We start from the raw sequence: 57,671 nt of genomic DNA on the forward strand, positions 1-57,671 counted from the left end.
CGTTGATTGTCATCGAAACTCCTCATAGCGCCGGCGCCGCCGGCCGTGTTAACGTACGAGCGATTGTTCGTTTAACAGTACGGGCCACCAACCCGCTGGTCAATCATTTGGTCAAAGCCTTGCACCACGAAGTCTGGATGTGACGAAATGCCGCACACCACGAAATATCGCGCCGCGTCCGCGGCGGGTTCGGATACGGCCGAGTGGCCGAGGCGGCGACCGTCAGTCTCCCCCGGGAATTTGCGGGGAGCCTGTGTCGTCGCCGCACCGGCGGTGCCCTATCGAGTGAGGAAGTAATGCGACCCCTACGTTCTCTCCAGTTCGTGCCGGCTCATCGTGAGGGCTGGGCACAGAAAGCTGTGCGCGCCGGTGCCGACGCCGTGATCCTCGATCTCGAGGACTCGGTTCCCGAGCCGAGCAAGGCGGATGCCCGCGCAATGGCAGCCGAGACGATCGACGCCCTGCGCCGTGACCATCCGGATGTGACGGTGCTGGTGCGCCCGAACCCACTCGACACAGACCATTTCGGCCGAGATCTCGCGGCCGTGGTGCGCGCGGGACTCGACGGGTTGCTGTTGCCGAAGGTGTACGGAGCCCGTGAGGTCCTCGACTTCGCCGCGTTGCTCGAGCACTTCGAGATCGAGGCCGCCCTGATCCGTGGCAGCGTCGAGGTGATCCCCACTCTCGAAACCGCGAAGTCGCTGGTGAACTGCGAGTCGATCGCGGCGGCCCATCCTCGGGTCGCATCGCTGATGGTCGCGGCGGCTCGCGATGCCGATGTCTCGCGTGAGGTCGGTTTCGAGTGGACCGCCGAGGGCCTGGAAACCCTGCATTACCGCAGCAAGGCCGTGCTCGCCTGCCGCGCCGCCGGGTTGGCCCATCCGATCGTGGGACTGTGGCAGGAGATCTCCGACCTGGACGGGCTGCGCCGGTTCGCCGAAGGCAACCGGCGACTGGGCTTTACCGGGCAGGTGCTTATCCATCCCTCGCACATCGAGACGGTCAACGACGTCTATGCGCCGGACCCGAAAATCGTCGACCGCTTTCGCCGCATGATCGAGGCCTTCGAACAGGCCCAGGCGAACGGGCAAGCGGCGGCACTGTTCGAGGGCGAACACGTCGACATCGCCCACGTCAAGACCGCTCGCGGCGTGGTTGCCCTTGCCGAAACCATCCAGTCGCGCTGACCCCATCACCCGACCGACCGAACCCTTGAGGACCCTAAAATGAGTGGATTGTATTTCGAAGAACTCGAGCCGGAGCTCACCATCAAGCACGCGGTGACCCGTACAGTGACCGAAACGGACAACCTGCTGTTCACGACGCTCACGATGAACGTGCAGCCGCTGCACCTCGATGCCGAGTTCGCCAAGGACAGCATGTACGGCGAGCGCATCGTCAACAGCGTCTTCACCCTCGGCGTCGTCGTCGGTATTCCGGTGCAGGAAACGACTCTCGGAACGACGCTGGGCAACCTCGGGTTCGAGGAGATCGCCTTCCCCGCGCCGGTACTGATCGGCGACACCCTGCGCGTGGAAACCGAGATTCTGTCGCGCCGCGAGTCGAAGTCCCGCCCGGATACCGGCATCGTGCGCTTCGAGCACCGCGGTTTCAACCAGAACGACAAACTGGTCTGCCGCGTCCAGCGATCCGGTCTGATGCTCAAGAAGCCCGCCGAGGTCGCCGTCTCATGAAACTGGCCACGCTGCGTGTGGAGGGATCGACCGCCGCCGCACGGATCGACGGCGGAAACGCGGTGCTGATCGAGCCCTATCCCAGCCTCTCGGATCTGCTACGCGACCCGCACTGGCACCGCATCGCCACCGAGGCCTCCGGGCAGGTTGTCGACCTCGGTGCCGTGGAGTACGCCCCCGTGGTCACGCACCCGACGAAGATCGTGTGCGTGGGCCTGAACTATGCGAACCACATCGAGGAGATGGGACGCGAACTCCCCCGCTACCCGACCTTGTTTGCCAAGTTCCCCGAAGCGCTCATCGGCGCCTACGACGACATCCACGTCCCGGCCTACGCCGATCAGCAGGTCGACTGGGAAGGGGAGCTCGCCGTCGTCATCGGCAAGAAGGCGAGATCGGTGCAGGCCGCCGACGCCGGCGAGTACATCGCCGGCTTCGCGGTCGCCAACGATGTCACCATGCGCGACTACCAATATCGGACTCAACAGTGGCTGCAGGGCAAGACGTTCGAGGGAACGTGCCCGCTCGGTCCGACGCTGGTGACCCCGGACGAGTTTTCGCTCGGTGCCACCCTGAACACTCTCGTCGACGGTGCCACCGTCCAGTCGGACTTGACCGGCGACCTGGTGTTCACCCCGGCCCGGTTGATCGAGTACATCTCCCACATCGTCACCCTGCAGGCCGGGGACGTGATCTTGACCGGAACTCCCGGCGGGGTCGGCCACCCGACCGGAACGCATCTGTCTGACGGCCAGACACTCACCACGGAGATCACCGGCCTGGGCACGCTGCGCAACACCGTGTGCGTTGCCGCCCCGGTCCCGGTCGGCTGACCCCTCCGCGCTCCACAATCGAATACGGCACGGCCCAGCCCTTCCAGTCCGTCACGGACCGGAAGGGCTAGTGGCCGTTGCTTCGCGAGCGTCCTTCGAGCCCTGCGGCCCCAGATCGCGCACCTCGGTTCCCACCCCCAGTGTTCGCGCGACACCGAACCCCACGGCAGCGAGCACACGTGCGGTTACCCACCGACGCAACAGGGTTGGTGCGTCGACGATGAGGGCGCGTCACGTGCGGCACTGCCCTGTCGGCGTGCGACGGCCGCGAAATACCCAATCGTCCAGGTAGCGGCATGCCGTAGATCACCCGTTGACGGATGCTGTGCTCTACGCCACAATACAAACAAACGAGCAAACGTTCGTCTGTGTCTGGCAGAAGAAGGAAAATCCATGAACGCTCTGTCTTGTCGTCGCGCAGCCCTTGCCGGAGTTGCCCTCAGCGCAGTCCTCAGCGTCGCGGCATGCACGGCCAGTGCTCCGGCAGAATCGGGTGGCAGCTCAGGAGGTTCGACGAGCGACGGCGGCCAGGCCCTGCCGGTCGAGCAGCTCTGTGGTGACCAGCCACTCAAGATCGCGCACGTCGCCGGATTCGGCGCCAACTCGTGGCGCAAGATCACGCAGGCCGAACTCACCGACGAACTCTCCGCCTGCCCCAACGTGACCCTCGAGTACACCCAGGCCGACAACGATCTGCAGAAGTACATCACCGCGATCAATTCTTACACCGCACAGGGTTTCGATGCGATCGTCACGTACGACGACTTCGGCAGCCAGGCCCTCAGCGCCCTGAAGAACGCCCATGACGCCGGCGTGGTCGTCGTCCCCTACATCGCCGATCCCGGCGGTGAGGTCGGTGTCGACTACGACGGCTACGTCCAGTACAACTTCGACGTCGAGGGCGACACGATGGCCAAGTGGCTGGGCGGCCAGGTCCAGCCGGGCAGCAAACTGCTCTTCAGCGGTGGACTACCGGGCGGAAGCCCCTCGACGGTCGCCCTGTGGGACGGAATCAACGAGACCTCCAAGGAGCTCGGTGATCCCTTCACCCCGCTGACCAACGAGCCGCAGCCCTCGAGCTGGGACGCGGCATACGAACAGCGCGCCATGGCCGGCGCATTGACCAAGTACCCCGAGATCGACGCCCTGGCATCGGATTACGGTGTCGCATCGAAAGGTGGACTGCGCGCCTTCATCAACGCCGGTCGGCCGATCCCGCCGCTGGCCACCTCCGCTACCGACAACGAACTCGGGTGCATGTGGCTGCAGCACCACGAGGCCAACCCCGGCTTTCAGTTGTTGACCCTCGACGGCACCACGACCGTCGTACGCATCGCAGCCCGCAAGGCGCTCGCCGCACTCAACGGCCGGCCCGACAACGAGCCGGAGAACTTCGAACTGCCCACGTTCGTCGACACCCTGGGCGGCAAGCTCCCGACCTGCCGCGAGGATCTGCCGCCGGACGCCGACCTGTCCTCGGCGCTCTCGCCCGAGCAGCTCTCGGCCGTCTTCCAGTAGCGGCTGGGCGCCAGGGATATGGAGTGGTCAACTATGACTCAGCAAGACATTGTCGAGGATGTGATGTACGTGAGTGACGTACAGGTTCAGGAAAGTCCCGTTCACGAAGTGCCCGATCAGGACGTCGTTCTCCGGCTCGAAGCGGTGGACAAGAAGTACCCGGGCGTGCACGCAATCAAGAACGTCTCGCTGACGGTCCGGCGCGGCGAGGTTCATGCGCTGGTCGGCCAGAACGGCGCCGGCAAGTCCACGCTCGTCGGCATTGCGGCCGGTTCGATCACCGCCGATTCGGGGACGGTGGAGATCGGTGGCGTCGCCGCCGCCGACCCGTCCCCGGCGTGGTGCCGCGAACAGGGGTTGGCCATCGTCTACCAGGAACCAGCCCTCCTTCCGGACCTGACGGTCGCCGAGAACATGCGCCTGAGCATGCCCGAGGAACTACGCCCATCCGTCGGGGACCAGGTCAGCTGGGCAGAAGGCATCCTCGCGCGGTGGAGCAACGTGGCGTCGATCGATCCACGCACTCCGGTGCGCGAGTTGCAGCCGGACGCGCGGTTCGTCGTCGAAATCGCCAAGGCTCTGGCCGAGGAGCCGAAGGTCATCGTTCTCGACGAGCCCACCGAGCACCTCCTACCGCCTGCAGTCGCGGAGTTGTTCCGGCTGGTGTCGGAGCTGATCGCGGCCGGCGGTGCCGTCGTCTACATCTCGCACCGCCTCAACGAGGTCAAGCAGATCGCCCACACCGTATCGGTGCTGCGCGACGGCGCGCTGGTCGGCACGTTCACCGGCGCCGACGTCACCGAGCAGGACGTGGTCAACCTCGTCGTCGGCCGGGAACTCACGCGCGGTCACACGCGGGCCGACACCCGCTCGAGCCGGCTCGGTGACACCTTGCTACAGATCACCGACTTCTCCGGCGAGGGTTTCGACGACCTTCACCTGCAGGTACGCGCCGGCGAAATCGTCGGGTTCGCCGGTGTCGAGGGACAAGGCCAACGTGAGGTGCTCCGCGCGCTCGGCGGTCTGGTCAGCAACCACGGCACCGTCGAGATCGACGGCCGCCCGGTCAGGACGTCGAGCCCGACCACCGCACTGGCCGGTGGGATCGCCTATCTCCCCCACGACCGGCACAACGAGGGCATCCTGCCGGGACTGAGCCTTCGGGAGAACGCCTCGCTGGCCTCGCTGGGGCGGTTCACCCGCTTTGGTGCCCTCTCACGCCTGCGCGAGCGCAAGGCCACTTCCGAGACGTTCGCGTCGATGCGGGTCAAGGCTCCCTCCCCCGAGGTCGACATCACCACCCTCTCGGGCGGAAACCAGCAGAAGGTCGTGCTCAGCCGGGTGCTGATGACCGAGTCCACGGTGATTCTCGCCGATGAGCCCACCCAGGGTGTCGACATCGGTGCGCGGGAGGAGATCTACACCATCCTCCGAGAGGCGGCGGCGCGCGGGGCGGCGATCATCGTGCTCTCCTCGTCGGCGGCGGAACTCGAGCAGCTCTGTGACCGGGTCATCGTCTTCTCCCGGGGGAAGGCCGCGAAGGAGCTCGTCGGCGACGAACTGACCGAGCACGGCATCGCCCAGGCCGCGCTCAGCGCAACCGGTAGTCGTAGCCGGGTCGGTACGGCACTGCGGAAGGTCACGCTCGGCCGGAAGATCTCCCGCAGCGACCTGACGCCCGCCGCGATTCTCGCGCTCGCCACCGTGCTGCTGGCGATCGTCGCGATCCTCCAGAGCGAGTTCTACCTCACGTCACGCAACTTTGGTCTGATCCTGCCGCTGCTGGCCACCCTCGCGTTCTTCGCGATGGCACAGCAGGTGGTGATGATGATCGGGGGCATCGACCTGTCGGTGGGCCCACTGGCCGGTCTGCTCGTCGTTGTCGGCTCATTCGTGCTGTCGGCGTACAAGACACCCATCGGCATGATCATCGGCCTGGTCGTCCTCGCGATCGTCGCCGCGGTTGTCGGCCTGGTGAACTGGACACTGGCGGTCGTCGTCAAGATCAACCCGTTGATCGCAACACTGGTGACCTACACCGCGATCCAGGGCATCGCCTACCTCCTGCGTCCGCTGCCCGCGGGCAAGATCGATCCAGTCTTCACCTCGTACGCATCGACCAAGCTCGGATTCGTACCGATCATGCTGGTTGTGGCAATCGTCGTGGCGGTGCTTCTCGAAGTCGCCATGTACCGCACCATGTTCGGTGTCCGACTGCGAGCCACCGGATCCCAGCACGCCACGGCTGACCGCATCGGAGTCCGCACCAAGTGGATCACTCTGGCCGCCTACGTGAGCTGCTCGGTGCTGATCGTCCCGGCAGCCGTGCTGCTCATGGCGCAGGCCGGTACCGGCAACGCCAGTATCGGTGACAGCTACACCCTCGCCAGCATCGGTGCCGCGGTCCTCGGCGGCGCCTCCATCTTCGGCGGGCGCGGCTCGTTCATCGGAGCCTGCCTCGGCGCAGTGCTGGTGATCCAGATCAACACGGTCGTCCAGTTCATCGGGCTGCCGCTGTATTGGCAGCAGTGGCTTCTCGGCGGTCTGACCATCGCCGCGGCCGCCTTCTACTCGAAGTCCCGAACCCTCGCAGAGCGGAGCTGACCCGTGAGCGCAACACAAGAACAACAACTCCCCCAGAAGTCCGGGAACGAGTCCACCGGCGGTCGCCGTTGGACCCCGACCTGGAACGGCACCAGCTCGGTCATCGCGATCACTGTGGCACTGTTCCTGTTCAGCTGGCTGATCGCCCCCGGCAGCATCTCGGGCAGCGCTATCGACTCGCTACTGCCCTTCGCCGGAATCCTGGCGATCGCGGCGATCGGGCAGACCATCGTGGTCATGCTCAAGGGCATCGACCTGTCGCTGCCCGGCATGATGACCCTCGCCGCGCTGGTCAGCAGCCAGTACGCCCAGGATCACGGCAGTATCCTCGCCGCTCTGCTGGTCGTCGCCGCCATCGCCGTCGTCGTCGGACTGGTCAACGGCATCGTCGTCTCGGCATTCTCGGTGACCCCGCTGGTGGCCACTTTGGCAGTCAACGCCGTCCTGATGGGAGCCGCCCTCGCATACTCCGGAGGAACCCCGACCCGCGCACCGCAAAGTGTGTCCGACTTCGCTCTGGAAAAAACGGTCGGTGTTTCCAACACGGTGTGGCTTGCAGTGTTGCTGATGATCGTGACGGTATTCGCGACAGGGCGCACCGCCTGGGGGCGCCGGGTAGTCGCCGTCGGGTCCAACGAGCGGACCGCCCGCGCCGCGGGTGTGCGCACCTCCCGAGTCAAGATCAGCGGATACGTCGCCGCGGCACTGTGTTACAGCGGCGCCGGTGTCCTGCTGGCCGGGTACGTGAGCACACCGAACACCAATGCCGGCACCAGCTACCTCCTGCCGGCCATCGCAGCTGTGGTCGTCGGCGGCACCGCGCTGACCGGTGGTCGCGGCAACATCATCGGCACGGCGGTTGGGGCCCTGTTTCTGAGCCAGCTGACCCAGCTCGTGCTCTCCCTCGGAGCGCCCTCTTCCACACAGTTCCTCGTCCAGGCAGTGGTCATCGCCGTCGCGGTGGGAGCACAGCAACTGGACCTGCGTCACGTCATCCAACGTCTGACTCCCCGAAAGGAATCTGCATGACGAACATCGGTCAGCGACTGCACGAGAAGGTGGCCTTCGTGACCGGCGCCGCCCGCGGCCAAGGTCGATCGCACGCTCTCACCCTCGCGGACGAAGGCGCGGATCTCATCCTGCTCGACTCGGTACGCCCGATCGACCAGGTGAGCTACGCAATGCCTGACCACGCGGACCTGAAGGAAACCGCACGCCTGGTGGAGGAGCGGGGCCGCAGGGTGGTGATGATCGAAGCCGACGTCCGTGACGAGTCGATCATCGCCGCGGTCGCCGAGGCCGCCGCCGAACTCGGTCGACTCGACATCGTCGTCGCCAACGCGGGCGTACTCGGAGCAGCCAAGCCCTCCTGGGAGCTGACCCGTGCCGAATGGGACACCCTGATCGACATCAACCTCACAGGCGTCTGGCAGACGATGAAGGCGGCGCTGCCGCACATCATCGCCGGCGGCCGAGGCGGGTCGATCATCGCGATCAGTTCCATCGCGGGCATTCGCGGAGTGCCGCACGTGGCGCACTACAGCGCCGCCAAGCACGCGCTGGTCGGACTGGTCGGCTCGGTCGCGAACGAGGTTGCTCCGCACAGCATCCGGGTGAATACCGTGCATCCGACCAATGTCCGCACGGACATGATCGACAATCCGACGGCGGCGAAGATCTTCCGGCCCGACCTCGAGAACCCGACCCTCGACGACGGGATCGACGTTCTCGGGCGGATCAACCTGCTGCCGGTGCCATGGGTGGACTCTGCCGACATCTCCGAGGCCGTCCTGTGGCTGGCCAGCGACGAGTCGCGTTATGTGACCGGCACCGCGCTGCCCGTCGATGCCGGAATGCTCGCGAAGTACCCCGGCTGACAACCCCTACTCCCCTTCAACCGACCCCAACAGAGAAGGAAAATCAATGACAGTCAATGGTGGACCGGTCCGCACGATCGCACTGATCGGACGCAAGCCGGGTATGTCGTTCGCCCAGTTCGACGAGTACTGGCGTGAGAAGCACGCCCCGCTCGCCGCGCAGGTGCCCGGTGTGATCCGCTACGTGCAGCGGCACGTCGTTCCGCAAGAAGGTGCCACCGAACCCGACAACGGATTCGGCATCGACGGTCTCGCCGTCCTCGATTACGAGAGCGCCGAGGCGATGGAGGCCGGTTGGGCGTCCGAGGCCGGCCAGGCAGCCCTCGCGGACGTCGAGAACTTCATCGGCAAGCACTACGTAGTGGTCCTCGAGGACCACGTCGTGGTCGACGACGCCTGAACCCTCGGCGTCACCTCAAAGAATGACAATGAGTTAAGGATCCCGTCATGGATGTGGGCGTAGTTTATTTCTTCACCGATCAGGGTCCGGACCCCGTGGAGTTCGGGCAGGCCGCGGAAGGGTACGGATTCGAGTCCCTGTTCGTGCCCGAGCACACGCATTTTCCGGTATCCCGGAAAACCGACTACCCGATCCCCTACGGGGGACCCGGACTACCCGAGTTCTACCTACGCACCTACGACCAGATCGTCACGATGTCGATGATCGCTGCACATACGCAGACGATCATGCTCGGCACCGGTATCTGCCTTCTGGCCCAACATGATCCGATCGCGAAGGCCAAGCAGATCGCCACCCTCGACCACCTATCCGGCGGACGCGTCATCTGCGGTGTCGGAATGGGGTGGAACGTCGAGGAAGCGGAAGCGCACGGCGTCGTGTGGAAGCAGCGCTACTCCACCGTGCGGGACAAACTCAAAGTCATGCAGGCACTGTGGACCGAGGAGGTGGCGAGCTTCGACGGCCCCCGTGCGTCGCTCGCCCCCTCGTGGGCCTGGCCGAAGCCCGCGCAGCCGAACGGCCCGCGCACCTACCTCGGCGGCGCCGGTCCCACCACGATGCGGCATGCCGCCGAGTGGGCCGACGCTTGGTACGTCGTGCCCTCCGCGGAAGATCCGAGTCTGTCGAAGACGGTGCCCGAGTTTCGCAGAGTCGTGGAGGAGTCCGGCCGCGACCCCGAGTCGGTCGGCATCGCGGTGGCCTCGGCGCCACCGGATCCCGCACTGCTCGAGAGCTATCGAGAATTGGGGATCGAACGGGCGGTGCTGTGGGTCGACCCGGCAGACAACCCGGGCGAGGGCATGCGCAACCTCGAGACTATCTCCAAGGTTCTCGCACAGATCTCCTGACCAAAATTTCCCAGAAATCAACCCTCACAGGAGGACCCGTTATCATGAACGCTACTACCGCGGATGTGAGCGTCACCGAGCTCGCCGAGCGACTGACACGACTCGAGGACGTCCGCGCAATCGAACAGCTCAAGTATCGCTACGCCGGCTTCTGCGACAACGGCTACGACCCGCAAGGCATCGCCAGTCTCTTCGTCGAAGACGGCCGGTGGGTCGTGGACGGCGAGGGTGGGTCCATGACCGGCCACGAGGAGATCAAGGCGCACTTCCGGGCGTTGTCGGACAAGATCACCTGGGCTCTGCACTACATGATCGCCCCACGTGTGGAACTCGCCGACGACGGCCAGAGCGCAGTTGGATACTTCTACCTGCTGTGCCTGTGCACCATCGAGAACAGTCGGGACGCCACCGAGAAGGACCCGGTCATCCTGACCATCAACTACACCGATCAGTTCGTAAAGCGCGACGGCACCTGGTACTTCCAGGAACTGCGCGGACGCACACACCAGGTGTCCAACTGGGATCAGGGTTGGGTCAAGCAGCCGTTCCGCGACTGAGCCACATACCCCATCGCGGGTGGGCAGGGTAGCAAGGAGCTCAATTCTGTTCCGCCATTTCATATTCAGGGGAGGAAGTAATGATCGAAACGGCTAGCGCTACGGGAACTCGACTTGCCGATCGGACGGCGGTGATCACCGGCGGCGCGTCGGGTATCGGCCGCGCGAGCGCTCTACGGTTCGCCTCCGAGGGCGCCGAGGTCGTCGTGTGGGACCTCGATCCGGTCGGGATCGATGCCGTGGTCACCGAGATCCGCCAGGCGGGCGGACGGGCTCACGGGGTGGTGTTCCTGATCAGCGACGAGGCGAGCTTCGTGCACGGCGCGGTCTACGTCGCGGACGGCGGCTGGACCATCCGCTGAGATGTGCCCTCGTAGCAGTACTGCGCGGGGTGTGCACAGCTGAAGCTCTCCGGATCCGGGCTCGCGCGCCGATAGTGTGTGAACCGCCCGGAACCGGAGAGCGTGTGGAGGCCGACCCGCGAGGGCGCAGAGGCTGGGATAGCGGGCCAAGTGGGTCGGCGATCAGGGGGTGGAAGGAGTGCGGCTCACAATCGTGAGCGGCGGGCGCACTCCACGCTCAGCAGGCCGAGGACTCCGATGGTGACCATGGCGTAGGTGGCGCTGCCGGTGGCGTCGATGATCAATCCGAGCATCGGCGCGGCGAGGACTGCTCCGACGTTGCTGACGGTGACGATGAGTCCGCTCGTCTGGTAGTTCGCCTGCGGCTGAGACAGTTCCGCCGCCCACGCCCAGTATGTGCCACCGTACAACGAGGCTGCCAGGAACATCATGCACAGGTAGATCCCGAGAGTGCTCGCGGGAATCCCGGGCAGGGCGACCACCATGATGCCGGCCAGACCGGCACCGATCATGTTCGTCTGGAATCGCTCGCCGCGGAAGAGCCGGTCCGACATCAGCCCGCCGATGGGAGCCGCGACGAGTTTGAACATGAAGGTGACGCCGATGATCGCCGAGGCTTCGAGCAGCGTCATGCTGCGGTCTTGTTCGAGGAACAAGGGCAGGGCGTAGGAAAGCCCGTAAAGGGTGATCGCAGTGCCTGCACCGTACAGCGAGGACCACCACACTCGGGAGCTGCGCAGCGCCTCGGCGAGTGATCCCGGTTTGGGGAGCGCGTCGAAACGGGTCGAGTGCGGGCGCCGGAGTCCGACGGGTTCGGCAACGAGGGCGTCCATCGAGGGCACACCGGGGTGGGACTTGTGGAAGTCCTTGACGGTGAGCACGAACAACGCACCGCAGGCGATGCTCGGGACCACGGTCAGCCACATCGAGGCGACCTCCCACGACATGCCGCTGTCGGTCAGCAGCGGTCCGGCGAACGAGGTGATCGAGAAGCCGACGCCGAGGAAGCCCATCAGGAGGCCGGTCGCGAAACCGCGCCGGTTCTTGGGGAACCACAAGGATGCATGGGTGGCCAGCGAGGCATTCATCACGCCGCCGCAGCAGCCCAGGAGCAGACGCAGCACGAGCATGCCGGTGTAGGACTCACCGACGACCGGGATCAACAGCCCCGAAACGACATTGCAGAGCAGGCCGATGACGATGATCTTCTTCACCCCGATACGGGCGGCCCACTTGCCGGCGAAGACCGGAACCACGCAGAACGTGAGCATCGATGCGGTGGTGAGCGAGGACAGCTGGGTGGCGTTGATCCCCCAGTCGTCCTGGATGACCGTGCCGAACACGGCCACGGTGTTCAGACCGATGAAGCAACACATGAAGCACAGCAGGCTGACCAGCAGGACCCACCAGCTGTAGAGGGGCGCGCGCGTGGATGTCACACGCGCGCCGGTGAGCGTCGAGGTTGTCATGACGTGCTCCTGTGTCTGGGGCGCCGCCCGCAAGGCAGGAGGCGCAGTCGGGACGAGCGCGACGGACCGGAGTGCACACGGCGCGTAGTGAATTCGACCGTGAATCGCACCCGGAACGGAAGGTGCGGTAGCTCGGAACGGAACCGCACCAGAAAAACGAACGTACGTATGTTAGTGCTGCATCACCTGTCGTGTCAACGGTCACAACGAGGATTCAGGACCGGACGCGCCCAACGCGATCGAGTGGTGAGATGACCCACCGGAATTCGCCCACGGAACGCGCAAAACGCCCGGCTGGTGCACCAGCCGGGCGTTTAGGGGAGGGTCGACGAACAGTGGTCAGGCGAGCGAGACGGTAACCGCCTTGCTCTGCAGGTAACCGTCGAGGGCTTCGCCGCCCATCTCCTTACCCCAGCCGGACTGCTTGAAGCCGCCGAACGGCAGCGCGGCGTCGAAGACGTTGTAGCAGTTGACCCATACCGCGCCGGCGTTGACCGCCTCGGCGAAGCGGTGGGCGCGACCGACGTTGCTCGTCCACACACCGGCCGCCAGACCGTAGGTGGTGTCGTTCGCGCGGCGCAACACCTCGGCTTCGTCGTCGAACGGCATCAGCGAAACAACCGGACCGAAGATCTCCTCCCGGGCGATGGTCATGTCGTCGTCGACCCCGCCGAGCACGGTCGGCTCGAGGTAGTAACCGGGCTCGCGGGTCTGGGCACCACCGGCGATGATCTCCGCTCCGTCACTGAGCGCGCCCTCGACGAAGGTCTTGACCTTGGAGCGGTGCTGGTCGGAGATCATCGGGCCGACCAGGACGCCGCGCTCGGCGCTGGGGCCGATCTTGATCTCCGGCACCTTGGCGGCGATACGGGCCTGGACCTCGTCGTAGACGTTGCGCTGCACATACAGCCGCGACCCGGCCGTGCAGGCCTCACCCTGGGCATAGAGGACGGCACCGAGCACTCCGTCGACGGCGATGTCGAGATCGGCGTCGTCGTAGATGACATTGGGGGATTTGCCGCCGAGTTCGAGGGTCAGCTTGCTCAGGTTCGATGCCGCCGCGACGACGATCCTCTTGCCGGTCTCGACCGAGCCGGTGAACGCGACCTTGTCGACCTGCGGGTGACCGGCCAGCGGAGCTCCGGCGTCTGCGCCCGTTCCGGTGATCACGTTGACCACTCCGTCGGGCACACCGGCTTCGACGGCCAACTCCGCCAGGCGCAGCGGGGCCAGGGAGGCGAGTTCGGCGGGTTTGAGCACCACGGTGCATCCGGCGGCCAGCGCCGGGGCCAGCTTCCAGACCGCGGCGAGCGCGGCGCCGTTCCAGGGGATGATCTGGGCGACCACGCCGACCGGCTGCCGCCGGGTGTAGGAGAAGAAGTCTCCGGGGTTCTGCCGCGACAGCGGGATGGTGCGTCCCTCGAGCTTGGTGGTCCACCCGGCCATGTAGCGCAGCAGGTCGGCCATGTTCGGCAGGTCGATGTCGCGGATGAACGCGTAGGGCTTTCCGCAGTCCTGGGTGTCGATGAGGGCGATCTCGTCCGCGTTGGCCTCGATGAGGTCCGCGAAGCGGTGCAGGATCCGGGCGCGGGACTCGGCCGGCATCCGCCGCCACGGGCCGTCGTCGAATGCGCGGCGGGCAGCCTGCACCGCCAGTTCGACATCGCGCGGGCCGCCTGCGGCGATCTCGGCGAGCTTTTCTCCGGTCGACGGGTTGAAGACGTCGACAGTGCCGCCTTCGACCGGATCCACCCACTTACCGTCGATCAGCAGTTGATGACGGCTCGGGCTGGTCTCGGACATCTTTTCTCCTTCAGGTAGAGCTGCTCGGCGAACACACGAACGCTGGCGGCGATGATGCGGCCGTGGGTGCCGCCCGGCGCGCGCGGAAGTCCTCGGGACCCGGCGCGCTTACCACATACGAACGATTGTTTTCTTACGGTACCGGGTGGGCACCCATCCATGTCAACGATCGGCGCCCACCGGGAGATCAGGGGATGTTGCCGCGGTAGCGGGCCGACCGGTACGGGGTCGGCCAGTCGAGCGTGTCCTCGACGCCGAGTTCCTTTGCCGCCTTGAGCGGCCACATCGGCTCGCGCAGCAGGTTCCGTCCGACGAAAACAGCGTCGGCGGCTCCGTCGACGAGGACTTGCTCGGCCTGGGAGGAGTCGGTGATCAGCCCGACGGCCGCGACCGGCAGGGATGTGTCGTTGCGAATCCGGCGAGCGAACGGCACCTGGTATCCCGGTCCCACGGTGATCTTCTGCTCCGGGGTCAGGCCACCGCTGGAGACGTCGACGAGGTCGATCCCGGAACCCTCGAGCGAGCGGATCAGTGCGACGCTGCCGTCGACGTCCCAGCCGTCCTCAGCCCAGTCGGTGGCGGAGATCCGCAGCAACAGCGGCAACTCCTCCGGCCAGACCGCGCGAACCGCGGCGATGATCTCCCGCAGCAGCCGGGCGCGGCGGTGGGGGTCTCCGCCGTAGTCGTCGGTGCGCTGGTTGGTGATCGGCGACAGGAACTGGTGGAGCAGGTATCCGTGTGCGGCGTGGATCTCGACGACCCGGAATCCTGCGGCCAGCGCACGGGTGGCGGCTTCGGCGAAGTCGGCGACCACCTTCGCGATGTCGGCGACGGTCATCTCGCGTGGCACCGCCTGGTCTCCCCAGGCGGTCGCCGAGGGACCGACCGTCTCCCAGCCGCCCTCGCTGATCGGGACGGTGCCGTCGCCCTCCCAGGGAACCTGCGCGGAGGCCTTGCGGCCGGCGTGCGCGAGTTGGATACCGGGGATCGATCCGTGCTCCGTGACGAACCGGTTGATGCGGGCGAACGCCTCGAGCTGCGTGTCGTTCCACAGCCCGGTGCACTTGGGGCTGATCCGCCCTTCCGGCTGACCCCGGTCGCCTCGGTCAGCACCAGGCCGGCCTTCCCCTTGGCGAACGAGCCGAGGTGCACCAGATGCCAGTCGTCGGGTACGCCGTCGTCGGCGGAGAATTGACACATCGGCGCCACCCAGAGGCGATTTCGGAAGGTCACACCGCGCAGGGTCAGCGGTGAGAACAGCCGCGTGCGATGAATAGTGGGTTGAGACAACACGAACTCCTAGGTCGGGGTGGTGCGGCTATTCCAGCGTCGAGCCGGCGTTCGGTCCCTCGAGGAACTTGTTGGGGGTCAGGAAGAAACACAGCACCAGTGCCCCGTTCGGCGCAGAGGCGCGGTGCTGGTTGCCCTGCGGTCGCCACGAGAAGTTCCCGACGGTGGTCTCGCCTTCCTCGTCGACGATGCTGCCTTCGAGCACCCAGGTCTGCTCGATCCGGACATGCTCGTGCAGCGGCAGAACCGATCCGGGCTGCCAGCGGAACAGGGCGGTGAGCAGACCGCTCTCCTCATCCTTGAGCAGCACCTTGATATCGATGCCTTCGTACCCGGAAGGGCGCCAGGGCAGGGCGTCGACGTCGACGTAGCGCGAGGCCAGCGGCGGAAGTGCGTTGAGTTCGTCGGCGAAGGGGGTAATGGCGGGCATGATGGTGTTTCTTTCTGTGTTGTGTTGTGCGGGTACGCGAGTCAGAACGACCGCGGCAATCCCAGGTACTTCTCACCGATGTGGTTGCGGAGCATCTCGTTGGTCAGTGGGGCGAAGGTGTAGAGGCGGGCGTCGCGGACCAACCGCTCCATCGGGTACTCCTTGCTGAACCCGGATCCGCCCATCAGACGCATGCCGGCGTCGGTGACGGCGACCGCCGCATCGGAGGCAGCGACCTTGGCCATGGCGCTGAGGATGTCGGCGCGCTTGCCGGTGGCGGTGGCCGCGGCGGCCTGGAGCATCAGGGCCCGGGCGGACTCGATCGCGATGGCGCCGTCGACGAGCCGGTGCTGGCCGGCCTGGAAGCTGCCGACCGGGCGCCCGAACACCTGACGCTGGCGGCCGTAGTCGACGGCGGCTTCCAGCGCGCCCCGCGCGATCCCGAGTGCGGCGGCGGCGGCGTTGAGTCGTTCCCCGTTGAGAGTGCCCAGCACCTGCCGGAACCCCTGGTCGACGTGCCCGAGGACGGCGGAGGCATCGATTTCGACGTTGCCGAAAGTGACCTCGCAGGTGTCGAGGCTGTGGATGGCGAAGGTGTCGAGTTCGCGCACGGTGATGCCGGGAGTGTCGGTCGGGACCACGAACATGGTGATGCCGTCGATCGGCGAAGACTCATGCGTCGAGGTCCGGGCCAGGACGATGAGATTCCTCGCGTGCTGCGGACCCGAGATCCAGGTTTTGGCGCCGTTGAGAATCCACCGGCCGTCGCCGGCCTGCTTCGCCCGGGTGCGCATGACTCGGGCGACGTCGGTGCCGCCGTCGGGTTCGGTCAGTGCGAAGGCGACCCGATCGCTGCCGTCGAGGAGCGGGGCCAGGACGGCACTGCGCTGCTGGTCGCTGCCGTACTCGGTGAGCAGTCCGACGCCCATGTACTGCACGACCAGGCACACCGCCATCGAGGTCGGGCCGGCGGCGAGCTCTTCGAGGACGATGATCTGATGTCGGGGGTCGGCGCCGGTCGTGCCGTCGGCCTGGGCGTCGAGTCCGATCAGCCCGGCTTCGCCGAGCGCCCGGTACAGCTCGAGGTCGAACGCGTTGGCGTCGTCGAGTTCCCGGACCCGCTGCGGGGGTGCATACCGTTCGATGATCTCACGCACCATCTCGCGCAGATCCGCTTGCTCCGTAGTGTCCGGCAGGGTGCCGCTTCCGATCATGAGACTCCTCCAACTCGGGGTGACCGCGCCCTTCGGGGTACAAAGGTGCGGCCGTCGCGCTGTGACCTGGTCACCCACCCCACGATACAAACGAACGCACGTTTTTCCAAGGGTCAGGCGACCACTCCTTCCACCTAGACAAACAAACACCCGTTCGTATAGCGTGTGTGATGCCCATTACAGAGGGCGCGCAGGCCGCGCGGTCCCACAACGCAACCGGCCCCGCCCTCACTCGTCGTGAACTCGCGTTTCACCCGCGAAAGACGGCACCGACCAGCACGAGAAAGGGTGACCATGCCTCCCACCGAGACCGCTGTCGACTGGAGCCGGCTCTGGTCGGATCCGTCGATGCTCCGCCTGCGACGTGACCGCCGAAGTTTCTTCACCGTTGCCTGGGGCGTTTTCGCGGTGGCGTTCTGCGCGCTCGTCGGCTTCGCCGCATTCGCCCCGGAGATCATCGCGAAACGTCCCGTCCCGGGTCTGAGCGTCGGGCTGATCCTGTCCCTGGCCTACGTCGCGACGGTGATGAGCCTCGGTGCCTGGTACGTGCGCCGCGCACGCCACTGGGACATCCTGGCCGCGGCCGTGCTGAGCGTGCCCGCCACCCGAGAGCGAGAGGTCGCGGGCAATGTCTGACGGATTCAACACCACGGCCGTCGTCGTCACGATCCTGCTGCTGGCGACCACCTTCGTGGCGACCTACTTCGCCTCGCGCCGCACGAAGACGTCGGCGGAGTTCTGGACGGCCGGGGGCGGTATGACCGGACGCAAGAACGGCACCGCCATCGCCGGCGACTTCCTGTCCTCGGCCTCCCTGCTGGGTTACGCCGGGTTGGCCTACCTCTACGGCATGGACGGCATCGTCTACGCGATCTTCGCCTGCGGGATCTTCCTGATGGTGATGTTCCTGATCGCCGAAAAGCTGCGTAATCTAGGGCGTTTCACGTTCGCCGACGCGCTCGCCACCCGGCTCCGGTCCGGTCCGGTCCGCATCGTCTCGGCGATCTCGACGCTCTTCATCTGTGTCTTCTACCTCCTCGCCCAGATGGTTGCCGGCGGTGTGCTGATGGAGGCACTCGCCGGGATCGACTTCTCCTGGGGCGTGGTGATTGCCGCGGTCCTCATGCTGACCTATGTGCTCTTCGGCGGCATGCTCGCCACGACGTGGCTGCAGATCATCAAGGCCGTGGCCCTGATGAGCGTCGTCGCGCTGCTGGTGATCCTGGTTCTCATCCGGATCGATCCCAACCCGCTCAACATCATCGAGCAGGCGGTCTCGCAGAGTAAATTCGGCGATCACTACCTGGCCACCGGCAACTCCTTCCAGGGGCCCTGGAACATCATGTCCATGGCAGTGGCCGTGACGTTGTCCGCGGTGGGCCTGCCCCATGTGCTGATGCGGTTCTTCACCGTCCCCGACGCCATCGAGGCCCGCAAGTCCGCGATCTGGGCGATCAGCCTGATCGGCGGATTCAACGTCCTGATCGCGTTCCTCGGCATCTCGGCACGCGCCGCCCTCGGTGCCGGCGGGGAGGAAATCGCCGGCAAGGGCGGCAATCTCGCCCTGCCCGCCTTGACCGTCTGGCTCGGCGGCGGGGACGGCTTCGCGTCCGACCTGCTGCTGGCGCTGGTGGTCGCGGTCTCGATCGCCACGCTGCTGGCGGTATCGGCCGGCCTGGTGCTCAGCGCGTCGAGCACGATCGCCCACGACCTGTGGGCCAAGACCTTCCACCGGCCCGAGCGGGAGGAGATGACGGTCGGCCGGATCGCCGCGGTGGCGTTGGTGATCGTCACCGTCGGTGCCACCCTGGCCATCGGCGGCACCCAGAACGTGACCTTCCTGGCCACGCTGGCGACCTCCACCGCGGCCAGCGCGAACTTCCCCGTCCTGATCATGACGCTGCTGTGGCGGCGGATGCGCACCCTCGGGGCCGTAGTCGGGGCGCTGTCGGGTCTGCTGACGGCGCTGGCGCTGATTCTGACCGGTCCGCTGGTGTGGCCGAGTCTGGCTCCGCTGCTGTCGGATTCACTGTCGACCACAGCGCCCTTCCCGCTGGCATTCCCGATCCTGCTGTCGGTGCCCGCCGGATTCCTCGGGTGCATCGTGGGCAGCTACCTCAGTCGTGAGCCCGCAAATGACGCCGCCTTCGACGAACTTCAAGTGCGTGCCCTGACCGGGGCAGGTCTGGACAAGACGAAGACCCTCGCGCACTGATCCCCTCACGGCGGCGTTCGACCGGAAGCTGTCATCTCCGGCCGAACGCCGCCGTGCATTCCCGAATGGTCGCCGAACTTCTACCGTCGCCGACCCCGACTGAAGGAGAATTGTATGTCCGTCAAGATCGTTGCGCTGATCACGTCGAAGTCCGAGCTTTCTCGCGACGAGTTCCTCCGGTACTGGAACGTCGAGCACCCCCAGTACGTATGGAAGCTCCCGGAACTCGAGCGCTACGTGCAGAATCCGGCGATCGAGCATCGCACGGAATGGGCGTACGACGGGATGGCGGAGCTGTGGTTCCCCTCCGTCGCCGCGGTGGCCCAGGCGTTCTCCTCGCCGGAGGCGGACGCCGTCCGCGAGCACGAGGAAGAGTTCATCGGGAACATCACCTGGTTCCTCGCCTCCGAGTCGGAGATCGTGCCGGTCTGAACGGCGCCGTCGAGGTCAGGGTTCGCGCAGAACGCCCTCCTGGGAGGCCGACGCGATGCGCGCACCCGCCTCGGTGGTGAAGTCGCAGGTGCACAGGCACCGGCCACCGGTGGCGATCGGGCTGACCTGCCGACACAGCATCCAGTCGTTCATCGAGAACCGGCGGTGAAACCACATCGCGTGGTCGATGCTGGCACCGGCGATCACCCGGTTGCCGTACCAGGAGCGCCCGTGCGGCATCAGCGCCGGGTCGAGCAGGGTCAGGTCGCTGACATATGCCAACAGGGCAGTGTGCAGCAGCGGCTCGTCCGGGACCGTGGTGGCCGCGCGCACCCAGAATTGCTGCTCGGGATTCCGGGTGCCGGCCGCGGCCAGCGCCTCGGGATGTTCGAGAAAGCGGAAATCGAAGGGGTGGGGTTGCGACCACCACTCCGGCAGCATCGCACTCTCGCCCTCGAGTTGCTCGTGCAGCGGCAACAGTTCGTCCGGTGCAGTCTCGGTCAGGGGCGGGGACCATTCGTGCTCAGGGCCGTCCTGCTCGGTGGCGAACGAGAGCTGCAGTGTCGCCAGCACATCATCGCCCTGGGTCGCGGTGACGGCGCGAGCGCTGTAGGAGCGGCCGTCTCGCAGGATCGTCACCTGATAGGCGACGGGCGCACCAGGGTCTCCACCCCGCAGGAACAGCGTATGCAGCGAGTGCGGATACCGGTCGGCGGGCACGGTCGCACCGGCCGCCATCACGGCCTGCGCGAGAACCTGTCCGCCGAAGAGCCGGGGAAGTTTGCGCACCGAGGTCGGACCATCGAACCGGTTCACCCCCGCGGGGGTCACTCGCAGAGCGTCGACCAGGGACTCGAGTTCTTCGGCAGAGGCAATCACCGTCCGCGCCCTCTCTGTCGTCGACCCCACCTCACGGATGCGGCGGGGACCATCGTTGACCGTTACCACATCTGACGGTACCGTAAGCGAACGTACGATTGTTTGTCTAAGCGACATGGTCTTACGAAGGCGACCCCACACCGGGGCGTCCATCGCACAGGTATTTCGAAACCCCAAGGAGTCCGGGCATGTTGTCCAAGGTCCTCGTCGCCAACCGCGGCGAAATCGCGGTCCGCATCATTCGCACGTGTGCAGAGGCCGGTGTAGCCAGCGTCGCCGTGTACTCGGAGGCGGATGAGAAGGCACTGCATGTGCGGCTGGCCGACGAGGCGGTCCTGCTCGGCGCGGCCTCCGCGTCGGAGTCGTACCTGGCGATCGACAAGATCATCGAGGCCGCCAAGAGCACCGGTGCGCAGGCCGTGCACCCCGGCTACGGCTTCCTGGCCGAGAACGCGGCGTTCGCCAAGGCCGTGGAAGACGCGGGATTGATCTTCATCGGGCCGCCCTCCTCGGCGATCGAGGTGATGGGTTCGAAGATCGCCGCCCGTGATCTCGCCGCGAAGGCCGACGTCCCGCAGGTCCCCGGCTCGCAGGGCACCATCGCCTCCGTGGCGGACGTGATCGCGTTCGGTGACGAGCACGGCTACCCGGTGGCGATCAAGGCCACCTACGGCGGTGGCGGCCGCGGCATGCGGACGGTCGCCTCGGCCTCGGACGCCGAATCCGCGTTCGCCTCGGCCAAGCAGGAATCCGCTGCCGCGTTCGGTCGTGACGACGTCTACCTCGAGCGGTACCTGTCCAGCGCTCGCCACGTCGAGGTCCAGGTATTCGCCGACACCCACGGCAATGCCGTGTGGATCGGCGACCGCGACTGCTCGGTGCAGCGCCGCCATCAGAAGCTGATCGAGGAAGCACCCGCCCCCGGCCTGTCGGACGAGCTGCGCCGCGCCATGGGCGAGGCGTCGGTCCGCCTGGCCAAGCAGGTCCGCTACGTCGGCGCCGGCACCGTCGAGTTCCTCGTCGAGGCCGACCGGGAGGCCTTCTACTTCCTGGAGATGAACACCCGCATCCAGGTCGAGCACCCGGTCACCGAAATGACCCTGGGCCTGGATCTGGTCGCCGAGCAACTCGCCGTCGCCGCCGGCGAACCGCTGTCGATCACCGAGTCCGGCGCCGCCCCGCGAGGGCACGCGATCGAGGTCCGCGTCAACGCCGAGGACACCCGCGGCGCCCTGTTCATGCCCAGCCCCGGCCCGATCGCCACCGTGCAGGCACCCACACGGGCCGGCGTCCGCTGGGATGGGGGCTACGAATCCGGCGACGAGGTCCAGCCGTACTACGACAGCCTGGTCGGCAAGCTCATCGTGTGGGCGCCGACCCGGGACCGCGCCCTGGACCGGCTGACCCTCGCCCTCGACGAGCTGATCATCGACGGCGTACCCACCACCGTCCCTGCCGCACGACAGGTCATTGCGCACAAGGACTTCCGCAACGTCGCCATGCACACCAACTGGCTCGAGCGCGACATCGACTTCGCCTCGCTGCTGCCGCCGGTCGAGGACCTGTCCGACACCGATGCCGAGGACACCGAGGAGATGCTGCCCCGCAACGAGGGGTGGGTCGGTGACCGCCGCTACGTCATCCCGTTCTTCACCCCCGCCGGCCCGGCCGCTGCCGCGCCCGTCGCCGAGCCGCAGGCGCGCCGCGCCGCGACCGGCGGACCACGGAAGAAGCGGGGCGGCGGCGCCGCCGCGAGCGGTGAGGCCAAGAGCCCCATGCAGGGCACGGTCGCGCAGATCGACGTCGAGGTCGGCGCCCAGGTCGAGGCGGGGCAGGTGCTGATGGTGCTGGAGGCGATGAAGATGCAAAACCCGATCCGCGCCGCCGTTAACGGTGTCGTCGAGTCCTTGCACGTCGAGGTCGGGCAGGTCGTGGCGGCCGGAGCATCCCTGGCCACCGTCGCGGCGGCAGGTGAGTGAGATGACCACACCCGCAGGGCCGCCGGTCGCGGTCGTCACCGGCGCCGGAGGCGGACTCGGAGCCGTCACCGCCACGGTGCTCGGCGAACTCGGCCTGGCGGTGGCCTGCGTCGACATCGACGAAGTCGCTGCCAAGCGCACCGCCACCGAACTGGGCAACAACGGGGTCACCAGCGCCGCGTACGGCGTGGACATCACCTCCGAATCGGCGGCCGGCTCGTTGGTCGACGCGGTGCACGTCGACCTCGGCCAGGTATCCCATCTGGTCAACATCGCCGGCATCCTGCGCCGCACCCATCTCGCCGACACCACCGCCGACTCCTGGCGGCAGGTCATGGACGTCAACGTCACCGCCCCGTTCCTGCTCACCCAGGCCTTCGCGGACGATCTGAAGGCCGCCGAGTACGGGCGAGTGATCAACTGCGCGTCCTTCGCCGGCACCCGCGGCTACGAGTACCCCGCCTACGCCGCCTCCAAGGCCGCACTGATCAACCTGACCAGCTCCCTGATGTTCGACTTCTGGGGCACGGCGGTCACCGTGAACGCCGTCGCCCCCGGCGCAATGGTCACCCCCATGCTCGACCGCCCCGCAGCAGAGCGGATGGCGGCCAAGACACCGACCGGGCGCATCCTCGACCCCGACGACGTCGCCGCAGTCATCGGTTTCCTCGCGGGCCGCACCTCACGCGGGGTCAACGGCACCACCACCGTGATCGACGGTGGCGCCTCACTGCTGTTCAGCTACAAGTAGCGCCCCCACCGACGATTCGTAATCCACTACCTCCGAAACAGTTTGGAAAGATCATGACTGACACTCTCGACGAGAAGACCACAGCGGCCCCGGTAGGCCCGCATGAAGAGCTCGAGACGCGGCTGGCCAAGGCTCGGCTCGGTGGCTCGGAGAAGCAACGCCAGAAGCAGATCGATGCCGGCAAGATGCTCGTGCGCGACCGGTTGGAACTCCTGTTCGACAACAGCTGGTCCTTCGAGGACGGCCTGCTCGCCCGCTACGACGAAGGGCTGCCCGGCGACGCCGTCGTCACCGCGGTCGGCAAGGTCGACGGCCGCGATGTCGTCGTCATCGCCAACGACTACACCGTCAAGGCCGGCACCTGGGGCAAGCGCACCTTCGAGAAGATCGTCCGCGCCCAGGAACTCGCCGACTCCACCGGCACCCCGATCGTGTACCTGTTCGACTCCGCGGGCGCCCGCATCGACGAACAGTTCGAAAGCTTCGTCGGCCGCCGTGCCTGGGGCAACATCTTCTACAACCAGGTCCAGATCTCCGGCCGCGTCCCCCAGGTCTGCGCCCTCTTCGGGCCCTCCCCCGCCGGCTCGGCCTACGTGCCCGCGCTGTGCGATCTGACGATCATGGTCCGCGGTCACGCCACCGCCTACCTCGGCTCCCCCCGCCTGGCTCAGATGGTGACCGGCGAGGACGTCACCCTCGAAGAGATGGGTGGGGCGGAGATGCACTCGACCGTCTCGGGCCTGTCCGACGTCCTCGTCGAGGACGACGCGGAAGCCATTGCCGCCGTGCGTGTGTGGCTGTCGTTCCTGCCGTCGAACTGGCAGCAGGAGCCCCCGATCACCGCTCCGGCCGACCCGTCCGGTGCCCGGACCATCAAGGAGATCGTCCCCGAGGTCGAATCCGAGATCTTCGACATCCACGAGCTGATCGACTCCCTCGTCGACGACGCCAGCTTCTTCCCGTACAAGGATTTGTTCGCCCCGGAACTGGTCACCGGATTCGCGCGCCTGAACGGCCAAAGCGTCGGCATCGTCGCCAACCAGCCCACCGTGAAGGGCGGGGTGATCTTCCCCGACTCTTCCGACAAGGCCGCCCGGTTCATCTGGATCTGCAACGCCTACAACATTCCGATCCTGTTCCTGGTCGACATCGCCGGCTACATGATCGGCTCCGAGGTCGAACGCCAGGGCATCATCCGGCACGGCGCGAAGATGATCTTCGCCGTCTCCGAGGCCCGCGTGCCCCGCATTACGGTGCTGCTGCGCAAGGCATACGGCGGCGGGTACCTCGCGATGTCCGGTGCCCCGATGCAGCCGGACGCCCTGATCGCGCTGCCGACGGCCAAGCCCGCCCTGATGGGCCCGGACGCCGCCGTGAACGGCATCCACTACAACCGCATCCAGGCCATCGAGGATCCGGAGGAGCGGGCCGCGTTCATCGCCGAGAAGCAGGCCGAGTACGCCGCCGGGATCGACGTGTTCAAGATCGCCAACGAGAACGCCGTCGAAGCGGTCGTGCCCGCGAACGAGCTGCGCAACGAGCTCACCCAGCGTCTGGCGCTCTACCGGAAGCGGGACCGCACCGCGCCCGCCCGCCGAAATGGCGTCACCCCGGTATGAGCGCGCCGGTGCTCGCTCCGCGGCGGGAACGTCTCACCGGTGTCGTCACCGGTGCGGGCACCGGGATCGGCCGGGCCTGCCTCGAAGTGCTGGTCGACCACGGCGCCCGCGTCGACGCGTGGGATCGCAGCGACGAGGCGCTGGCAGATCTTGCCGGGCGTGAGGAGGTCGCTGCCCGTACCGTCGATGTCACCGATGCGGCGGTGGTCGCATCCGCAGCGTCGGCGGCGTTGAAGCACTGGGGCCGCATTGACTTCGTGATCAACTGCGCAGGCGCGTTTTTGGTCGGTCCGCTGGCCGACGTCAGTGCCGCGTCGGTGCGTGCACTGTTCGAGGTGAACGTACTCGGGACGACGGTGGTCACGCAGGCGTTGCTCCCGGCGCTCAAGAGCAGCCGGGGGTCCATCGTGAACGTGGCCAGCTCGGTTGCCCTCAAACCGACCGCCAGTAACGCTCACTACGCGGCTTCCAAAGCGGCGGTCGCGCACCTGACCCGGTGCTGGGCCCTCGAGTTGGGGCCTGAGGGGGTTCGGGTCAATTCCGTCGCTCCCGGACCGACGCCGACCGAGATCTACCGGACCGCCGGGATGAGTGCGGAGCAAGAGTCGACGCTACTCCGCGAGCGGGCTGAGGCTATTCCACTGCGCCGGGTCGGCGATCCCGTCGACACCGCCCGGTGGATCGCACGGTTCGCGCTCGAGGACGACTGGACGACCGGCGTCGTTCTTCCGGTGGATGGTGGAATGGCGCTCTGACGCCGCGTCCTCGCCATTCACTTTCAGCACCCGGATCCCGGGCCCTCACGACGAGGGCCCGGGATCCGGGTGCCTTCCGTCGGTCAAGTCAACCTTCGACTCCGAAAGCGACCTACCCCGCAGTGCCTGATCATTCGAACCACCACATCGACCGGGACTGGCAGCACCGCGCCTCCTGTCTCGGCACCGACACCGAGAGGTTCTTCTCCCCCGACGGTGAACGCGGCAACGTCCGCGCCCAGCGTGAGCACGCCGCCAAACCGATCTGCCAGGACTGCCCCGTGCTCGCCGAATGCCGCACCCACGCCCTCACCGCCACCGAGGCTTACGGCATCTGGGGTGGCATGTCCGAAAACGAGCGCGCCCGCCAGACCAGACGTACCCGCCTCGCGTCCCGGCCCGGGGAGTGCGTCGCGCCACCGGACCCTCGAACCGCGCCGGACCCGAGCACGTCACGAGGTAGAACGGTCACGGCCACCCACTACGACGCACCGAGAGTCATCGAATCCGGCGAGTCCGCAGGAACGTCTCTCGAACAGAGGTCGGCCAGCAGGGAGGACGCGCGGTCGCCCGCCGTGTACGTCGAGGACGTGCGTGATCCCGACACAGTCCGACGAATCACCTGCACCGGCCATCGGGCACGTATGAGGCACCCTCACTGAGCAGAGGCGAGAAGACACGCAGCGCAAAACCACTGCCCCTTCACCCGCGACGGAAACGTCTCGGGTGAAGGGGCAGTGGGGATGGTCCCGCGGCCAGACTTGGATCGGCCACGGAATCCGACGGCTTCTAGCCGCCGACCTTCTGACTTGCGCCGGCGTCGATGGGCAGGTTGATTCCGGTGATGTACCGCGACTCGTCCGAGGCCAGGAAGAGCACAGCGTTGGTGATGTCGATGGGTTCGACCCACGGGATGTTCGGGAGCGAGTGCATCGTGGCGAACGCGTCGCGGGAGTCCTCGAGCGTCGGGTGCGCGAGGTCCGGACGGAAGAGTCCGTAGAAGGTTTCGTTCTGCAAGAGCTTGGTGTTGACGTTCGTCGGATGGACCGCATTGACACGGATCCCCTTGGGGCCCAGCTCGTTCGCGAGGGTGTGCATCAGTCCGACGATGCCGTGCTTGGCGGTGACGTAGTGGCCGACGTTCGGGTAACCATTCAAGCTCGACGTCGATCCGGTAAAGATGACCGAGCCACCTTCGCCCCGCTCGACCATGTTCGGCACCGCGGCCTTGACGGTGTGGAAGACACCGGTCAGGTTGGTGTCGATCATGTCGTTCCACTGCTCTTCGGTCAGGTCCAGGACCTTGTTGGCCGAGATGATGCCTGCGTTGGCGCAGACGATGTCGATACGGCCGAACTCGGCGAGGCCGTCGGCGACCGCAGCCTCCATCTGCTTCAGGTTGCGCACGTCGGCCTGCGCGATGACGACGCGGCGGCCCAGCTCCTCGACCAGTCGCGCCGTTTCCTTCAGGTCGTCGAGCGACGCCATCGGGTACGGCACACTGCCGATCTGGTCGGCGATGTCGATGGCGATGATGTCAGCGCCCTCTTTGGCCAGCCCCAGTGCGTGTGAACGGCCCTGGCCGCGTGCGGCCCCGGTAATCAGGGCGACCTTGCCCTCCAAGCGGCTCATTGAGTTTCCAATCTCTCGATGTACGACCCTGCCGATGTCGGCGGAGCAACCAACAAACGTACGTGCGTTTGTTTAATTAGAGTGTGATGTGAGCGACAGCAAATGTCAACCATGCGTGCCGGGTGAGACGAGGGCCCGCTGCATGCACCATTGCGGCAGACGGGCACCACAAAAAGATCAACAGAGTCCGGGAAGCATTCTCCGCGAAAACATTACCGAGACAACGGGACGAACAGCGCAGCGATCCCACGTGCGTGCGCGGCCGTAGCCATCGATCGGGGACGCCCGCAACCACGCACCGCGCTGCCGTGCATCCAGCGATATCCTCGCCACCCACCGCTCCGGGGCATTCGTTGGGTGTGTCACCAAAGTTGTCAGCCCGCACCCCGGGCTGGCGCCCCGGGCGCGGGCTGAACGGATATACGGTCGGGTCAGGCGGCGTTCTCGACGCCGAGCTGGCGCAGCGCCATCTTGATGTAGGTGTTGACGACCTTGTCGAGCGACTTCGGGCCGCCAGGCTTGTACCAGGACGAGACGTGCGCACCCTGAGCCAGTATCGAGTACGTCTGCAATTTGGCATCGAGGATGTCCGCGCCGGTTTCCTTGGCCACATCCTTGATGAGTTTCTGCAGCAGGCGCTCGTACTCGGCACGCTTGGCGAGGACCAACTCCAAGTCTCCGTCGCTCAGTGCCCGGAGCTCGGTATTGCCGATGAACGTCTCCCGCGCATGCTCCGCGTGATAGCGGATGTGGCAGTCGACCGCCGCCTTGAACCGGTCCAGCGCACTCCCATCGACGCTGACGAGCGCTTTGTTCACGGCTTCGAGGAGTTCGTCCATGACCGACACCATGATGTCGGTCAGCAATTCTTCTTTGCCGCTGATGTGGTTGTAGAGGCTGCCGACCTGGATGCCGACCTCGCTCGCAACGGTGCGCAGCGACGTGGCCTCGTAGCCGTGCTCGTAGAACAGGCTGGCCGCGGCCTCCCGTATAGCGACGTTGGTGCGCGCGCCGCCGCGCGTCACCCGGGTTGCTCGCGTCACTGTGCCCCCTCCGAGGTAAATTGGACGGTCCCCGAAGGGGCCGGCAAGCGGTCTCAGGAACAATCGTACGTTAGTCGATCGTATTCTCGCTGATTGTCGGCACGGTTGTCACCAGCCCATCGTCGCCCGGATGTTGGTTTTGACAATCTTGCCGCTGGGATTCATCGGCAGGGCGTTCGGGCCCACGAGCGCGATCATCTTCGGGACCTTGTATCCAGCCAAGTGCTTGCGCAGGAACGTGGCGATCTCCGTCTCCGTGACGGTCTGACCCGGCCGAACGGCGATCACCGCTCGCACTTCCTCGTCCCACTCCTCACTCGGCACGCCGAGGACGGCGGCTTCCATGACAGCCGGGTGCGTGTGGAGCAACTGCTCGATCTCCGAGCTGTACACGTTCTCGCCACCTGTCTTGATCATGTCCTTGGCCCGGTCGCGGAAGTACAGGTAGCCATTTTCGTCGCGAACCGCCAGGTCACCGGTACGCAGCCACCCGTTGTCGAGCACCTCCTTGGTGGCCTCCGGTCGACCGAAGTATCCGGTCATCAGATTGGGGCCGCGGACGCAGATCTCTCCGATCTCTCCCACCGCGGTCGGGGCACCGTCGTAGAGATCACGCAACTCGACCTCGGTGAGGAGGTATTCGGTGCCGATCGAGCCGTCGATCTCCGGCCGGAGCATGTCCTGCGGGAGCAAACGGGTGACCATCGGCCCGGCTTCGGTGAGGCCGTAGCGGAAGAACAGGTCGACGTCCGGGATCAGTGCCGACACTGCCAGCTTGTCCGGCATGCGCAGCAACCCGGCACCGGTGTGGAGAGCCTTGAAATTGTTGCGGAACCCATCGGTGTCGAACGTGCCCGACTTGAGCATGCGCCGGATCATGTTGGGCACGAGGAACATGTTGGTGATCGACTCGCGGGCGACGAGGTCCGCGATCTCCTCTTCCACGAATTTGTGGACGAGGACCGAGCTGTTCCCCGTGACGTAATGGGGCAGGAACCAGCACAGCAGTGCGGCGGAGTGGAAGAGCGGGGTGACGACCAGGCCGCGATCGTTCGGGCGGCCACCGATCCGGCAGTCGGCGATTTCGTTGACTGCGTTGGTCAGGATCGCCGAGTGCGAGAGCACGACCCCCTTGGAGAAGCCGGTGGTGCCGCCGGTGAACAGGATGCAGGCAGCATCCGATGCTTGAACCGGCACATCCTTGATCGGTTCCGATCGCAGCAGGTGATCGAATTCGTCCCCCTCGTGCACCACGGCGACCGGCGCTTCGAGGTCATCACCGGCCAGGACCTCCGCGATGGCGGCGTCGAAGCCATCGCCGACGAGTACGACACGGGCGCCGGTCTCGTTGATGCCGTGGGCCAGCTCCTCGGTTGCCCATCGCCAGTTGTATGGGACAAAGGCGGCGCCGGCGGCGACGATTCCCAGGAAGGTTTCGATGCCGAAGGCGGTGTTGCCCGCCAGCACGCCGACGGTGTCACCGGGTTTGACACCCTGCGCCCGAAGGCCGGCGGCAATCCGCCACGCCCGGTCTGCGAGTTCTCCATGGGTGAGCCGGCGCGTACCGTCGAAGATCGCTTCGCGTTGGGGCACCAGCCGCTCGTTGCGACGAATAGCGTCGACGAGAGTAAACATCGTTCTCCTTAGCCGTACAAGAGCCGTACAAGTGTTGCTGTGGTCTTCAACACTACGTTAGGCGTACGTACGTTCGCTAGTCCTACGGTTCTGGAATTCCCGCCGACTTGCAGCGAATGCCGAATGACCGCCCTCTGGGGCAAGACAGCTAATGGCTCGCGTACCGCGACGTCGATACCTGAGGTCAGGACTGAACGACATCATCGAGCGGGACACCCGCACCGTGTACGACGTGGTCCAGCGCGGAGATGCCGACATCGGCATCTCGACGTTCCCTCCACCCGGGTCGATGGAGACCCGAGTCATCGGCCGCGCCCCGGTGTGCGCGCTGGCATCACCGGAACATCCCCTGGCCGGACAGACCCAAGTCGCCTTAGCCGACCTCGTTCGAGAATCGCTCATCCTGATGCACCGCAACAACGCTGCCCGACTCGCATTCGACACCGCCACCGCCGGCCAAGGCCTCGCCTACGTCGACCCCCGGGTTGTGTCAGTGACATCTGTGGCCAGAGCACTCGCCGCATCGGGCCAGGGGGTTGCTGTACTGACCGATCAACCCCTCTTCAACCTCATCCGCGTGCCGATTCAGATCCCCGAAGGCATCCTCGCCGTCACCCTCTATGCGGGCTGGGATCCCGAACACTTCGCCGCGCCCGCAGTGTCGGCACTCGTCGATTCGATCTCCGACTACCACCGAAACGTCCTGACGCCGACGGCGGAGATCACGATCGCCGACCCACTGCACACGCCCGACCGACCGTGACACCGGCGTTCACTGCGCGAGGAAGTCGGCGAGAGCCTGCGCCACGAGGGCGGGCTCGTCCTCGGTGAGGAAGTGCCCGGCACCGGGCACGAGCGTCGCTCGCGCCCCGGGGATGCGGCGCGCGAGATCGTCGGCGAACGACCGGTCCAGCCATTCGTCGTCCGCACCCCACACGATCTGCACCGGCACCTTCACGGTGCCGAGTTTCTCGACGACGTCGGCGGTGTCGCGTTCGTCGAAATATTGGACCTGGTCGAGGTAACGCTGCTGCCCGCTCGCGCCCGCGAAAGGACCGAGGTAGGCCTCCGCGACGGACGCCGGCAGCCGACGACGGGTCGCGGTGTCGAGGTGGGCCTCGGTGATCCGCTGGAAGATGTGCGTCGGCATCGTGCGGTACACGTCGAGGTGGCGTTGCATGTGCTGCGCCACCGGCGTCACCCACGGTGAGAGCACCGCCGCGTCGAGCAGGGCGATGCGCCGAACCGGGACTCCCTCGACGAGGTGTGCCCGGAGTACTGTCGCCGCACCGATGTCGTGACCGACCAGCACAGGCCGCTCGAGTCCCCAATCCTCGACCAGCCGGGCCAGCACGCGCGCGTGCGTGCGGATCGCCACCGGCTCGCCGGGAACCGGTGGCGAGTCACCGTAGCCCGGAAGGTCCCAGACGTACACCGTGTTCTGCTCGGCGAGGCGGGGAATCACCGCGCGCCACAGATACGACGACGAGGGCGTGCCGTGCACGAGAACGACGGGCGGGCCGTCGCCGAAGACTCCGGCCGCGACGGTGGCGCCGTCCACCGTCAGCCGGTCGGGCAGGCGCCACCGGTCGGTGTCGGCCGTGTTGGAGATCTGCTGTCGAGTCATGATCATCCTCCCGAGACGTAATGGTTAAACTGACTTGGTAACCATTACGCTAGACGGAGGATGTAAGTGATGCAACTGACTTTCACCGATTACACCTTCGGGGCATCGGTGGCGACGGCGCTCGTCCTCACCGCCCCGGAGGTGCTCGTCGCGACCGGTGACGCCCTCACCGACGGCGAGTCGCTGCATGCTTTCCTCACCGAGCACGGCATCGTCCCCGGCGACCGGCCGGCGACCGTTGCCGATCTGGACGAGGTTCGTGCGTTGCGGACACGCGTGCGCGACATCGTGGCCGCGCCGAACGAAGAGGCGATCGTCGACGGGGCCAACCAACTCCTGTGCGTGGCCCGCACCGTCCCCTTCCTCGGGCGCCACGACGGCACGTGGACGTGGCACCTCGAGACCGCACCCGAGTCGACCCTCGCCGACGACCTGGCCGTCGTCATCGGAACGGGCCTGCTCGGAACCGTGGCTTCGCTGGGACCGAACCGGTTCCGGTCGTGCGAATCCCCTTCGTGCAACGGAATTTTCGTCGACACCAGCCGGGCGGGCCGGCGCCGGTTCTGCATGCCCCAGGTGTGCGGAAACCGTGTCAACGTGGCGAACTTTCGCGCCCGACGCCGTCGCGAACAGCAGGATCGCGCCGGAACGGGCCCCACAGACGCCGGGTGAGGAGTCGATGTCGATACGACCACCACCACCGGTGCCGGGTGGTCATCGTGTGGGAACAGCGAGGGGTTGCCTAGGCTCGGGCCGCCGCGGGAGACGCGGTGAACCCAGCGCTCGGCGCGAACCGTGCCAGCACGTCCTCGGCAGGTTCCCCGGCCGCGGCGGCGATGAACGCGAGAACGTCCTCCCGGGTGTCGATACCGATCAGCGTGTCGGGTTCGGAGAGGAACCCGAACAGGGCCGCGGCAACGGGTTCGCTCACGGTCGCCGCCGGGAACAGCAATTCGGCGTGGACCGCGTACTTCGGGTCGCCGAGGAACAGCCGGGTGACCTCGGCGGCCGCGTGGCCCCGTGTGTTCCAGTGCTTCTCGAACTGCTCGGACAACCAGTCGGCGGTGAACTCGCCGTCGTGCCCGCGTGCCGCCTCGACGAGCGCGGCCACCTGTACGGCGGTGTTCTGGGCTCCCTGTCCGGCGAGGGGATCGAACGCGATCGCGGTGTCGCCGATCGCCGCGACCACGTGGCCGCTCCTGGTCGTCCCGACCGCGCGCCGCACCGTCGGGGTGACCGCCCCACTCAGCCACGAGTGCGGGTCGGACTCGATCACCTGCAACTGCTCGATCTCGGGGGCGTCGTGCGGGAAGTAGTCGCGGTAGAAGTCGACGACGGTCTGCCGCGCGGAGTGCACGTCGGTGACCGCGGCGAACCGCTCCTCCCACGGGCTGCCCGGTTTCGCGAAGCCCAGGAAACTCCATGTAGCGCCGGCGTCCTTGTGCAGGTACGGGCCGAGCCAGGCCTCACCGAAATCGGTGTGCAGGTTGAAGAGATTGTGCGCGCCGCCCGCCGCGGACCGGTAGCCGAAGGTGTCCGCGCCGTGTCCCAGGCCCTGCAACGTCACCAGCAGCAGTCGGCGCTGCGGTTCGCTGTACACAGTCCGTTCGGTGTCCACCGGGAACAGCGTGGACAGCCCGCCCTTTCCGGTCGCCACGAGCGTCAGTTCGTGGTCGGCGGCGATCGCGTCGAGGTCGTCGAGGTTGACGGCCCGGACCTCGAAGCGGCCGCCGCGGTCGAGGAATCGGCCGAGTCGGTCATCGGCCCGCAGTCGCACGTCGACACCCTGCGCGACGTACCGGAAGTCGGGGTCGAATTCGAGGACGTCGGCGCGGGTGTCACCATCCCCCGTGTGCAGGCGGGTGCTCATCCCGGTCGAGTGCGGACCGTCGGCGTAGAGGTCCTCGATGATGCGGGCGTCGGCCTCACGGGACTTGCCGAAGTAGACGGCGGTGCCGGTGGCCGGGACGTCGTTGCGCAAGGCGTCCCGGTCGCGGTCACTGTAGAGGGTGACGGTGAAACCGGCGTCGACGAGACCGAGCGCGGCAGTGGTGCCGGCCAATCCGGCTCCGACGACGGCGGCGGTGCGGGGTGTACTCATGGGTCCTCCCGGTGGTTGTGGTGGTCGTTCAGGTGTTCGTGTACGCGCGGTAGCGGTCGGTCCGCGTCGAGAGGTCGCCGCCGAGGCGGTACCGCGCGCCCCGGTGGTCGGCGGGAAGCCGGTCGCCCTTGTCGAACAGCTTGTGGCGCAGGGTCCCGTCGGTGTAGCCCGTCGGGTAGGCACCCCGGGCCTGCAGCGCCGGCACGACGTGGGTGACGACGTCCTCGAACGATCCCGGCGTGATCGCGTACGCCAGGTTGAACCCGTCGACGTCGGTGTCGGCCACCCACTCCTGCAACTGCGTTGCGACGGTCTCGCCGGAGCCGACGAACCGCGGCCCGAGACCGCCGATGCTCGCCCACTCCGCGATATCGCGCACCGTCCACTCGCGACCGTCGTCCGCGGCCTCCTGGAATGCGGCGACGGCCGACTGGATGGCGTTGCTCTCGACGTTTCCGATCGGGTCGTCGAGGTCGTACCGCGACAGGTCGATCCCCATCCAGCCGGACGTGAAGACCAGTGCGCCCTCGAGGTCCGCGTATCGCCGGTACTCCTCCTGCTTCGCGGCCGCGGCCTCGTCGGTGCTGCCCGTGATGACGGTGGACAGCGCGTAGATCCGCGCCGAATAGGGGTCGCGGCCGGCGTCGACGAGGGCCTGGCGGATCCGTGCGACGGTGTCCTTCAGCACCCGCTTCGACGGCGGCCCCACGAAGATCGCCTCGGCGTTCTCGGCGGCGAACCGGACACCGCGCGGCGACGCCCCCGCCTGGTAGATCACCGGCGACCGCTGCGGCGACGGTTCCGACAGGTGGATGCCCGGGACCGTGAAATGCGTTCCGCGGTGGCCGATGTGGTGCACCTTCTCCGGATCGACGTACACGCCGCGCTCGGTGTCGCGGACGACGGCGTCGTCCTCCCACGAACCTTCCCACAGCTTGTAGAGCACCTCGAGGTACTCGTCGGCGTGGTCGTACCGGGTGTCGTGGTCGAGTTGGTCGGCGTCACCGAAGTTCCGGGCCGCGGACGGCAGGTACCCCGTCACGACGTTCCACCCGATCCGTCCCCCGGTGAGGTGGTCGAGGGTGGAGAGTCGGCGCGCGAACGGATACGGGTGCTCGAATCCCGTCCCCGTGGTGATGCCGAACCCGAGGTGTTCGGTGACCGCTGCCATGGCCGAGACGAGCAGCAACGGGTCCGCGACCGGGATCTGGGCGCCCTGCCGCAGCGCGGCCTCGTCGGTTCCGCCGTAGACGTCGTAGGTGCCGAGCACGTCGGCGATGAACAGTCCGTCGAACAGCCCGCGTTCGAGGAGCCGGGCGAGGTCGGTCCAGTAGCCGAGGTCGGTGTAGCGGTGCGACTGGTCGTCCGGGTGCCGCCACAGCCCCGGCGACTGGTGGGCGACGCAATTCATGTCGAAGGCGTTGAAGCGGATCTGCCGGGTCATGCCGGCGCGTCCGCGTCGCGCACGCTCTGCCGCTGCCCGGCGCTCCAGGCGTACGGCAGCGGATCACCGTTCAGAACGTACGCCCCCACCGACTGCTGCTTGTAGATCAGAGGGTTGTGGGCCGAAATCGTGCGTGCGTTGCGCCAGTGCCGGTCGAGGCCGAGCTCCGACGAGGTGATCGACGCGCCCCCCACCTCGAACACCTGCGCGGTCGCGTCGAGGACGAGGCCGATCACCACGGACTGTGCGCGGGCCGCGGCGGCCTCGGCACGGTCCAGAAGTTCAGGGTCCTCACCACCGGCGTCGAGCAGGCGGTCGAGTTCGTCGGCGACGGCGAGCACGGTCGCGCGGGCGCCGTATGCGGCGGCGGACAGCTTGCCGATCACCTGCTGCACGAGCGGGTCGTGCCGGGGCAGGTCGGCGGCGGCGTGGGTGAACGTGCGGGTACGGGCACGAACCCATTCCGCCGTGTCCGTTTCCGCACGGCGGGCGATCCCGGCGAGGACGGCCAATTGCACGAGTTGCAGGTAGGACGTCGCATAGGTGCGGCCGGGCGCGCCGTATCCGGGCCCGAGGATCCGGTCCTCGGGCACCACGACACCCGAGAACGTGGTCGTGCCGCTTGCAGTGAGCCGCTGTCCGAAACCGTCCCAGTCGTCGGTCTGGGCTACGCCCGGAGCGTCGGCGTCCACCAGCACCGACACCCGCTCGCCGTCGCGGTCGGCCGCGACGAGGATGTGATCGGCGTAGAGACTGCCCGTGCTGTAGTACTTCACGCCGTCCAGAACCCAGGTGCCGTCGTCGCCGCGGCGCAGCGTCGTCTGGTACCGGTCGGCGGCTCCCACCCCGGGTTCGGTGATGGCGTTGCCGATCAGTGTCCCCTCCGCCGCCGCGCGCAGCCACCGCTCGCGGTTGACCGTCGGGGCGGCGAGACGCTGGTCCTCGACGAAGCTCCAGTGCACCCGAAGCGCCTGGGGCAGATTGGATTCCGCGGCGGCCAGATCGATCAGCAGACCGAACAGCTGTCGGACCGACGCGCCGAACCCACCGAACTCGACCGGGACGCGCAGGGCACCGAACCGGGCGTCGCGAAGCAGACCCACCTCGTCGAAAGGCAGCCGGCGATCCCGTTCCCGGCCCAGCGCGCCCTCGGCGATCCGGTCGAAGATCGGATGGAACCGATCTTCCAGTTCGCGGTCGGTCACGGCCTCGATCGTTGAACTGCTCACGTGCCCTGCTCCTCGGTGCGTCGACGATGTCGACACCACCATGGGCGAAGCAAGCGCGTGGGGGCACTACTTACGATCGCACAGAGTCGAACGCGCCTGGGGCCGCTACACGTAGACGAGGATGGGGTCATAGGCCGTCCCGCCGCGGCACGGCTCGCCCGCAGCTACGCTAGCTTCCCGACCCGACGTCGATCGGCACACGAGGCGCCGAACGGTGATCACGTGTCGATGTTCTTTCGTCGACTCCACCCACGCGATCGCAGATCATTCCCGGAGGCGAACAACACGGCGCTGAACGAAGAAGTTTCCCAGCTGACAATCCTCGTTCCCCTAGCGTCGTCCGGATGACGGCAGACGGAAAGGAAGCCGTTGCGCGCCCTCAGGTGATCGAACGAAGATGGAACGGTGATCATCGAACGCAGCTCCGTCGTCGGCGCACCGATCGGGCAGGTGTGGGCGAGGGTCGTCGACCCGGAGGGGATCAACGACGAAATGCGTCCGTGGATGACGATGAGCATCCCGCGGGGCCGGGAGTCGATCACCATCGACTCGGTCCCGATCGGCGAACCGCTCGGGCGAGCGTGGCTGCGGCTGTTCGGGCTCGTCCCGTTCGACTACGACGATCTGACCATCGCCGAACTCGAACCGTGTCGGCGGTTCCACGAGAAGTCGACAATGCTCAGCATGCGCCGGTGGGAGCACGAACGGACGCTGCGGCCCTTCGACGACGGGAGCACCGGCGTCCACGACCGGATCACGTTCGAGCCGAGGCTGCCGCTGGTGCCGCTGACGCCGCTGCTCGCCCGCGTCCTGGGCGCGTTCTTCGCGCACCGGCATCACCGTCTGGTGCGGCACTTCGGCTGACGGCCTCGCCCAATGTCACACCGGTGCAGTCGGACTGAACCAATGCGACATTGGGCGACACGAAAGATCAGTGCGCCGTGTACCCACCGTCGACGACGAGTTCAGTGCCGGTGGTGAAGCCGGACTCGTCCGAGGCGAGGTAGAGCACCCCGTACGCGATCTCGTCGGGTTCCCCCTGCCGCGGGAGGGGGTTGCCCGAGACGAGCTGGCGGTAGTACTCCTCTGGGCCGATCGCGCTGCCCACGGCCGACCGCTGACTCATCGCCGTCCGCATGGACCCGGGGTGGATCGAGTTGACGCGAATTCCGTGCGGCCCGTAGGTGACGGCGTCCGCCTTGCTGAGCAGTCGCACAGCACCTTTCGACGCGTGGTACAGCGGGACGTTGGAGCCTCCCGTCAACCCGTGGATCGACGAGAAGTTCACGATGCTGCCCTTCTTCCGACCGATCATGTGGGGCACGACGTACTTGGTGGTCAACCAGACACCCTTGACGTTGACGTCGAAGATCTGGTCGAACTCGGCGACCGACGCCTCGTGCGACGGCGCGGGCCTGCCGATGATGCCGGCGCAGTTGACCAGGACGTCGGGAACACCCACGGTATCCACCACTGCAGCAACGGCCTCGGCGACTCTGGCCTCGTCGGTGACGTCGACCGCGAACGACGTGATCGTCGCCGAATCCCACGGCGCATCCGGCACTTTGAGGTCGAGGGCCGCAACAAACGCCCCCTCTCGTGCGAGCATCCGCGCGGTCGCGCCACCCAGATCACCGTTCGCCCCCGTGACGACGGCGACCTTCCCTGCCACTCGACCCGTCATGACCGACCTCCCACTGCTGCGACGGCCCACGGGCCGATCATCGGAATCCACTCGGTGATGTCGTATGACGCGACGAATCCGTGCGTGCGGAACGGGTCGCCCTCGACGACGTCGACGACGACCTGCTTGCCCGCGGCCTCGTAGATCATCGCCGCGCCGGAGTCTTCTCCTGCCGCGAACGGTCCGGACCCGAGGATCAGCCCGCGATCGGCGGCAGCCTGCAGGTGGCTCTTGTGTTCGGGACGGTGCTCGTCCCGGCCGGCCGTGTCGCCGGTGTATACGTAGCGGACGAGGAAGAACGGCACGTCAGACCTCTTCCAGGACGGTCGGCTCGACGGATTCGGTGCGCAGCGACGCGAGGATCTCGGCGTCCCTGCCGATCGTGTATCCGAAGACGAGGGCGGGCCCGATGTTGGCGCCGTAACCGGGGTAGCCGCCACCGAAGATGCTGACGGCCGCGGAGCCGGCGGCGAACAGGCCGGGGATCGGCTGGTTGTCGTCGTCGAGGACCTGGCTGTGCCGGTCGACGGCCAGGCCGGAATAGGCTCCGAGGTCACCCATCTCGATCTTCGCGGCGTAGTACGGTCCCTTGTCGAGCGGCTCGAGGTTCGGGTTGGGCTGGTGTTCCATGTCGCCCTTGAAGTGGTGGAACCAGTTGGATCCGCGATCGAACTTCGGGTCCTCTCCCTTCGCGGCTCCCGTGTTGAACTCGGTCAGGGTTTTCTTCAGCCCGGCGATGTCGACACCGATCTCGCGGGCGAGTTCCTCGACCGTGTCGGCCTTGTGGAGGAAACCGGTCTTCTTGAAATAGCCCTGCGGGATCGGCCAGGGCTTCGCGTAGCCGATGCCGTACTTCTTCATGGCTTTCGCGTCGGCGATGATGTAGCCGAACGTCTCGTCCTGGCCGGCGTTCTCCTGAATCATCGCCATGCCGAAGTCGTGGTAGGAGCTCGACTCGTTGGCAAAACGTTCGCCCTTGCGGTTCACGGCGATCAGCCCGGGGAGCCCGAATGCCCGCAGGTGCGGGAAGATCCGCTGTTGCCCGCGCAAGCCTGTGAACACCGTCACGGGAGCCCACGCGGCGGGCTCGTGGACGTCGGTGTCGACGTGCCCGCCGAGCGGCGCGGCCAGGCGCACGTTGTCGCCGTCGTGTCCGACCGTGGGAGTGAAGTGGTTGTCGCCGTGCGGGTCATGACCCCAGTACTCGGCTCGCAGCGCCGGATCCGAGGAGTAACCGCCGGCCGCGATGACGACGCCGAGTCGCGCCTCCACGGTTCCCGCGTGCACTCCCCCGAGTACCGCACCGGTGACGACGCCGTTCTCCGACTGCAGAATCTTCGTCACGGGCGTCTCGGTCCACATCCGGATGCCGAGCTTCGCGGCGGACGATACCATCCGCACCATCAGCGAATTGCCGTTGGTCCGGTCGAACGATCGGCGGCAGAGCACCGTCTCGACCCACGTCTCGAGGAGCTTCTTCGACACGTAGGCAAACGATTTCCACGACTGATTGGCGTGGAGGAACTGGGCGATGTCGGGTCCGACCTCGGGCATGTAACCGAAGACGGTGTAGGTGTCGAGGTAGGGGCGCAACCGCAACCGATTCTCACCGAGGGTGCGCGCGTCGACCACCTTGCCCGAGATCGCGCGTCCCGACGGCTTCGCGCCCGGCGCGTCCATCTGGTAGTCGGGAGCCATTTCCGGATAGACGAATTCGACGTCGGTGTCACGCTCGAGCCAGTCGATGGCCTCGGGCACCTCGTCGAGGAACGTGTCGACCATCTCGGCCTTGTAGCAGTCCTTGGCGAGTGCGCGGATGTAGGTTTCGATCTCCCGACGGGTGTCACCCTGCGCGACGCCCTGCTTGTTGCCCGGCACCCATGCCCAGCCGCCCGAGATCGCGGTGGTGCCGCCGAGCCACTGCGACTTCTCTGCGACGATGACGCTGTGCCCTTCGCTCGCCGCCTTGAGTGCTGCGGCCATGCCTGCGGCCCCGGATCCGATGACCAACAGGTCGCATTTAACAGTTTTCGAGCTCATGCTTGGACCTTCCCTGGAGAGTCGGCACTCGATCAGGCATCGGCGAAAGCGCTGGTGTGCAGTGACTTTCGGATCGCGATGCGTGATCGGTGGCGGTGTGTTCGTGACAACCACTCTGACCGACCCGAGACCCGAGTCACAGTGCGACTCCAATGGATGGAAAGGGTTTCTGTCAGTGCCGCGATCCGCGCGTCATCGCCCGGGTGATGCCGCGCGACGCCGTCGTCAGCGCCGCGACCACCGACTGCGGGTTGGCCTGATCGTGCGGTATGACGACGGACAGGGCGGCGATCACCCTCCCGCCGTCGGTGTCCCGCACGGGCACAGCGACTCCCGTCGCTCCGGGTGTGATGAGACCTGCAGCCACCGCGAAGTGCTGGTGCCGGACCTCGGCGAGGAGACGTCGCATCTGCTCGGGATCGGTGACCGTGGCGTCGGTGTAGCGTTCGAGCGGCTGCGACAGCAGTTCGTCCTGCACGTCGCGGGAGGCGTTCGCCATCAGAACCAGACCGGACGAGCAGGCATGCACCGGCAGACGCCCGGCGATCTTGGTGACGTTGACGACGGACCCGCGCGTGGAGAGCCGTTCGACGAACAGCACCTCGTTGCCGTCGAGGATGCCCAGCTGGGTGTGTTGCTTGATCGCCGCGTTCACGTCTTCCATGAACGGCATCGCGGCTTCGCGCAGGCTCAGGGTATGCGAGCCGCGGGACCCCAGTTCCCACATCCGCACGCCGATGCTGATGCGGGTGTCATTGCGTTCGAGGAGTCGGTACTTCACGAGTTCCCCCACGATGCGGTGCGCCGTCGCTACGGGGAGGTCGGACCGACGCGCGATGTCGGACACCGACAGGGACGGTGTGTCCGCGTCGAAGGAGGACAAGACCCTCACGACGCGGGCAGTGACCGATTCGCCTGTCGGTGTCCGTGACATCGCCCTATTGTCCTCCGGCTACTCCTGCGGGGTCGACGGACGCCCGAGTTCGGCCAGCGGCACCCGGTACGTCTCGCGGGCGGTGAAGGCGGCGACGGACGAGACCAGCATGCAGAGGGCAGTGAACACCGCGACGGGGACCCACGCGTTCACCCCGGTGCCCAGTAGTGCCCAGCCGATCGCCGGGGCGAAGCCGGCGATGAGGAAGCCGATCTGCGTACCGACCGCGAAACCGGAGTAGCGCACGGGCGCCGCGAACATCTCGGTGAAGAAGCTGGGCCACAGGCCGTTCACCATCGAGTAGAACAGCGTCATCGTGAGCAGTGCGGCGACGAAGATCAGCGGAATGGAGCCGACCGAGATGGCCCAGAAGTACCCGAAGATCGTCACGGCGCACCCGAGGGCACCGGTGATCCAGACGGGGCGGCGTCCGACGCGGTCCGACAGCTTGGCGAGCAGCGGGATCGCGACGATGGAGCCCGCGATCGACACCGACGACGCCCACAGCATCGTGGTGCGGTCGATGCCGACGTCGGGTCCGGTGGCGTAGGCGAGCCCGAAGACCGTGAACACCGTCTGCCCGACCGCGAACAGCGAGCACAGCGCGATCCGCAGCACGTCCCGCCACTGGGTGGTCACGACGGTGACGACGGGCAGCTTCTGTACTTCCGCGTGCTCACGCGACTCCTCGAACACCGGAGTCTCGTCGAGCTTGGTGCGCACGAAGTAGGCGACCACGAGCATCACGGCGCTGCACCAGAACGGGATTCGCCAACCCCAGCTGTCGAGTTGGTCTTTCGGCAGCGCGGCGACGGGGATGAACACGAGGGTCGCGAGGACCATCCCCGCGGCATATCCCGTCATGGTGAAGCTGGTGAAGAACGCCCGCCGCCCCTCCGGTGAGTGCTCGAGCGTGAGAGTGCTGGCTCCGGCGGCCTCACCGCCCGCGGAGAATCCCTGCGCGAGGCGGCACAGCACGAGGAGAATCGGGGCGGCGATGCCGATCTGCTCGTACGTGGGCAGGAACCCGATCGCCAAACTGGACAGACCCATGATGAGCAGCGTCAGCAGCAGAATCTTCTTGCGGCCCAGCTTGTCTCCGAAGTGACCCAGCACGATTCCGCCGACAGGCCGGGCCACGTAGCCGACTCCAAACGTCGCGAGCGCGGCGACCGTGCCGATCGCGTCGTTGCCGGCCGGGAAGAACGTGTGCCCGAAGACGAGGGCGGCGGCGGATCCGTAGATGAAGAAGTCGTAGTACTCGAGCGCACTTCCGAGGAACGACGCGAGCGCCGCCTTCTTCGGCGTCTTCGCGACCTCGGTGGGTGTCGCGGTCGTCGGGCTGTCGTGCGTGACGGCGGATACGTTCATCGACTCTCCTGCGATCGGGCCTGGCGTGGTGTGACACAACGTGCCAATCAGGCCTACGCGTGCGCAACGTCACATCCATCCATTGGAAAGCCGGCCTCGCGCCCCGGACACGGCTACCGCTACGGATGCGCCGGGGACAACTCCCAGCCGGTGCTCAAGTCGCGGGCGAGGTCGGGCATCCGCCGCAGCACCCGCTGGCTCTCGACGAAGTCGCGGAACGGGATGGCGAGCAGAGCCCGCAACTCTCCCGGACGGCCCTCGGCGAGCCGCTGGTAGGACGAGGCGATGTCACTGACGATGTACTGCCAGCGCGGTTCGCGATCGGCCCAGTTGAAGCCGGGCAGGGGCGTGTGGAGACGGTAGGCCGAGCCGTTGACATCGCCGTTGACCGACATCGGCGCGACCTTTCCCGGTGCGCGTGAGCCGGGAACGGAGGGTTGCGCCGCGAGGGTGGTGGCGTACGTGAGCGCGCGGCCGACGCCGTCGCGGGCTGCCGCGGTGACGTCCCACTGATCGGCGATGATCTGATTCTGCTCGCGCGACGCCATCCGGAACAGCGCGTCCGCGTACCCGGCCTGAGTGCCGGAGAAGATGCCGTTCCAGGCGATCTCGGCGTTCTCGTCGAGCAGTCCGGCGGCGGCCATCTCCTCGACAGCAGCCCTGCCTTCGGTCACATACGCCTCGTGCATGGGCACCATGTCGAAGTAGATGTGCTTCTGCATCATCAGCAGGCGCTTCTGGTACCAGTCCAGGTCGTCGGCGGTCATCGCCGGCCCGATGGTCGCGAGTGTTCTCGGGTCCGCGGGCAGGAGCGTCATCGCCTCGCCGGGCAACCCGCGGACCGTGGACGCGACAGCGTTGCCGAGGGTGTGGACGGCATCGACTCCGAGCACGGTCCGGCCGAGGTCGAGGTCCCAGAAGCCGGCGGCGAACGAACCTCCCGCCAGCCCGGCCATCCCGGACCAGTAGAGCTCGGTGCGTTGGCGTTGGTACCGGCCGTAGTTCTCGTAGACCCGGTCGACCACCGCAGCGTTGGCGATCAGCCCCGCGTTCGGATCCCACGCGGCCAGGTCGATGCCGGACGCCTCCGATCCACGAGCGAGCCAATACTGTTGCAGAAGAGCGGAATACCGCGTCGGAGCGACACCGTCGGAGCGGGCGGCCGTCAGCGCGGCGCCGAGGACAGCGGACTCGGTGGGCAGCCGGGGGTCGAGTCCGCCGATCGACTCCGCTGCCGCGTTCGCCGGCGTGATATCGATCAGGCCCTCGTAGCCGGCGGCGTGCGCGACGATCGGCGTCGGTACCGCGAGCGCGACCATCCCGAGCAGCGCGACGAGCACCGCGCGGATCGTCGTGTTGTGGACCGATGGCGATTGGCAGTGCACAGCACCGGGCATGTCAGGTATTTAACAACATATATGTGATGGCGTCAGAGGTTTGCCCGGATTGCCTCCGGCGCATGCAATCCCAGGTCAGCGCATGTGAGTGGCAAAGCGTGCGCCCGGACGCCGCGCCACTCACGTGGTCTGGGGACCGAGCTGCCCCAGGACGGCCGAGAGAATGGTGTGCGCGCTGCCGATGACGGACTCGATCGGCTGCGGGTTCTCCGACAGCACCCATTGCTGGGCGATCATCAGCACGGCTCCCACCAGGCCGGTTGCGAGGGTGCGCAGGTGGAAGTCGGGAAATGCCGTTCGGTCGACGGCAGGGCCGATGACGACGAGAACGGCGTCCACGAACGACACGGTGACGCGGCGGTAGGCGTGATCGACCTCGGGCCCGACGCCGAGGACCTCCTGGAATGCGATCCGCGGGATCCGCGGGTCGTCGGCAACGGATCGGAAGAATGCGGTCAGCGCGCCGCGAACCCGCGCGTCGAGATCGGTGCCGCCCTCCCCCGCACCGCGCAGGACGCTGCCCCGCAGGCGGTCGGTCACGCTCGCGTACGCGGCCAGGAGCAGGTCCTCGCTGTCGTCGAAGGACTCGTAGAAGTAGCGCTTGGTGAGCCCGGCGGTCTCGCAGATCTTGCCGACCGTCGCGGACCGGTATCCGCTGGTCCCGAACACTTCGACGGCCGCGTCCACGAGGCGCACGCGGCGCTCTTCCTGACGCTGACGCGGACCCGCACCGCGGTAGGTGCGGCCCGTTTCGTCGAGCTTGGGCGAACTCACGCCCCCATATTGACACCGCACAGTTCCAGATACAAACTGACACCGAACGGTGCCAGATCACACGCCAGGAGATCCCATGCCCACGCTCAGGAACAAAGTCGCACTCGTCACCGGAGCCGCGCGTGGCATCGGCGCGGAAACGTCCCGCGCCCTCGCCCGCAAGGGCGTCAAACTGGTTCTGATCGATCTGGACGCCGAGCCGCTGAAGGCCCTCGCCGCCGAACTCGGCGACGACGTCGCGTTCGCCGCGGCCGCCGACGTCTGCGATCTGGCCGCCGTGCAGAAGGCGGTCGACGCCGGTGTCGCGAAGTTCGGCGGCATCGACCTCGTGCTCGCGAATGCCGGTATCGCCAGCTACGGGTCGGTCATGCACGTCGACCCGGCCACGTTCAAGCGGGTCATCGACATCAACATCCTCGGCGTCTTCCACACCGTCCGAGCTGCGCTTCCGTCCGTGATCGACCGCAAGGGCTACATCCTGGTGGTGTCGTCGCTCGCCGCGTTCGCGCCCGCACCCGGGCTGGCCGCGTACAACACGAGCAAGGCCGGCATCGAGCATTTCGCCAACACCCTTCGTCTCGAAGTCGCGCACCACGGCGTCACCGTGGGCTCGGCCCACATGTCGTGGATCGACACACCGCTCGTTCAGGATGCGAAAGCCGACCTCACCGCGTTCAACCAACTTCTCGCCGTACTGCCGGGACCACTGGGCAAGACGACGTCGGTGGACTCGTGCGTCGACGCGTTCGTGGACGGCCTGGCCGGGCGGAAGCGCCGGGTCTACGTGCCGCGGTGGGTCGAGCTCGTCGGCTGGCTGAAGGCGGTGGTGACGTCGCCGATCGGGGATCGCAGCCTGCTGCCCCACGTCCCCCGCATCCTTCCGCTGATGGACGAGGAGGTCGCGAAGCTCGGCCGGTCCACCAGCGCACGTAATGTCGCTCTCGACGACGTCGCCGTAGACCCGAAGTAACCGCCAGTCCCCGCCAGCGAGAGAGTGTTCATGTCACCCACCGATACCGCCGCCGAGACCACCGGCGCGAAGGCGCCCGTCGAACACGTCGACGTGCTGATCATCGGGGCCGGACTGTCCGGGATCGGTGCCGCATACCACCTGCAGGACAACTTTCCCCGACGGACCTACGCGATCCTGGAGAGCCGCGAATCGATCGGCGGCACCTGGGACCTGTTCCGCTACCCCGGTATTCGCTCCGACTCCGACATGTACACCCTCGGCTACCGGTTCAAGCCGTGGTCGGGTGAGAAGTCCATCGCCGACGGGTCGTCGATCCTCGAGTACGTCCGCACGACCGCCGCCGAGCACGGGATCGACCGGAACATCCGGTTCCAGCACAAGGTCGTTCGTGCCGAGTGGTCGACCCCGGACGCCCAGTGGACGGTCGACGCCGAGCGCACCGATACCGGCGAGACGGTCCGGTTCACCGCCAACTTCCTGATGTCCTGCAGCGGCTACTACCGCTACGACGAGGGCTACACCCCCGAGTTCCCGGGCCTCGACCGGTTCGCCGGGCAGGTCGTGCACCCGCAGAAGTGGCCCGAGGACCTCGACTACGCGGGTAAGCGGGTGGTCATCATCGGCAGTGGGGCCACCGCCGTGACGCTGGCGCCGTCGATGGCCGCCGAGGCCGCGCACGTGACCATGTTGCAGCGCTCGCCCACCTACATCATCTCGATGCCGGCCAAGGACAAGCTGGCGAACCGGCTCCGCCGGCACCTGCCCGCCAAACTCGCCTACGGCCTCACCCGCCTGAAGAACGCGTCGGTCGCAACGGCGATCTACCAACTGTGCCAGCGCTATCCGGACTTCATGAAGGGGCGCATCCGGCAGATGCAGGAGAAGTGGCTGCCGAAGGGCTACGACATCGACACCCACTTCACGCCCCGGTACAACCCGTGGGATCAGCGACTGTGCCTCGTGCCCAACGGGGATCTGTTCCGGTCCATCCGGAACGACGAGGTGTCGATCGTGACCGACCACATCGACACCTTCACCGAAACCGGTATCACGCTGAAGTCGGGTGAGGAATTGCACGCCGATGTCGTCGTCACCGCGACCGGTTTGAACCTGCTTGCGTTCGGCGGAACGACGCTCGCCGTCGACGGCCGCGACATCGACCTCGCCGACACCATGGCGTACAAGGGAATGATGCTCAGCGGGGTGCCCAACTTCGCGTTCGTCATCGGGTACACCAACGCGTCCTGGACGCTCAAGGCCGACCTGGTGTGCGAGTACGTCTGCCGTCTGCTCGCGCACATGGACGCGAACGGGTTCGCCCAGTGTGCCCCGGCGCGTGACAGTTCGGTCGAGGAGGAGCCGTTCCTCGACTTCGCCGCCGGCTACGTCCTGCGGTCGGTGGAGTCGTTCCCGAAGCAGGGGTCCGAAGCGCCGTGGCGGCTGCGGATGAACTACTTCCGCGACCTTCTGACATTGAGGCACGGCAAGGTCGTGGACGACGCGATGGCGTTCCGCCCGTGAGTACTTATTAACCGCGGGAGGTTAACAAGTACTCACGGGCCCGGAGGGCACTCGGTCTCACGTAGGGCCCTGCCCTCCTGCACGTACTGCTCGTACTTCTCGGCGTTCTTGTCGGAGACCCGCGTGTCGCGAGGCGGCAATTGCAGTTCGTCCTCGGCCGGAATGCCGGCCTGCAATTCGCGTCCGCGTTCGAGTTCGGCATCCAGTTCGGCGCCGAAGAGCAATGCCAGATTGGTGATCCAGAGCCACAGCAGGAACACGATCACGCCGGCCAGGGAGCCGTACGTCTTGTTGTAGCTGCCGAAGTTGGCGACGTACAGACCGAACAGGACCGACGCCAGGATCCACGTCACGATGGCGAGGAACGCGCCGGCGCTGACCCAGCGGAACTTCGGTTGCTTCACGTTGGGCGTGACGTAATAGAGGATGGCCACGGCGACCACGACGACGCCGAGGACGAACGGCCAGCGGGCGATGTTCCAGACGGTCAGGGCGGTGTCACCGAATCCGATCGCGTCACCCACCGAGCGTGCGACGGGGCCGCTCAGCGCGAGCATTGCCGCAGCGGCGGCCACCAGGACCAGACCGACGATGGTGACGGCCAGCATCAGCGGCCGGAGCTTCCACACGGGACGCCCCTCCTCGACTTCGTACATGCGGTTCATGGCGCGTCCGAACGCCCCGATGTAGCCGGACGCCGACCACACCGCACCCAGCAGGCCGAGGACCAGTGCCATGCCCGCGGTCGGAGTCTCGACCAACTGCGCGATGGGGTCACGCAACGTGTCCACGGCGGAGGACGGCCCGAGGTCGTCGACCATCTGCAGGACCGCATCGGTGGTGCGCTGCCCCTGACCGAACACTCCCAGCAACGAGACCAGCGCCAGCAGCGCAGGGAAGAGCGAGAGGACCGCGTAATACGTCAGTGCGGCGGCCAGGTCGGTGCACTGATCGCGCGTGAATTCGTGCGCCGTCTTCCTGATGACGTACCACCAGGAAGGTTTCGTCAGGTCCGCAGGCGAATCCGGCTTCCGCGGATCGTCGGGGTCCGGTTCGGCGTGCTGATCGTCGTTCATCGGTGACGCCTACCCGGAACCCGGCTCGCGGAAACTGTGGCCTTTCCTTCGGCTCTACTCGCGATCGGTGCCTGCGGTGAAGTTCGCGACGACCTCCGCCGCGATGTCCCGAAGTTTGACGTTGCGATTCTGCGAATAGGACGCGAGCCTGTCGAAGGCGGTGTCGGCGTCGCACTGGAACGCGGCCATGGTCAGCCCGACAGCTTGGCTGAGGGTGGTGCGGGTATCCAGTGCCGTGCGCAGATGTGTCGACTCGAGCTCACTGTCCGTGATCAGAGTTTCACGAAGCCAGGACATTTCGAGATGAACACGTACCCGCGCGACGAGCTCGCTCGGCTGGAAGGGCTTGACGATGTAGTCGTCGGCTCCCTGGTTCAGCCCGTCGACGGTCGACTCCGTTCCCGCGCGGGCGGTGAGCAGAATGACCGGCAGCCGCGCCGTCGATTGCTCCGACCGCAGCTCGCGAAGGAAGTCAATGCCGTCGCGACCGGGAAGCATGACGTCGCTGAGCACGAGATTCGGTGTGCGGGCGGCGACATGCTTCAGCGCGGACTCCACGTCGGCGACGGCGTCGACGTCCCATCCCTGCTCCTGCAGCAATCGGGTGAGGTACGCCCGCAGGTCCGGGTGATCTTCGACGAGCAGGATGCGGTGGCCGTCCGCTTCGCGTTCGTTCGAACCGTCGACCTCGACGGACGGTTCCCGCTGTTCGACATCGCCGAAGGACGTTACCGCGCCGATGGGCCGGTCGTCTGCCCGCGGGGTCGCGCCGTCCGGTGCCGGGATCCGCGGTACGCGGACGGTGAAGGTGCTGCCCCGGCCCGGGGCGCTGTCGAGGTCGACGGAACCGCCGAGCGCCGCGGCGAGATCGGACACCAGGGAAAGCCCGATGCCGACGCCCCCACCGCTGCCCGACCCGCCGGCCTCGACGCGATGGAACCTGTCGAATACGCGTTCCCGTTCTTCGGCGGGAATCCCCACACCCGTGTCGGTCACGCTCAGCACCAACTGGCCGGCGTCCTGGCGGAGCGCTACGGACACGGAGCCGGACCGGGTGTACTTGACCGCGTTCGACACGAGATTCAGCACGATCTTCACCCACATCTCGCGGTCCAATTCGACCAGGCCGGAGGCTTCGTCGAGATCGGTTCGGAGCGCGAGTCCCGCCTGCGCGGCGGCGGAATCGAACATGCTCACGCAGTCGGCCGTCAATTGGCCGATATCGGTCGGCTCCGTGTGTGGCAGAAGCTGGCCGGCTTCCGCCTTGGACAGATCGAGAAGGCCGTCGACGAGCTGCTGCAGCCGGACCGCCGCACGATAAGCGGCCGCGATCGCTTCGCGCCGATCTGCGGGAGACTCGTCCTCGGACTGCTCGCGCACAGTCTCGAGGGGTCCGAGCAACAGGGTCAGCGGGGTACGGAACTCGTGACTGACGTTCTGGAAGAACCGCGTCTTCGCAGCGTCGAGTTCCGCCAGTGCAGCGGCGCGGTCCCGCTCGAACTCGTAGGCCAGGGCGTCCGTGACCAGGGTCGACACCTTCGCCGTGACCAGCTCGACGAAGCCCCGATACGCGTCGTCGAAGGCGCGATACGGACTGATCCCGAGCACCAGCACACCTACCGGCTCCGCGTGACCCGTCACGATCAACGGGCACAGCCTCACCTCCGTCACCGCCTTCGACCCGGCAGGCTCGAACGCCACGCCCGACGCCCGGACACGGTGGCGGGTGACGTCGGTCGCCGGGATCCGGGCGGGCCTGAACTCGCCGTCGTCGTCCACCCCGGCGGCACCGACGAGCACGAGGTCCTCGGGCTCGTCGTCACCCGTGCCGCCGACGACCTCGCGGCGAAGATGGATCGCGGCCAGCGGAACGTCCTGTCCGTTGTCGCCGAGTACCCGCACGACCGCACGACAGGCATCGACGAGCGGATCGTCGCCGCCTGCGGTGGAGACCGTGCCCAGTTGCCGCAGAGTCTCGAGTCGGCGCTCGCCGAGCACGGTCGCGGTCACATCGGTCGTCGCCACGAAGATCCCGGCGACGTTCCCGTCCTCGTCCTGCACCGGACTGTAGGAGAACGTCCAGTACGTCTCCTCGAGGTACCCGTGCCGCAGCAGGTACAGCGGCTGATTCTCCGTGTAGGTCGCTGCGCCGCCCGACATCACCTGCTCGGCGAGCGGTCCGACCTCGTCCCAGATCTCCGCCCAGCACTGCGCCCCGGGTTCACCGATCGCCGCGGGGTACTTGGCACCGAGGACCCGGGTGTACGCGTCGTTGAAGATCTGCACGAGCTCAGGCCCCCACCAGAGCAGCATCGGGACCTCGGAGGGCAGCACGGTCCGTACTGCCGCCCGCAGTTCGACAGACCAGGTCTCGACCGGGCCCAGCGGCGTGGCCGCCCAATCGGTGCGGCGTAGCCGCTCCCGTGTCTCGCCCGGCCCGGCGAACAATCGATCCGCCGACCAGGAGTTACCGAAACCCGAGCCAGTCACATCCATGGACCTTTCGCCCACTGCCGGTCGCCCGGTCCCCATCCAGTTGTCATCACTGAAATGATCACCCAGCACCGCATCCCACCGCCACTTCTGTATTCCGACATTCGGAAGTGAAGTTGGAAACGAGTGACCTCTCCGCCACGGTAGGTGAGTCGTGAGCCATATCACAGCCCACCTCCGAGGAAGAGCAGGTTCCGAGCATGCAATTCGACCTACGCGAACGCATCGACAGCAGCCCGATGACGCGCTACCAATGGGGCGCCATCGCCATCTGCGGTCTACTCAACGTGCTCGACGGCTTCGACGTCCTCGTCATGGCGTTCACCGCACAGTCGGTGTCGCAGGAGTGGGATCTGTCCGGCTCCGTCGTCGGCCTGTTGCTCAGCGCCGGACTGTTCGGCATGGCCGCGGGATCGCTGTTCCTTGCACCGTGGGCTGACACCATCGGCCGCCGCGCCATGATCCTGCTGTGCCTGGCACTCGCGTCGACGGGCATGCTGCTGTCGGCGGTCAGCCAGAACGCGATGCAACTCGGCCTGCTCCGCGCCCTCACCGGCGTCGGCATCGGCGGAATCCTCGCCAGCAGCAACGTCATCGCCAGTGAGTACGCGTCGAACCGCTGGCGCGGGCTCGCGGTGAGTCTCAATTCCACCGGTTACGCCGTCGGCGCCACCCTCGGCGGAATCATCGCCGTCGTCCTGCAGAACTCACTCGGCTGGCGTTCGGTGTTCCTGTTCGGTGGACTGTGCACGGCGGCGATCATCCCCGTCGTCTACGCCCGGCTCCCCGAATCGATCGACTTCCTGCTCGTCCGGCGACCGGCCAACGCCCTCGACCGGATCAACGCCTTCGCCCAGCGGGTCGGTCAGCCGCGACTCGACGAGCTGCCCGCACCGCGTGCCGCCGCCACCGCCGACGCCGGATTCGCGATGCGCGTCCTGCTGTCCCCGCAGCGCCGCCGCAGCACACTCCTGGTGTGGTTCGCGTTCTTCATGGCGATGTTCGGCTTCTACTTCGTCACCAGCTGGACCCCGAAACTGCTGGTCGAGGCGGGCATGTCCGCGAACCAGGGCGTCACCGGCGGAGTGCTCCTCAACCTCGGCGGCATCTTCGGCGCCACCCTGCTCGGGGCGCTGTCCGCACGTTTCGCCTTGAAGCGTGTGCTCATCGCCTACATGGCGACCGCAGGCGTACTGCTCGTCGTTTTCGTGCCCGCCACCGCGTCCATCGTCATCGCGTTCGGGCTCGGCGCCCTGATCGGCGTCTTCGCCAACGGCTGCATCGCCGGGCTGTACGCGATCACGCCGTCGGTCTACTCGCCGGCCGTTCGGGCCACCGGCGTCGGCTGGGGCATCGGCATCGGCCGCGTCGGCGCCATCGCGTCCCCGATCGTCGCGGGCGCCCTCCTCGACCGCGACTGGTCGCCCACCCAGCTGTACATCCTCGTCGCCGCGTCCTTCGTCCTCGCCGGACTCGCCGTGTCGAGACTGCGATTCGAGAAGACCGGCGTGGACACCGGCGACGCCACCGCGGACGCACCGCTGCCTACCCACTGAGGCGGCTCCGCCACCCGTGTGCCTTTCTGGTTGCCGGAACAACCAGAAAGGCGCACGGGCCCGGAGGGCCTCGAGCCCGACCTTCGACAGGATCGCCGTCATCGCCGTCTGGACGCCGGTGGACAAGGTGGGCTCCGCGACGGGGGCGAAGAACGGTGAGTGGTTCACCGGCACAGGCTTTCCGCTCTCGAGCGGTCTCCGCGGTGTGGCCACCGAACATCCAGAACACCGACGACACGCCGATCACCTCGGCGAGCAGACCGAAGTCCTCCGAACCCATCATCGGGGACGACGGCGTGACGTTGTTCTCGCCCAGCACCTTCTGGAGTTCGGCGACGAGTTCTGCGGTGGCATCGGGATCGTTGTAGTTGCGCGGGAACGTGTACAGCTCCTCGATCAGCGGCTTCGGCGCCCCGGATGCGGCGGCCTCGGCGTAGATGATGCGGCGCAGCGCGGCGTTGACCTGCTCGCGCACCTCGGGGTCGAGGGTGCGCACGTTGATCGTGAACTCGGCCCGGTCCGCGATGATGTTTTCCTTCAACCCCGCGTGGAACGTGGCGACCGTGACCACCGCCGGCTTCAGGGGGTGCACTTCGCGGGACACGATGGCCTGGATGCGGTTGATCATGTTGACGCCCTGGATGATCGGGTCGATCGAATCCTGGGGCTGGGAGCCGTGCGACCCCTGGCCGTAGACGGTGACCTTCAGCGAATCGGCCATGGCCATCGCGTCGCCACTCGTGACGTGCACGGTGCCGGCCAGCATCGGCCCGACGTGCTGCCCGAAGATGATCTCCGGCTTGGGTGCCCGGTCCCACAGACCGTCCTCGACCATCGCCTTCGCCCCGGCCGCCGTTTCCTCGCCCGGCTGGAAGAGGAACACGATCGTTCCGGCCCACGCCTCCCGCGCACCGGCGAGCAGTTCGGCGACGGTGAGGAGGGTGGCGACGTGCGTGTCGTGGCCGCAGCGGCAGCGCGACCACCGTGGCCCGGGGCTGCTTCATCGACACGAGGCGGAAATCGCCAGTGCGCGTTCGCATACCGAAAACCCCATGTGAGTGGCAAAGCGTGCGCCAGCACACTTTGCCACTCACATGGGGGTCAGCCGTGGACGTGGAGTGGTTTGCCGGCCACTGCCATCAGCGCCTCACCGAGCGCCTCGCCCTGGGTGGGGTGGGCGTGCACGAACTTCGCCGCCTGCGCGGCGTCGACCTCGAAGTTGTAGAGCAGCTGCGCCTCACCGATCAGCTCACCGACTCGGTCGCCGACCATGTGCACGCCGACCACGACCCCGGTCGGCGCCACCACGAGTTTGACCGCCCCCGACGTCTTCAGGATCTGGCTCTTGCCGTTGCCGGCGAGGTCGTAGGTGACGGTCTCGACGTTCTCGCCGAACTTCTCCCGGGCCGCGGTCTCGGTCAACCCGACGGACGCGACCTCGGGGTGGGAGTAGGTGACACGAGGGATGCCGGTCTCGTCGATGACGTCCGGACGGAGCCCGGCGATTTCCTCGGTCACGAAGATGCCCTGTTGGAACCCGCGGTGGGCCAGCTGGAGCCCGGGGACGATGTCGCCGACCGCGAAGACGTTCGGCACCGTGGTGCGCAGTCGATCACTGGTCACCACGAAGCCCTTGTCGAGCATCACTCCGGTCTCCTCGTACCCCATGGACGCGGTGTTGGGTCCGCGCCCCACCGCGACCAGCAGGACGTCGGCGTCGAGTATGTCGCCGGAGCCGAGGGTGACGGACACTGCATCCTCGTTCTGCGTCACCTCCGTCACCCGCACACCTGTCTTCGCGGTGATCTTGCGGCGACGGAATGCCCGCTCGAGGTACTTGGAGATCGTCTCGTCCTCGTTCGGCACCAGCCGAGGCATCGCCTCGACGATCGTCACCGACGCACCGAACGACGCCCAGACACTGGCGAATTCGACGCCGATGACGCCACCGCCGAGAATGATCGCCTTCTTCGGAACCGACGGCAACACGAGAGCCTGGTCGCTGGTGACGACCCGGCCACCGATGCCGATGCCGGGCAGCGTTTTCGGCGACGACCCCGTTGCCAGGACGACGGCGCCGCCCGTGATCAACTCGTCGTCGACCTCCACTCCGTTGGGTCCGACCAACCGTCCGCGGCCGTTGACGACGGTGATGCCGTACGAGTCGACGAGGCCCTGCAGTCCCTTGTGCAGTCGGGTGACGATCGTGTTCTGGTAGCTCAGCACCTTCTCTAGGTCGACACCGTCGAACGTGACGTCGATACCGAACTGCGAGGCGGTGCGGGCACTGTCCGCGACCTCGGCGGAGTGCAGCAGCGCCTTCGTCGGGATGCACCCCTGATGCAGACACGTGCCGCCGAGTTCGTTCTCCTCGACGAGGATCACCGAACGGCCCAGTTCGGCCGAGCGGATGGCGGCCGCGTAGCCGCCGGAACCGCCGCCGAGGATGACGACATCTGCAGATCGGTGGGACATGGGAACTCCTTGCTGGAACGGAAGAGGATGGGGTTCAGTGAACTGCGGTCGCGGCGACGGCCTCCGCGTGGAGGCGGCCGGCCCGATAGGAGGAGCGCACGAGCGGACCCGACAGGACGCCGAGGAAGCCGATCTCGCGGGCGATCCCGTCGAGCATGACGAACTCGTCCGGCGTCGCCCAACGTGCCACCGGATGGTGCCGGGCCGACGGCCGCAGATACTGCGTGATGGTGATCAACTGGCAGCCGGCGGTGTGCAGGTCCCGGAGGGCATGGATCACCTCGTCGGTGGTCTCCCCCATCCCGAGGATCAGGTTCGACTTGGTGATCAGGCCGTCCTCCCGAGCCCGCGTGATCACCTCGAGGGACCGCTCGTACGTGAAGGCAGGGCGGATACGACGGAAGATCCGGGGAACGGTCTCCACATTGTGTGCGAGTACTTCCGGGCGGGTGTCGAACACCTCGCGTAGTTGCGCGGCGTCGGCATTGAAATCGGGGATCAGCAGTTCGACGCCGGTGCCCGGGCACAGTTCGTGAATCTGCCGGACCGTCTCGGCGTACAGCCAGGCGCCGCCGTCCGGCAGATCGTCACGGGCCACGCCGGTGACGGTGGCGTACCGCAGGCCCATGGTCTGCACCGACTCCGCGACCCTCCTGGGTTCGTCCCGATCGAGTGCGGCGGGGCGGCCTGTGTCGATCTGGCAGAAGTCGCACCGCCGGGTGCACTGGCTTCCGCCGATGAGGAACGTCGCCTCACGGTCCTCCCAGCATTCGAAGATGTTGGGACATCCCGCTTCTTGACACACGGTGTGCAGGTTCTCACGGTCGACGAGGGCGGCGAGGTCCCGGTATTCGGGGCCCGTCCGCATCTGCACCTTCATCCACGACGGTTTGCGTTCGACCGGGGTCTGAGCGTTGCGGACTTCGAGGCGGAGCAGTCGGCGGCCATCCGCAGCGACGTGGGGTGACTCAGGCGCAGTCATGTGAGGAACTCCTAGTACCGGTCGAAACCGGTCGGTATGCGACGTCCGTGCCGGGCGGTGGACAGCGCGGCACCGGGGAAGGGTGAGCGGGGAGAGCGAGCACACATCGACAACCGTTGCGGCTGCGGGCATCTGGGCTCTCATCTCTCGGCGTGTGCGGTCACGTCCGAGCGAAGATGCATCGAGGATGCCAAATGACGAGGACTTTTGGCAAGACCGTCGGTCCGAGGAGACAAACCCGCGGCGTCTGTGTACTGTTTGGCCAATCACAACTGAAGACGCCGTTGACGCGCAGCGGGAGAACCTCCGTTTCGGAGGCGCCGTAGGAGCAACTTCCTCCCCGGGAATCTCTCAGGCCCCAGTACCGCAGCGCAGAGGCAACTCTGGAGAAAGAATCGGCCGTATGGCCGGAACTTACCGAAGGTGAAGAGCACGCCGCAGTTGCGGTGCGCCCAAACTCTCAGGTTTCAGGACAGAGCGGGGAGGTGCCCCCTTGTCGAAGTCCGGTGCGGTCCGGACTCAACGAAACCGGAGTCACCTCGTGCCAGCAGAACCCCGCACCGCCGCCCCCGGCGTGCCCCTCACCAGCGACTTTCCGTTCCGCCACATCGGTCCTGACGCCTCCTCGTCGCGGCGGATGCTCGACGCCCTCGGTTACGACGCCCTCGCGAACCTGATCGACAGCGCGGTGCCGGACCAGATCCGCAGCTCACAGCCCTTGAATCTGCCCGCGGCAAAGTCCGAGCAGCAGGTGCTCGCCGACCTGCGGGCACTGTCGGAGCGCAACGAGACCCGCGTCCAAATGATCGGTCTCGGATACTCCGACACCATCACGCCCGCGGTGTTGCGACGGAACATGCTCGAGTCCCCCGCCTGGTACACCGCCTACACCCCGTACCAGCCGGAGATCTCCCAGGGCCGGCTGGAGGCGCTGCTGACGTTCCAGACCGTCATCGAGGATCTCACCGCCCTTCCCCTGGCCGGCGCGTCGCTGCTGGACGAGGCCACCGCCGTGATGGAGGCGGTGCTGCTGATGCGGCGCGCGAACAAGTCGAAGTCCGCCACCAACCGCGTCGTCCTCGACGCGGACTGCCTGCCGCAGACACTGGCCGTCGTCCGGGGACGAGCGAAGGCGGTGGGCATCGAGGTGGTGGTCGCGGCACTGTCCGGGGAACTGCCGGACGGTGACATGTTCGGGGTGGTCTTCCAGGCGCCCGGTGCGAGCGGCGCGGTGCGCGACCTCGCTCCGATGATCGCCGCGGCGAAGGCGCGCGGCGCGCTGACCACGGTCGCGGCGGACCTGCTGTCGCTGACGATCCTGACGCCGCCCGGCGAGCAGGGTGCCGACATCGCGGTCGGGTCGGCGCAGCGATTCGGTGTGCCGCTGTTCTTCGGCGGACCGCACGCCGGCTACATGGCCGTGCGCGGCGGACTCGAGCGCATGCTGCCCGGCCGCCTCGTCGGAGTGTCCGTCGACGTCGACGGGAAGACGGCCTACCGGCTGGCACTGCAGACCCGCGAACAGCACATCCGGCGTGACAAGGCGACCAGCAACATCTGCACGGCGCAGGCGCTGCTCGCCAACGTCGCCGCGATGTACGCCGCCTACCACGGGCCGGAAGGGTTGCGCGCCATCGCGAACCGGGTGCGCGCCCACGCGACGACCATCGCCGGAAGCCTGCGCGCGGCCGGTCACACGATCGTGCACGACAGCTTCTTCGACACGGTTCTCGTGCGGGTGCCGGCGGGCGCCGGGGCGATCGTGGAGTCGGCCGATCGGGACGGCATCAACCTCCGTCTCGTCGACGCCGATCACGTCGCGATCGCCTGTGACGAGTGCACCACCGACGACATCGTCCGGCGGGTGGTCGCCGTGTTCGGTGCGCAGCCGACGACCGTCGCGGTGCGCGAACTGCCGTCGGCACTCGCCAGGACGTCGAACTACCTGCAGCACACCGTGTTCCACGATCACCGCTCGGAAACCGCGATGCTCCGCTTCCTGCGCGCGCTGTCCGACAAGGACCTCGCTCTCGACCGCACCATGATCCCGCTCGGATCGTGCACGATGAAACTCAACTCCGCTGTCGAGATGGAA

Annotated in this window: 50 protein-coding genes, 2 pseudogenes and 1 riboswitch (2 of these 53 cut by a window edge); of the genes and pseudogenes, 26 read left to right on the forward strand and 26 right to left on the reverse strand. The window is 66.9% G+C overall.

The window, feature by feature from the left end; genetic code table 11:
- Positions 1–13, reverse strand: partial view of a MaoC/PaaZ C-terminal domain-containing protein gene (locus QM806_RS30065; protein ID WP_052023967.1) — the start only. 485 nt of this gene lie to the left of the window's left edge; only the first 13 of its 498 coding nucleotides appear in the window; the start codon lies at positions 11–13; its stop codon lies off the left edge, out of view.
- A gap of 283 nt (positions 14–296) precedes the next feature.
- On the opposite strand from QM806_RS30065, the gene QM806_RS30070 reads away from it, so the two are divergent.
- The 11 genes from QM806_RS30070 (at position 297) to QM806_RS30120 (ending at position 10,753) form a co-directional block, all read left to right on the forward strand.
- Entirely contained in the window at positions 297–1,187 is an 891-nt protein-coding gene (locus tag QM806_RS30070; RefSeq protein ID WP_043789338.1) for an HpcH/HpaI aldolase/citrate lyase family protein, read from the forward strand.
- 39 nt (positions 1,188–1,226) lie between these two features.
- Positions 1,227–1,694 (forward strand): MaoC family dehydratase, encoded by a 468-nt coding sequence (locus QM806_RS30075; protein WP_005565830.1) that lies wholly within the window; start codon positions 1,227–1,229, stop codon positions 1,692–1,694.
- A complete protein-coding gene (locus QM806_RS30080) occupies positions 1,691–2,527 on the forward strand; it encodes a fumarylacetoacetate hydrolase family protein (protein ID WP_005565832.1) in 837 nt (278 codons plus the stop codon). Before QM806_RS30075 ends, QM806_RS30080 begins: the two co-directional genes overlap by 4 nt.
- Before the next feature lie 393 nt (positions 2,528–2,920).
- Positions 2,921–4,045, forward strand: a complete 1,125-nt coding sequence (locus QM806_RS30085; protein ID WP_005565836.1) for a substrate-binding domain-containing protein — start codon at positions 2,921–2,923, stop codon at positions 4,043–4,045.
- Between the two features lie 63 nt (positions 4,046–4,108).
- A complete protein-coding gene (locus tag QM806_RS30090) occupies positions 4,109–6,649 on the forward strand; it encodes an ATP-binding cassette domain-containing protein (RefSeq protein WP_005565839.1) in 2,541 nt (846 codons plus the stop codon).
- A gap of 3 nt (positions 6,650–6,652) precedes the next feature.
- The gene (locus tag QM806_RS30095; protein WP_005565840.1) at positions 6,653–7,678 is read left to right on the forward strand and encodes an ABC transporter permease; all 1,026 of its coding nucleotides are present in this window, start codon (positions 6,653–6,655) and stop codon (positions 7,676–7,678) included.
- The gene (locus QM806_RS30100; protein WP_005565841.1) at positions 7,675–8,526 is read left to right on the forward strand and encodes a mycofactocin-coupled SDR family oxidoreductase; all 852 of its coding nucleotides are present in this window, start codon (positions 7,675–7,677) and stop codon (positions 8,524–8,526) included. Before QM806_RS30095 ends, QM806_RS30100 begins: the two co-directional genes overlap by 4 nt.
- Positions 8,527–8,572: 46 nt before the next feature.
- Complete coding sequence (locus QM806_RS30105; RefSeq protein ID WP_005565844.1) at positions 8,573–8,926, forward strand: EthD family reductase; 354 nt, start codon at positions 8,573–8,575, stop codon at positions 8,924–8,926.
- A 47-nt stretch (positions 8,927–8,973) separates the two neighbouring features.
- The gene (locus QM806_RS30110; protein ID WP_005565846.1) at positions 8,974–9,834 is read left to right on the forward strand and encodes an LLM class F420-dependent oxidoreductase; all 861 of its coding nucleotides are present in this window, start codon (positions 8,974–8,976) and stop codon (positions 9,832–9,834) included.
- Between the two features lie 44 nt (positions 9,835–9,878).
- Positions 9,879–10,391 (forward strand): nuclear transport factor 2 family protein, encoded by a 513-nt coding sequence (locus tag QM806_RS30115; protein WP_169694588.1) that lies wholly within the window; start codon positions 9,879–9,881, stop codon positions 10,389–10,391.
- A gap of 80 nt (positions 10,392–10,471) precedes the next feature.
- Positions 10,472–10,753, forward strand: coding sequence for an SDR family NAD(P)-dependent oxidoreductase (locus QM806_RS30120; protein WP_275948820.1), 282 nt, complete (start codon positions 10,472–10,474; stop codon positions 10,751–10,753).
- Between the two features lie 185 nt (positions 10,754–10,938).
- On the opposite strand, the gene QM806_RS30125 is transcribed toward QM806_RS30120, so the two are convergent.
- From QM806_RS30125 to QM806_RS30145, 5 genes and pseudogenes are all read right to left on the reverse strand, one after another.
- A complete protein-coding gene (locus QM806_RS30125) occupies positions 10,939–12,222 on the reverse strand; it encodes an MFS transporter (protein ID WP_043789343.1) in 1,284 nt (427 codons plus the stop codon).
- Between the two features lie 339 nt (positions 12,223–12,561).
- Entirely contained in the window at positions 12,562–14,025 is a 1,464-nt protein-coding gene (locus QM806_RS30130) for an aldehyde dehydrogenase family protein (protein WP_283293823.1), read from the reverse strand.
- A gap of 316 nt (positions 14,026–14,341) precedes the next feature.
- Positions 14,342–15,225, reverse strand: a pseudogene (locus tag QM806_RS30135) (NADH:flavin oxidoreductase/NADH oxidase); the annotation flags it as partial.
- 118 nt (positions 15,226–15,343) lie between these two features.
- Complete coding sequence (locus QM806_RS30140) at positions 15,344–15,745, reverse strand: cupin domain-containing protein (RefSeq protein WP_005250650.1); 402 nt, start codon at positions 15,743–15,745, stop codon at positions 15,344–15,346.
- A 41-nt stretch (positions 15,746–15,786) separates the two neighbouring features.
- Positions 15,787–16,959 (reverse strand): acyl-CoA dehydrogenase family protein, encoded by a 1,173-nt coding sequence (locus QM806_RS30145; RefSeq protein WP_283293826.1) that lies wholly within the window; start codon positions 16,957–16,959, stop codon positions 15,787–15,789.
- Between the two features lie 294 nt (positions 16,960–17,253).
- Between QM806_RS30145 and QM806_RS30150 the strand changes: the two genes are divergently transcribed.
- From QM806_RS30150 to QM806_RS30160, 3 genes are all read left to right on the forward strand, one after another.
- Entirely contained in the window at positions 17,254–17,595 is a 342-nt protein-coding gene (locus QM806_RS30150) for a DUF485 domain-containing protein (RefSeq protein ID WP_005565855.1), read from the forward strand.
- Complete coding sequence (locus QM806_RS30155) at positions 17,588–19,174, forward strand: solute symporter family protein (RefSeq protein ID WP_005565857.1); 1,587 nt, start codon at positions 17,588–17,590, stop codon at positions 19,172–19,174. Before QM806_RS30150 ends, QM806_RS30155 begins: the two co-directional genes overlap by 8 nt.
- Positions 19,175–19,288: 114 nt before the next feature.
- Positions 19,289–19,606 carry an EthD family reductase gene (locus QM806_RS30160; RefSeq protein WP_005565859.1) on the forward strand — a complete coding sequence of 106 codons (318 nt, stop codon included), beginning with the start codon at positions 19,289–19,291 and terminating at the stop codon, positions 19,604–19,606.
- Between the two features lie 15 nt (positions 19,607–19,621).
- Here QM806_RS30160 and QM806_RS30165 read toward each other — a convergent pair whose 3' ends face one another.
- Positions 19,622–20,485, reverse strand: coding sequence for an acyl-CoA thioesterase (locus QM806_RS30165; RefSeq protein ID WP_064080346.1), 864 nt, complete (start codon positions 20,483–20,485; stop codon positions 19,622–19,624).
- Between the two features lie 188 nt (positions 20,486–20,673).
- Between QM806_RS30165 and QM806_RS30170 the strand changes: the two genes are divergently transcribed.
- The 5 genes and pseudogenes from QM806_RS30170 to QM806_RS30190 all read left to right on the forward strand — a co-directional run.
- Positions 20,674–22,464, forward strand: a complete 1,791-nt coding sequence (locus QM806_RS30170; RefSeq protein WP_064080347.1) for an acetyl/propionyl/methylcrotonyl-CoA carboxylase subunit alpha — start codon at positions 20,674–20,676, stop codon at positions 22,462–22,464.
- Position 22,465: 1 nt separating this feature from the next.
- Complete coding sequence (locus QM806_RS30175; protein WP_064080348.1) at positions 22,466–23,215, forward strand: SDR family NAD(P)-dependent oxidoreductase; 750 nt, start codon at positions 22,466–22,468, stop codon at positions 23,213–23,215.
- 53 nt (positions 23,216–23,268) lie between these two features.
- On the forward strand, positions 23,269–24,834 hold the full coding sequence (locus QM806_RS30180) for an acyl-CoA carboxylase subunit beta (RefSeq protein WP_064080349.1): 1,566 nt from the start codon (positions 23,269–23,271) through the stop codon (positions 24,832–24,834).
- Complete coding sequence (locus QM806_RS30185) at positions 24,831–25,589, forward strand: SDR family NAD(P)-dependent oxidoreductase (protein ID WP_167115424.1); 759 nt, start codon at positions 24,831–24,833, stop codon at positions 25,587–25,589. The genes QM806_RS30180 and QM806_RS30185 overlap by 4 nt, the downstream gene beginning before the upstream one ends.
- A 122-nt stretch (positions 25,590–25,711) precedes the next feature.
- Positions 25,712–26,023: pseudogene (locus QM806_RS30190) on the forward strand (WhiB family transcriptional regulator); the annotation flags it as partial.
- Positions 26,024–26,378: 355 nt separating this feature from the next.
- Here QM806_RS30190 and QM806_RS30195 read toward each other — a convergent pair.
- The 3 genes from QM806_RS30195 to QM806_RS30205 form a co-directional block, all read right to left on the reverse strand.
- Positions 26,379–27,221: a mycofactocin-coupled SDR family oxidoreductase gene (locus tag QM806_RS30195; RefSeq protein ID WP_005250628.1), complete on the reverse strand. Its 843-nt coding sequence runs from the start codon at positions 27,219–27,221 to the stop codon at positions 26,379–26,381.
- A 431-nt stretch (positions 27,222–27,652) separates the two neighbouring features.
- Positions 27,653–28,264, reverse strand: coding sequence for a TetR/AcrR family transcriptional regulator (locus QM806_RS30200; protein ID WP_248949798.1), 612 nt, complete (start codon positions 28,262–28,264; stop codon positions 27,653–27,655).
- Between the two features lie 108 nt (positions 28,265–28,372).
- Complete coding sequence (locus QM806_RS30205) at positions 28,373–29,899, reverse strand: class I adenylate-forming enzyme family protein (protein ID WP_005563096.1); 1,527 nt, start codon at positions 29,897–29,899, stop codon at positions 28,373–28,375.
- 151 nt (positions 29,900–30,050) lie between these two features.
- On the opposite strand from QM806_RS30205, the gene QM806_RS30210 reads away from it, so the two are divergent.
- Positions 30,051–30,662 (forward strand): LysR family transcriptional regulator substrate-binding protein, encoded by a 612-nt coding sequence (locus QM806_RS30210; RefSeq protein WP_005563098.1) that lies wholly within the window; start codon positions 30,051–30,053, stop codon positions 30,660–30,662.
- 9 nt (positions 30,663–30,671) lie between these two features.
- Here the strand turns inward: QM806_RS30210 and QM806_RS30215 are convergent, their stop codons facing one another.
- Positions 30,672–31,526: an alpha/beta fold hydrolase gene (locus tag QM806_RS30215; protein WP_283293829.1), complete on the reverse strand. Its 855-nt coding sequence runs from the start codon at positions 31,524–31,526 to the stop codon at positions 30,672–30,674.
- Positions 31,527–31,595: 69 nt separating this feature from the next.
- Here QM806_RS30215 and QM806_RS30220 point away from each other — a divergent pair, with 69 nt between their 5' ends.
- A complete protein-coding gene (locus QM806_RS30220; RefSeq protein ID WP_283293831.1) occupies positions 31,596–32,198 on the forward strand; it encodes a CGNR zinc finger domain-containing protein in 603 nt (200 codons plus the stop codon).
- 70 nt (positions 32,199–32,268) lie between these two features.
- On the opposite strand, the gene QM806_RS30225 is transcribed toward QM806_RS30220, so the two are convergent.
- The 3 genes from QM806_RS30225 to QM806_RS30235 are packed head-to-tail and all read right to left on the reverse strand — an operon-like array spanning position 32,269 to position 36,300.
- Positions 32,269–33,627, reverse strand: coding sequence for a styrene monooxygenase/indole monooxygenase family protein (locus tag QM806_RS30225; RefSeq protein WP_283293833.1), 1,359 nt, complete (start codon positions 33,625–33,627; stop codon positions 32,269–32,271).
- A 28-nt stretch (positions 33,628–33,655) separates the two neighbouring features.
- Positions 33,656–35,071, reverse strand: coding sequence for an LLM class flavin-dependent oxidoreductase (locus tag QM806_RS30230; RefSeq protein WP_005563103.1), 1,416 nt, complete (start codon positions 35,069–35,071; stop codon positions 33,656–33,658).
- Positions 35,068–36,300 (reverse strand): acyl-CoA dehydrogenase family protein, encoded by a 1,233-nt coding sequence (locus QM806_RS30235; RefSeq protein ID WP_005563104.1) that lies wholly within the window; start codon positions 36,298–36,300, stop codon positions 35,068–35,070. The genes QM806_RS30230 and QM806_RS30235 overlap by 4 nt, the downstream gene beginning before the upstream one ends.
- Before the next feature lie 405 nt (positions 36,301–36,705).
- Between QM806_RS30235 and QM806_RS30240 the strand changes: the two genes are divergently transcribed.
- Positions 36,706–37,164: an Rv1443c family protein gene (locus QM806_RS30240; RefSeq protein ID WP_283293835.1), complete on the forward strand. Its 459-nt coding sequence runs from the start codon at positions 36,706–36,708 to the stop codon at positions 37,162–37,164.
- Between the two features lie 67 nt (positions 37,165–37,231).
- Here the strand turns inward: QM806_RS30240 and QM806_RS30245 are convergent, their stop codons facing one another.
- The 7 genes from QM806_RS30245 to QM806_RS30275 all read right to left on the reverse strand — a co-directional run bounded on the left by QM806_RS30245 (position 37,232) and on the right by QM806_RS30275 (position 44,500).
- Positions 37,232–37,984, reverse strand: a complete 753-nt coding sequence (locus tag QM806_RS30245) for an SDR family NAD(P)-dependent oxidoreductase (protein ID WP_133985344.1) — start codon at positions 37,982–37,984, stop codon at positions 37,232–37,234.
- Positions 37,981–38,289, reverse strand: coding sequence for a YciI family protein (locus QM806_RS30250; protein ID WP_133985346.1), 309 nt, complete (start codon positions 38,287–38,289; stop codon positions 37,981–37,983). Before QM806_RS30250 ends, QM806_RS30245 begins: the two co-directional genes overlap by 4 nt.
- A 1-nt stretch (position 38,290) precedes the next feature.
- Positions 38,291–40,024: a 4-oxocyclohex-2-ene-1-carboxylate 5-dehydrogenase gene (chcC2, locus tag QM806_RS30255; RefSeq protein ID WP_054246240.1), complete on the reverse strand. Its 1,734-nt coding sequence runs from the start codon at positions 40,022–40,024 to the stop codon at positions 38,291–38,293.
- A gap of 172 nt (positions 40,025–40,196) precedes the next feature.
- Entirely contained in the window at positions 40,197–40,958 is a 762-nt protein-coding gene (locus QM806_RS30260) for an IclR family transcriptional regulator (RefSeq protein WP_005575358.1), read from the reverse strand.
- An 18-nt stretch (positions 40,959–40,976) separates the two neighbouring features.
- Positions 40,977–42,329: an MFS transporter gene (locus QM806_RS30265; RefSeq protein ID WP_065492364.1), complete on the reverse strand. Its 1,353-nt coding sequence runs from the start codon at positions 42,327–42,329 to the stop codon at positions 40,977–40,979.
- A gap of 119 nt (positions 42,330–42,448) precedes the next feature.
- On the reverse strand, positions 42,449–43,726 hold the full coding sequence (locus tag QM806_RS30270; RefSeq protein WP_283293841.1) for a hypothetical protein: 1,278 nt from the start codon (positions 43,724–43,726) through the stop codon (positions 42,449–42,451).
- Positions 43,727–43,846: 120 nt separating this feature from the next.
- Positions 43,847–44,500 carry a TetR/AcrR family transcriptional regulator gene (locus QM806_RS30275; protein ID WP_054246243.1) on the reverse strand — a complete coding sequence of 218 codons (654 nt, stop codon included), beginning with the start codon at positions 44,498–44,500 and terminating at the stop codon, positions 43,847–43,849.
- A 76-nt stretch (positions 44,501–44,576) separates the two neighbouring features.
- On the opposite strand from QM806_RS30275, the gene QM806_RS30280 reads away from it, so the two are divergent.
- Both QM806_RS30280 and QM806_RS30285 read left to right on the forward strand, forming a co-directional pair.
- Positions 44,577–45,470, forward strand: coding sequence for an SDR family oxidoreductase (locus QM806_RS30280; protein ID WP_283293842.1), 894 nt, complete (start codon positions 44,577–44,579; stop codon positions 45,468–45,470).
- Between the two features lie 30 nt (positions 45,471–45,500).
- Complete coding sequence (locus QM806_RS30285) at positions 45,501–46,994, forward strand: flavin-containing monooxygenase (RefSeq protein ID WP_054246245.1); 1,494 nt, start codon at positions 45,501–45,503, stop codon at positions 46,992–46,994.
- Positions 46,995–47,026: 32 nt separating this feature from the next.
- Here QM806_RS30285 and QM806_RS30290 read toward each other — a convergent pair whose 3' ends face one another.
- Both QM806_RS30290 and QM806_RS30295 read right to left on the reverse strand, forming a co-directional pair.
- Entirely contained in the window at positions 47,027–48,070 is a 1,044-nt protein-coding gene (locus tag QM806_RS30290) for a YihY/virulence factor BrkB family protein (RefSeq protein ID WP_283293844.1), read from the reverse strand.
- A 54-nt stretch (positions 48,071–48,124) separates the two neighbouring features.
- A complete protein-coding gene (locus tag QM806_RS30295) occupies positions 48,125–50,566 on the reverse strand; it encodes a response regulator (protein ID WP_283293845.1) in 2,442 nt (813 codons plus the stop codon).
- 197 nt (positions 50,567–50,763) lie between these two features.
- Here QM806_RS30295 and QM806_RS30300 point away from each other — a divergent pair, with 197 nt between their 5' ends.
- The gene (locus QM806_RS30300; protein WP_283293847.1) at positions 50,764–52,119 is read left to right on the forward strand and encodes an MFS transporter; all 1,356 of its coding nucleotides are present in this window, start codon (positions 50,764–50,766) and stop codon (positions 52,117–52,119) included.
- Here the strand turns inward: QM806_RS30300 and QM806_RS30305 are convergent.
- The 3 genes from QM806_RS30305 to lipA all read right to left on the reverse strand — a co-directional run bounded on the left by QM806_RS30305 (position 52,109) and on the right by lipA (position 55,576).
- Positions 52,109–53,041: an amidohydrolase gene (locus QM806_RS30305; protein WP_283293864.1), complete on the reverse strand. Its 933-nt coding sequence runs from the start codon at positions 53,039–53,041 to the stop codon at positions 52,109–52,111. The genes QM806_RS30300 and QM806_RS30305 overlap by 11 nt on opposite strands.
- Before the next feature lie 179 nt (positions 53,042–53,220).
- On the reverse strand, positions 53,221–54,594 hold the full coding sequence (lpdA, locus tag QM806_RS30310; protein WP_283293848.1) for a dihydrolipoyl dehydrogenase: 1,374 nt from the start codon (positions 54,592–54,594) through the stop codon (positions 53,221–53,223).
- Positions 54,595–54,628: 34 nt separating this feature from the next.
- Positions 54,629–55,576, reverse strand: a complete 948-nt coding sequence (lipA, locus tag QM806_RS30315) for a lipoyl synthase (protein WP_167115407.1) — start codon at positions 55,574–55,576, stop codon at positions 54,629–54,631.
- A gap of 285 nt (positions 55,577–55,861) precedes the next feature.
- A riboswitch (glycine riboswitch) is annotated at positions 55,862–55,953 on the forward strand.
- 260 nt (positions 55,954–56,213) lie between these two features.
- Here lipA and gcvP point away from each other — a divergent pair.
- Positions 56,214–57,671 carry the 5' portion of an aminomethyl-transferring glycine dehydrogenase gene (gene gcvP / locus QM806_RS30320; protein WP_502943918.1) on the forward strand. Its footprint extends 1,359 nt past the window's final position, so the window shows 1,458 of its 2,817 coding nt (coding positions 1–1,458); it begins with the start codon at positions 56,214–56,216; the stop codon falls past the right edge of the window.

The sequence above is a fragment of the Rhodococcus sp. IEGM 1351 genome, from assembly GCF_030056875.1.
Classification (GTDB): domain Bacteria; phylum Actinomycetota; class Actinomycetes; order Mycobacteriales; family Mycobacteriaceae; genus Rhodococcus_F; species Rhodococcus_F opacus.

Coding starts and splice junctions, on each gene's coding strand:
- QM806_RS30070 (WP_043789338.1), top strand. CDS start 297: ATGCGACCCCTACGTTCTCTCCAGTTCGTGCCGGCTCATCGTGAGGGC.
- QM806_RS30075 (WP_005565830.1), top strand. CDS start 1,227: ATGAGTGGATTGTATTTCGAAGAACTCGAGCCGGAGCTCACCATCAAG.
- QM806_RS30080 (WP_005565832.1), top strand. CDS start 1,691: ATGAAACTGGCCACGCTGCGTGTGGAGGGATCGACCGCCGCCGCACGG.
- QM806_RS30085 (WP_005565836.1), top strand. CDS start 2,921: ATGAACGCTCTGTCTTGTCGTCGCGCAGCCCTTGCCGGAGTTGCCCTC.
- QM806_RS30090 (WP_005565839.1), top strand. CDS start 4,109: ATGTACGTGAGTGACGTACAGGTTCAGGAAAGTCCCGTTCACGAAGTG.
- QM806_RS30100 (WP_005565841.1), top strand. CDS start 7,675: ATGACGAACATCGGTCAGCGACTGCACGAGAAGGTGGCCTTCGTGACC.
- QM806_RS30105 (WP_005565844.1), top strand. CDS start 8,573: ATGACAGTCAATGGTGGACCGGTCCGCACGATCGCACTGATCGGACGC.
- QM806_RS30110 (WP_005565846.1), top strand. CDS start 8,974: ATGGATGTGGGCGTAGTTTATTTCTTCACCGATCAGGGTCCGGACCCC.
- QM806_RS30115 (WP_169694588.1), top strand. CDS start 9,879: ATGAACGCTACTACCGCGGATGTGAGCGTCACCGAGCTCGCCGAGCGA.
- QM806_RS30120 (WP_275948820.1), top strand. CDS start 10,472: ATGATCGAAACGGCTAGCGCTACGGGAACTCGACTTGCCGATCGGACG.
- QM806_RS30125 (WP_043789343.1), bottom strand. CDS start 12,222: ATGACAACCTCGACGCTCACCGGCGCGCGTGTGACATCCACGCGCGCG.
- QM806_RS30130 (WP_283293823.1), bottom strand. CDS start 14,025: ATGTCCGAGACCAGCCCGAGCCGTCATCAACTGCTGATCGACGGTAAG.
- QM806_RS30140 (WP_005250650.1), bottom strand. CDS start 15,745: ATGCCCGCCATTACCCCCTTCGCCGACGAACTCAACGCACTTCCGCCG.
- QM806_RS30145 (WP_283293826.1), bottom strand. CDS start 16,959: ATGATCGGAAGCGGCACCCTGCCGGACACTACGGAGCAAGCGGATCTG.
- QM806_RS30150 (WP_005565855.1), top strand. CDS start 17,254: ATGCCTCCCACCGAGACCGCTGTCGACTGGAGCCGGCTCTGGTCGGAT.
- QM806_RS30155 (WP_005565857.1), top strand. CDS start 17,588: ATGTCTGACGGATTCAACACCACGGCCGTCGTCGTCACGATCCTGCTG.
- QM806_RS30160 (WP_005565859.1), top strand. CDS start 19,289: ATGTCCGTCAAGATCGTTGCGCTGATCACGTCGAAGTCCGAGCTTTCT.
- QM806_RS30170 (WP_064080347.1), top strand. CDS start 20,674: ATGTTGTCCAAGGTCCTCGTCGCCAACCGCGGCGAAATCGCGGTCCGC.
- QM806_RS30175 (WP_064080348.1), top strand. CDS start 22,466: ATGACCACACCCGCAGGGCCGCCGGTCGCGGTCGTCACCGGCGCCGGA.
- QM806_RS30180 (WP_064080349.1), top strand. CDS start 23,269: ATGACTGACACTCTCGACGAGAAGACCACAGCGGCCCCGGTAGGCCCG.
- QM806_RS30185 (WP_167115424.1), top strand. CDS start 24,831: ATGAGCGCGCCGGTGCTCGCTCCGCGGCGGGAACGTCTCACCGGTGTC.
- QM806_RS30195 (WP_005250628.1), bottom strand. CDS start 27,221: ATGAGCCGCTTGGAGGGCAAGGTCGCCCTGATTACCGGGGCCGCACGC.
- QM806_RS30205 (WP_005563096.1), bottom strand. CDS start 29,899: ATGTTTACTCTCGTCGACGCTATTCGTCGCAACGAGCGGCTGGTGCCC.
- QM806_RS30210 (WP_005563098.1), top strand. CDS start 30,051: ATGGCTCGCGTACCGCGACGTCGATACCTGAGGTCAGGACTGAACGAC.
- QM806_RS30215 (WP_283293829.1), bottom strand. CDS start 31,526: ATGACTCGACAGCAGATCTCCAACACGGCCGACACCGACCGGTGGCGC.
- QM806_RS30220 (WP_283293831.1), top strand. CDS start 31,596: ATGCAACTGACTTTCACCGATTACACCTTCGGGGCATCGGTGGCGACG.
- QM806_RS30225 (WP_283293833.1), bottom strand. CDS start 33,627: ATGAGTACACCCCGCACCGCCGCCGTCGTCGGAGCCGGATTGGCCGGC.
- QM806_RS30230 (WP_005563103.1), bottom strand. CDS start 35,071: ATGACCCGGCAGATCCGCTTCAACGCCTTCGACATGAATTGCGTCGCC.
- QM806_RS30245 (WP_133985344.1), bottom strand. CDS start 37,984: ATGACGGGTCGAGTGGCAGGGAAGGTCGCCGTCGTCACGGGGGCGAAC.
- chcC2 (WP_054246240.1), bottom strand. CDS start 40,024: ATGAGCTCGAAAACTGTTAAATGCGACCTGTTGGTCATCGGATCCGGG.
- QM806_RS30260 (WP_005575358.1), bottom strand. CDS start 40,958: ATGTCACGGACACCGACAGGCGAATCGGTCACTGCCCGCGTCGTGAGG.
- QM806_RS30265 (WP_065492364.1), bottom strand. CDS start 42,329: ATGAACGTATCCGCCGTCACGCACGACAGCCCGACGACCGCGACACCC.
- QM806_RS30270 (WP_283293841.1), bottom strand. CDS start 43,726: ATGCCCGGTGCTGTGCACTGCCAATCGCCATCGGTCCACAACACGACG.
- QM806_RS30280 (WP_283293842.1), top strand. CDS start 44,577: ATGCCCACGCTCAGGAACAAAGTCGCACTCGTCACCGGAGCCGCGCGT.
- QM806_RS30285 (WP_054246245.1), top strand. CDS start 45,501: ATGTCACCCACCGATACCGCCGCCGAGACCACCGGCGCGAAGGCGCCC.
- QM806_RS30290 (WP_283293844.1), bottom strand. CDS start 48,070: ATGAACGACGATCAGCACGCCGAACCGGACCCCGACGATCCGCGGAAG.
- QM806_RS30295 (WP_283293845.1), bottom strand. CDS start 50,566: ATGGATGTGACTGGCTCGGGTTTCGGTAACTCCTGGTCGGCGGATCGA.
- QM806_RS30300 (WP_283293847.1), top strand. CDS start 50,764: ATGCAATTCGACCTACGCGAACGCATCGACAGCAGCCCGATGACGCGC.
- lpdA (WP_283293848.1), bottom strand. CDS start 54,594: ATGTCCCACCGATCTGCAGATGTCGTCATCCTCGGCGGCGGTTCCGGC.
- lipA (WP_167115407.1), bottom strand. CDS start 55,576: ATGACTGCGCCTGAGTCACCCCACGTCGCTGCGGATGGCCGCCGACTG.